General features: G+C 43.7%; 51 protein-coding genes, 5 tRNA genes and 1 riboswitch (2 of these 57 running past the window's edge). Of the genes, 16 read left to right on the top strand and 40 right to left on the bottom strand.

The genetic code is table 11. The features are described 5' to 3' along the window. The 3 genes from htpG to ABZP31_RS01060 form a co-directional block, all read right to left on the bottom strand. Positions 1 to 1,500: the 5' portion of a molecular chaperone HtpG gene (htpG, locus tag ABZP31_RS01070; RefSeq protein ID WP_248134747.1), read on the bottom strand. The gene continues 423 nt to the left of window position 1, outside the view; the window shows 1,500 of its 1,923 coding nt (coding positions 1-1,500); the start codon lies at positions 1,498 to 1,500; its stop codon lies beyond the left edge, outside the window. Positions 1,501 to 2,109: 609 nt separating this feature from the next. Beyond that, a complete protein-coding gene (locus ABZP31_RS01065; protein ID WP_005405769.1) occupies positions 2,110 to 2,709 on the bottom strand; it encodes an OmpW family outer membrane protein in 600 nt (199 codons plus the stop codon). A 382-nt stretch (positions 2,710 to 3,091) separates the two neighbouring features. After that, entirely contained in the window at positions 3,092 to 4,504 is a 1,413-nt protein-coding gene (locus tag ABZP31_RS01060) for a Na+/H+ antiporter family protein (protein ID WP_367156872.1), read from the bottom strand. A gap of 306 nt (positions 4,505 to 4,810) precedes the next feature. Here ABZP31_RS01060 and ABZP31_RS01055 point away from each other — a divergent pair, with 306 nt between their 5' ends. After that, on the top strand, positions 4,811 to 5,311 hold the full coding sequence (locus ABZP31_RS01055; protein ID WP_034684789.1) for a DUF4442 domain-containing protein: 501 nt from the start codon (positions 4,811 to 4,813) through the stop codon (positions 5,309 to 5,311). A 47-nt stretch (positions 5,312 to 5,358) separates the two neighbouring features. Here the strand turns inward: ABZP31_RS01055 and ABZP31_RS01050 are convergent, their stop codons facing one another. From ABZP31_RS01050 to ABZP31_RS00910, 29 genes are all read right to left on the bottom strand, one after another. Continuing rightward, positions 5,359 to 5,718, bottom strand: a complete 360-nt coding sequence (locus ABZP31_RS01050) for a hypothetical protein (protein ID WP_005017055.1) — start codon at positions 5,716 to 5,718, stop codon at positions 5,359 to 5,361. 200 nt (positions 5,719 to 5,918) lie between these two features. Next, entirely contained in the window at positions 5,919 to 10,109 is a 4,191-nt protein-coding gene (rpoC, locus tag ABZP31_RS01045) for a DNA-directed RNA polymerase subunit beta' (RefSeq protein WP_005405985.1), read from the bottom strand. A gap of 89 nt (positions 10,110 to 10,198) precedes the next feature. Next, complete coding sequence (gene rpoB / locus ABZP31_RS01040) at positions 10,199 to 14,287, bottom strand: DNA-directed RNA polymerase subunit beta (protein WP_262475747.1); 4,089 nt, start codon at positions 14,285 to 14,287, stop codon at positions 10,199 to 10,201. 304 nt (positions 14,288 to 14,591) lie between these two features. Continuing rightward, the gene (gene rplL, locus ABZP31_RS01035; RefSeq protein WP_005017060.1) at positions 14,592 to 14,963 is read right to left on the bottom strand and encodes a 50S ribosomal protein L7/L12; all 372 of its coding nucleotides are present in this window, start codon (positions 14,961 to 14,963) and stop codon (positions 14,592 to 14,594) included. A gap of 48 nt (positions 14,964 to 15,011) precedes the next feature. Continuing rightward, the gene (rplJ, locus tag ABZP31_RS01030; RefSeq protein ID WP_005017063.1) at positions 15,012 to 15,518 is read right to left on the bottom strand and encodes a 50S ribosomal protein L10; all 507 of its coding nucleotides are present in this window, start codon (positions 15,516 to 15,518) and stop codon (positions 15,012 to 15,014) included. A 271-nt stretch (positions 15,519 to 15,789) separates the two neighbouring features. Then, on the bottom strand, positions 15,790 to 16,485 hold the full coding sequence (gene rplA, locus ABZP31_RS01025) for a 50S ribosomal protein L1 (protein ID WP_005017065.1): 696 nt from the start codon (positions 16,483 to 16,485) through the stop codon (positions 15,790 to 15,792). A gap of 3 nt (positions 16,486 to 16,488) precedes the next feature. Next, positions 16,489 to 16,917, bottom strand: coding sequence for a 50S ribosomal protein L11 (rplK, locus tag ABZP31_RS01020; protein WP_005017067.1), 429 nt, complete (start codon positions 16,915 to 16,917; stop codon positions 16,489 to 16,491). A gap of 111 nt (positions 16,918 to 17,028) precedes the next feature. Continuing rightward, complete coding sequence (gene nusG, locus ABZP31_RS01015) at positions 17,029 to 17,562, bottom strand: transcription termination/antitermination protein NusG (protein WP_005023018.1); 534 nt, start codon at positions 17,560 to 17,562, stop codon at positions 17,029 to 17,031. A 6-nt stretch (positions 17,563 to 17,568) separates the two neighbouring features. Next, positions 17,569 to 18,009 carry a preprotein translocase subunit SecE gene (gene secE / locus ABZP31_RS01010; protein ID WP_005023016.1) on the bottom strand — a complete coding sequence of 147 codons (441 nt, stop codon included), beginning with the start codon at positions 18,007 to 18,009 and terminating at the stop codon, positions 17,569 to 17,571. A gap of 76 nt (positions 18,010 to 18,085) precedes the next feature. Further along, positions 18,086 to 18,161: transfer RNA gene (locus ABZP31_RS01005), tRNA-Trp, on the bottom strand. Between the two features lie 53 nt (positions 18,162 to 18,214). After that, entirely contained in the window at positions 18,215 to 19,405 is a 1,191-nt protein-coding gene (gene tuf / locus ABZP31_RS01000) for an elongation factor Tu (RefSeq protein ID WP_005017071.1), read from the bottom strand. A gap of 160 nt (positions 19,406 to 19,565) precedes the next feature. After that, positions 19,566 to 19,640, bottom strand: a tRNA-Thr gene (locus ABZP31_RS00995). A gap of 16 nt (positions 19,641 to 19,656) precedes the next feature. Next, positions 19,657 to 19,732: transfer RNA gene (locus ABZP31_RS00990), tRNA-Gly, on the bottom strand. A 37-nt stretch (positions 19,733 to 19,769) separates the two neighbouring features. Further along, positions 19,770 to 19,853: transfer RNA gene (locus ABZP31_RS00985), tRNA-Tyr, on the bottom strand. Positions 19,854 to 19,901: 48 nt separating this feature from the next. Further along, positions 19,902 to 19,977, bottom strand: a tRNA-Thr gene (locus tag ABZP31_RS00980). A 98-nt stretch (positions 19,978 to 20,075) separates the two neighbouring features. Next, on the bottom strand, positions 20,076 to 21,569 hold the full coding sequence (gene trpE / locus ABZP31_RS00975; RefSeq protein ID WP_034685844.1) for an anthranilate synthase component I: 1,494 nt from the start codon (positions 21,567 to 21,569) through the stop codon (positions 20,076 to 20,078). 117 nt (positions 21,570 to 21,686) lie between these two features. After that, positions 21,687 to 22,358, bottom strand: coding sequence for a phosphoglycolate phosphatase (locus tag ABZP31_RS00970; protein ID WP_034671389.1), 672 nt, complete (start codon positions 22,356 to 22,358; stop codon positions 21,687 to 21,689). Positions 22,359 to 22,413: 55 nt separating this feature from the next. After that, the gene (locus ABZP31_RS00965; protein ID WP_034685843.1) at positions 22,414 to 23,073 is read right to left on the bottom strand and encodes an FHA domain-containing protein; all 660 of its coding nucleotides are present in this window, start codon (positions 23,071 to 23,073) and stop codon (positions 22,414 to 22,416) included. A gap of 65 nt (positions 23,074 to 23,138) precedes the next feature. Then, the gene (gene gspD / locus ABZP31_RS00960) at positions 23,139 to 25,394 is read right to left on the bottom strand and encodes a type II secretion system secretin GspD (protein WP_034685841.1); all 2,256 of its coding nucleotides are present in this window, start codon (positions 25,392 to 25,394) and stop codon (positions 23,139 to 23,141) included. Positions 25,395 to 25,435: 41 nt separating this feature from the next. Continuing rightward, positions 25,436 to 26,278 carry a type II secretion system protein N gene (locus ABZP31_RS00955; protein WP_034685839.1) on the bottom strand — a complete coding sequence of 281 codons (843 nt, stop codon included), beginning with the start codon at positions 26,276 to 26,278 and terminating at the stop codon, positions 25,436 to 25,438. Continuing rightward, positions 26,278 to 27,021, bottom strand: coding sequence for a type II secretion system protein N (gene gspN / locus ABZP31_RS00950; protein ID WP_005017083.1), 744 nt, complete (start codon positions 27,019 to 27,021; stop codon positions 26,278 to 26,280). The genes ABZP31_RS00955 and gspN overlap by 1 nt, the downstream gene beginning before the upstream one ends. Positions 27,022 to 27,186: 165 nt before the next feature. Next, positions 27,187 to 27,513: an H-NS histone family protein gene (locus tag ABZP31_RS00945; RefSeq protein ID WP_005017085.1), complete on the bottom strand. Its 327-nt coding sequence runs from the start codon at positions 27,511 to 27,513 to the stop codon at positions 27,187 to 27,189. A 166-nt stretch (positions 27,514 to 27,679) separates the two neighbouring features. Then, positions 27,680 to 28,117 (bottom strand): thioesterase family protein, encoded by a 438-nt coding sequence (locus ABZP31_RS00940; RefSeq protein WP_034685838.1) that lies wholly within the window; start codon positions 28,115 to 28,117, stop codon positions 27,680 to 27,682. A gap of 9 nt (positions 28,118 to 28,126) precedes the next feature. Continuing rightward, positions 28,127 to 29,320: a heme biosynthesis protein HemY gene (locus ABZP31_RS00935; RefSeq protein WP_248123202.1), complete on the bottom strand. Its 1,194-nt coding sequence runs from the start codon at positions 29,318 to 29,320 to the stop codon at positions 28,127 to 28,129. Positions 29,321 to 29,329: 9 nt separating this feature from the next. Further along, positions 29,330 to 30,178 (bottom strand): hypothetical protein, encoded by an 849-nt coding sequence (locus ABZP31_RS00930; RefSeq protein ID WP_248088803.1) that lies wholly within the window; start codon positions 30,176 to 30,178, stop codon positions 29,330 to 29,332. Then, complete coding sequence (locus ABZP31_RS00925) at positions 30,175 to 30,957, bottom strand: uroporphyrinogen-III synthase (RefSeq protein WP_034683639.1); 783 nt, start codon at positions 30,955 to 30,957, stop codon at positions 30,175 to 30,177. The genes ABZP31_RS00930 and ABZP31_RS00925 overlap by 4 nt, the downstream gene beginning before the upstream one ends. Before the next feature lie 5 nt (positions 30,958 to 30,962). After that, positions 30,963 to 31,883 carry a hydroxymethylbilane synthase gene (gene hemC, locus ABZP31_RS00920; protein WP_248135024.1) on the bottom strand — a complete coding sequence of 307 codons (921 nt, stop codon included), beginning with the start codon at positions 31,881 to 31,883 and terminating at the stop codon, positions 30,963 to 30,965. 102 nt (positions 31,884 to 31,985) lie between these two features. Beyond that, positions 31,986 to 32,723, bottom strand: coding sequence for a LytTR family DNA-binding domain-containing protein (locus tag ABZP31_RS00915; protein ID WP_005017100.1), 738 nt, complete (start codon positions 32,721 to 32,723; stop codon positions 31,986 to 31,988). 68 nt (positions 32,724 to 32,791) lie between these two features. Beyond that, positions 32,792 to 33,931: a sensor histidine kinase gene (locus ABZP31_RS00910; protein WP_248135022.1), complete on the bottom strand. Its 1,140-nt coding sequence runs from the start codon at positions 33,929 to 33,931 to the stop codon at positions 32,792 to 32,794. Here ABZP31_RS00910 and argH point away from each other — a divergent pair. Together argH and ABZP31_RS00900 are read left to right on the top strand one after the other, a co-directional pair. Beyond that, the gene (argH, locus tag ABZP31_RS00905; protein WP_010700193.1) at positions 33,922 to 35,355 is read left to right on the top strand and encodes an argininosuccinate lyase; all 1,434 of its coding nucleotides are present in this window, start codon (positions 33,922 to 33,924) and stop codon (positions 35,353 to 35,355) included. The genes ABZP31_RS00910 and argH overlap by 10 nt on opposite strands. A 29-nt stretch (positions 35,356 to 35,384) precedes the next feature. Continuing rightward, positions 35,385 to 35,657 (top strand): oxidative damage protection protein, encoded by a 273-nt coding sequence (locus ABZP31_RS00900; protein ID WP_248135021.1) that lies wholly within the window; start codon positions 35,385 to 35,387, stop codon positions 35,655 to 35,657. 529 nt (positions 35,658 to 36,186) lie between these two features. Here ABZP31_RS00900 and phoU read toward each other — a convergent pair. Continuing rightward, on the bottom strand, positions 36,187 to 36,909 hold the full coding sequence (gene phoU, locus ABZP31_RS00895) for a phosphate signaling complex protein PhoU (RefSeq protein WP_005017107.1): 723 nt from the start codon (positions 36,907 to 36,909) through the stop codon (positions 36,187 to 36,189). Positions 36,910 to 37,008: 99 nt separating this feature from the next. Beyond that, positions 37,009 to 38,361 (bottom strand): TolC family outer membrane protein, encoded by a 1,353-nt coding sequence (locus ABZP31_RS00890; protein ID WP_248135020.1) that lies wholly within the window; start codon positions 38,359 to 38,361, stop codon positions 37,009 to 37,011. Between the two features lie 361 nt (positions 38,362 to 38,722). On the opposite strand from ABZP31_RS00890, the gene ABZP31_RS00885 reads away from it, so the two are divergent. The 7 genes from ABZP31_RS00885 (at position 38,723) to ABZP31_RS00855 (ending at position 45,444) form a co-directional block, all read left to right on the top strand. Continuing rightward, entirely contained in the window at positions 38,723 to 39,787 is a 1,065-nt protein-coding gene (locus ABZP31_RS00885) for a hypothetical protein (RefSeq protein WP_248135019.1), read from the top strand. Positions 39,788 to 39,853: 66 nt separating this feature from the next. Next, positions 39,854 to 39,980: riboswitch (TPP riboswitch) on the top strand. A gap of 89 nt (positions 39,981 to 40,069) precedes the next feature. Then, a complete protein-coding gene (gene thiC, locus ABZP31_RS00880; RefSeq protein ID WP_005017112.1) occupies positions 40,070 to 41,962 on the top strand; it encodes a phosphomethylpyrimidine synthase ThiC in 1,893 nt (630 codons plus the stop codon). Positions 41,963 to 42,038: 76 nt separating this feature from the next. After that, positions 42,039 to 42,659, top strand: coding sequence for an NUDIX domain-containing protein (locus ABZP31_RS00875; RefSeq protein WP_101160610.1), 621 nt, complete (start codon positions 42,039 to 42,041; stop codon positions 42,657 to 42,659). Between the two features lie 3 nt (positions 42,660 to 42,662). Beyond that, entirely contained in the window at positions 42,663 to 43,478 is an 816-nt protein-coding gene (gene cpdA, locus ABZP31_RS00870) for a 3',5'-cyclic-AMP phosphodiesterase (protein WP_248135027.1), read from the top strand. 211 nt (positions 43,479 to 43,689) lie between these two features. Beyond that, the gene (gene dksA / locus ABZP31_RS00865) at positions 43,690 to 44,223 is read left to right on the top strand and encodes an RNA polymerase-binding protein DksA (RefSeq protein WP_005022984.1); all 534 of its coding nucleotides are present in this window, start codon (positions 43,690 to 43,692) and stop codon (positions 44,221 to 44,223) included. A 22-nt stretch (positions 44,224 to 44,245) separates the two neighbouring features. Next, a complete protein-coding gene (gene gluQRS, locus ABZP31_RS00860; protein WP_248135026.1) occupies positions 44,246 to 45,145 on the top strand; it encodes a tRNA glutamyl-Q(34) synthetase GluQRS in 900 nt (299 codons plus the stop codon). Between the two features lie 68 nt (positions 45,146 to 45,213). Then, positions 45,214 to 45,444, top strand: a complete 231-nt coding sequence (locus ABZP31_RS00855) for a zinc-ribbon domain-containing protein (RefSeq protein WP_005022982.1) — start codon at positions 45,214 to 45,216, stop codon at positions 45,442 to 45,444. Between the two features lie 5 nt (positions 45,445 to 45,449). On the opposite strand, the gene ftsW is transcribed toward ABZP31_RS00855, so the two are convergent. The 5 genes from ftsW to ABZP31_RS00830 all read right to left on the bottom strand — a co-directional run bounded on the left by ftsW (position 45,450) and on the right by ABZP31_RS00830 (position 50,574). Then, on the bottom strand, positions 45,450 to 46,646 hold the full coding sequence (gene ftsW / locus ABZP31_RS00850; RefSeq protein WP_005017125.1) for a putative lipid II flippase FtsW: 1,197 nt from the start codon (positions 46,644 to 46,646) through the stop codon (positions 45,450 to 45,452). 24 nt (positions 46,647 to 46,670) lie between these two features. Next, entirely contained in the window at positions 46,671 to 48,017 is a 1,347-nt protein-coding gene (murD, locus tag ABZP31_RS00845; RefSeq protein ID WP_248135018.1) for a UDP-N-acetylmuramoyl-L-alanine--D-glutamate ligase, read from the bottom strand. 166 nt (positions 48,018 to 48,183) lie between these two features. Continuing rightward, entirely contained in the window at positions 48,184 to 48,441 is a 258-nt protein-coding gene (locus ABZP31_RS00840; protein WP_248135017.1) for a DUF6587 family protein, read from the bottom strand. A gap of 19 nt (positions 48,442 to 48,460) precedes the next feature. After that, positions 48,461 to 50,314 carry a ferrous iron transport protein B gene (feoB, locus tag ABZP31_RS00835; protein ID WP_005017131.1) on the bottom strand — a complete coding sequence of 618 codons (1,854 nt, stop codon included), beginning with the start codon at positions 50,312 to 50,314 and terminating at the stop codon, positions 48,461 to 48,463. Then, positions 50,311 to 50,574 (bottom strand): FeoA family protein, encoded by a 264-nt coding sequence (locus ABZP31_RS00830; protein WP_005017133.1) that lies wholly within the window; start codon positions 50,572 to 50,574, stop codon positions 50,311 to 50,313. The genes feoB and ABZP31_RS00830 overlap by 4 nt, the downstream gene beginning before the upstream one ends. 164 nt (positions 50,575 to 50,738) lie before the next feature. Between ABZP31_RS00830 and xerD the strand changes: the two genes are divergently transcribed. From xerD to thrC, 4 genes are all read left to right on the top strand, one after another. Next, a complete protein-coding gene (gene xerD / locus ABZP31_RS00825; RefSeq protein WP_005022976.1) occupies positions 50,739 to 51,659 on the top strand; it encodes a site-specific tyrosine recombinase XerD in 921 nt (306 codons plus the stop codon). Between the two features lie 102 nt (positions 51,660 to 51,761). Next, positions 51,762 to 52,577, top strand: a complete 816-nt coding sequence (locus ABZP31_RS00820) for a DsbC family protein (RefSeq protein WP_034671024.1) — start codon at positions 51,762 to 51,764, stop codon at positions 52,575 to 52,577. A 123-nt stretch (positions 52,578 to 52,700) separates the two neighbouring features. Next, entirely contained in the window at positions 52,701 to 54,005 is a 1,305-nt protein-coding gene (locus ABZP31_RS00815; RefSeq protein WP_005017143.1) for a homoserine dehydrogenase, read from the top strand. Positions 54,006 to 54,062: 57 nt separating this feature from the next. Next, on the top strand, positions 54,063 to 55,208 hold the full coding sequence (thrC, locus tag ABZP31_RS00810) for a threonine synthase (RefSeq protein ID WP_005017146.1): 1,146 nt from the start codon (positions 54,063 to 54,065) through the stop codon (positions 55,206 to 55,208). Between the two features lie 87 nt (positions 55,209 to 55,295). On the opposite strand, the gene pbpG is transcribed toward thrC, so the two are convergent. Beyond that, positions 55,296 to 56,327, bottom strand: coding sequence for a D-alanyl-D-alanine endopeptidase PBP7/8 (gene pbpG, locus ABZP31_RS00805; protein ID WP_005017149.1), 1,032 nt, complete (start codon positions 56,325 to 56,327; stop codon positions 55,296 to 55,298). Positions 56,328 to 56,545: 218 nt separating this feature from the next. Here pbpG and ABZP31_RS00800 point away from each other — a divergent pair, with 218 nt between their 5' ends. Continuing rightward, on the top strand, positions 56,546 to 57,181 hold the full coding sequence (locus ABZP31_RS00800) for a response regulator (protein WP_005017150.1): 636 nt from the start codon (positions 56,546 to 56,548) through the stop codon (positions 57,179 to 57,181). A gap of 14 nt (positions 57,182 to 57,195) precedes the next feature. Then, positions 57,196 to 57,671 carry the start of a PAS domain-containing sensor histidine kinase gene (locus ABZP31_RS00795; protein ID WP_005405790.1) on the top strand. 1,090 nt of this gene lie beyond the right edge of the window, so the window shows 476 of its 1,566 coding nt (coding positions 1-476); the start codon lies at positions 57,196 to 57,198; its stop codon lies beyond the right edge, outside the window.

Here is a 57,671-nt window from a genome sequence, read left to right as displayed (position 1 = left end):
ATTCTGCATCGGCATACCATCGAACTCATTTACAAAGTTCATAGCCCATTCATCAACACGCTCAGACATCAGCAGAACTTCAATTCCTTTCTTTTTGAATAATTCCAGCTGAGGTGAGTTTTTGGCAGCAGTTAGACTATCGGCAGTAACATAATAAATTGCCTTCTGACCGTCCTTCATGCGTGCTTTATAATCTGTCAGAGAAGTGGTGACTTCATCATTGTTTGAAGTTGCATAGCGTAACAGTTTAAGAATACGCTCACGATTGCTGAAATCCTCTCCTAAGCCCTCTTTCAGCACTGCACCAAATTCAGTATAGAACTGCTTAAATTTTTCCTGGTCTTTTTCATCTTCAGATTTAGCCAAGGTATCAAGCATGGTCAAAATACGGCGCGCATTGCCTTCGCGGATGGTTTTAACATCACGGCTTTCCTGTAGCAATTCACGACTCACGTTTAATGGAAGGTCAGCACTATCTACCACGCCCTGTACAAAACGCAGATAATTTGGAATCAGGTTATCTGCATCGTCCATAATAAAGACACGCTTTACATAGAGCTTGATACCAGCTTTGGCCTCACGAGTGAAAATATCATGTGGTGCTTTACTCGGTACATATAACAACTGGGTATATTCGGTACTGCCTTCAACCCGGTTATGTGCCCATGCTAAAGGAGCTTCAAAGTCATGCGTTAAATTTTTATAAAACTCGATATATTGCTCTTCGGTAATCTCGTTTTTATTACGGGTCCAAAGTGCGCTGGCTGAGTTGATAACTTCCCATTCATCAGTTTTGACCATCTTGCCACCCTTGGCTTCTTCACCTTCGGTCGCTTCTTCTTCCTGCCAGACTTCTTTTTGCATCTGTATTGGCAGGCTGATATGGTCAGAGTATTTATTGACAATCTGTTTAACTTTATAGCTTTCCAGATACTGCAACGCATCTTCACGCAAATGCAGAATAATATCTGTACCGCGAGATACTTTTTCAATTTGCTGAACTTCAAATTCACCAGTACCACCGCTAATCCAGCGTACGCCTTCATTTGCTTCGGCACCAGCACGGCGCGATTCTACTGTAATCTTGTCTGCTACAATGAAACCCGAATAAAAACCGACACCGAACTGTCCAATCAGCTGAGCATCAGATTTTTGATCGCCTGTCAGTTTAGACATAAAGTCTTTCGTACCTGATTTGGCAATCGTACCCAGATTATCAATCGCTTCCTGCTGACTCAGACCGATACCGTTATCAGAAATGGTTATGGTTTTATTGTCTTTATCCAGACTGATACGTACATGCAGATCTGGATCGTTTTCATAATATTCAGGATGGTTGATACCTTCAAAACGCAACTTATCACAGGCATCTGATGCGTTAGAGATCAGTTCGCGAAGAAAAATTTCAGGATTGGAATAGAGAGAATGAGTAACCAGATGTAATAACTGGGCTACTTCAGCCTGAAAGCTATAGTTTTGTGATGTGCTTTGTTCACTCATGATTCACTCCTTCAGATAAGCAGTCATTTTTATTGAATGCCTTATCAATGGAGTGTGGCTTATATTTTTCAATAGATCCGGGTAAATATTTTTATTTTAAAAAGGTCTTTGTGGGTATGACTATAATCTGTAGCCCTCCGGTTGCTGTAACTTGTATACGTCCTGAAAGCATGCGATAGAGGCAACATACTGGTCACGCAGATACAACTATTTCACCTATTGTTTCTAAATAATGGCAGGAATAGCCATCAGTACTCACTGCTTCACAACAGAATAAATTATCGCTATTTTATTATTCGCATCAGGTAGAGTCTGGTATTGGCAGATGATAGGCTCACTTGAAGTCTGAGTTTTTTCATAAAAAGAACTATGGCAGTAGTGTAAAACTGATATTTCTAAAAATAGTCAGCCTGCAATCACATATTTCAATTTAACCGCCTCTTATCTGAAATTAATTTAAAACCGGATTAAAAAGAAACTCTATAGATTAAGGGCAGTGATTTTTAATAAGAATAAAATGAATAAAAGCTCTGAATGATTTTTAATCTTTTTATTGTGTTATACCCTGACGTCCTGTCTGGGTATATGGGTTTTACATATTTCAAAAATTTAGAATTTATAGCTATAGCCGAGTGTATAAACCCACGGATTAATATCCAGCGTACCAATATCTGTACCATTTAAACTCAAGTCAGATTCAACCTGTGCATAACGTACATCGACAAATACTCCCCAGTTTTGTGCATCAGCAGGCTGGAAATTAAAGCCCACCTGTCCGGCTACACCATAGGTCACATCAGCTTCAAGTTTCGCATCAGAACCTTTGAGTTTTTCATCCCATGGCACGGCTACTGTGGCACCGATGCCAACATAAGGTGTAAAACGGCTGGCATTCTTGAAATTATATTTTGCAGTAAGCGTTGGTGGTAAATGTTTAAAACTGGCTTCTCCTACATTTTCCAAAATAACATCATGTTTAAATGGTGTAGCAAGCAGAAGTTCTACAGAAAAAGGGGAATCTGCAAAGAAATATTCTATCGATGGAGTAAAGCCAATTTCATTGCTCACGGTTGCTGTTGTGTTTGCAATCGTCCCATTATCATCATTTTGAGGAGCCAATACACTAGCGCCCATTTTCACTTGCCAGTCCCCAGCAAACACAGAAGTAGATAATCCCAGCAAAGCAAAAACAAGTATATTTTTTAACATATTTAAATCACCTCAACAATTAACATTTTTATAATAATCTTGTGTATTAATAATATGCAATAGCATAAATAATATAAATTTTATTTTATTTTTAATATATTGATTTACATTACTTTTATATTAAATTTACTAAAATACTAGGTTTTAAATTATAAGAAAAAATATTAATCCGAGTAATACAATATAGTTTATTTAAAATATATATTATAAATATAATTATTTATAGACTTAATTATTCATATTAATTTAATCGGATTTATTTTAATTTTAACTTTATATTAAAATAAAATAGGCTCCAGATTTTCTCTTTAAACAGCTCATTTTTAAGATGAGCTTAAGAGGATAAATCGGAGCCTTAAAAGAAGCTAATAACCAGATGGATTTAAAGTACCATCGCAGCAATCCAGCCGGAGATAAGCAGCGGAATATTAAAATGGATAAATGTAGGTATCACTGTATCCCAAATGTGATCATGCTGACCATCTATTCCCAAACCGGCAGTAGGCCCTAAAGTAGAATCTGAAGCAGGAGAACCGGCATCACCTAGAGCAGCCGCTGTACCAATCAGTGCAACTGTGGCTAAAGGACTAAAACCGAACTGTACACATAGCGGAACATAAATTACTGCCAGTACTGGCACACTCGAGAACGATGAACCAATACCAATGGTGACAAATAGGCCGATAAACAGCATAAGAAATGCAGCCAGTGCATGGTTATCTCCAATTAGATGTACAACCCCATTAACCAGACTATTAATGTCACCGGTATGGGTCATCACTGAAGCAAAACCAGCAGCCGAGATCATGATAAAGCCGACCAAGGCCATCATGCGCATACCCTGTACAAATACGTCATCAGCATCTTGCCACTTAAAGATACCTGAAGCAGAAAGTACTGCAAAACCGACTAGACCACCCAGAATCATTGAACCTGAATAGAGTTGAGCAGCCAGAGTTAATGCAATTGCCAGAAAAGCCATGATCATGGTTTTCTTTGAAATAACTGGAGCTTCACTCGCAACCTGCTGTAATTCTTTAGCATCTTCTTCAAGTTTTACTTCACCAATGCGAACAGGTTTATCTAAATCAATAGTGGTGACACGGGTAACCGCTTTATCTACGTAATGGCGTGGTTTACGGTAACTGATGAATACAGCCACTAAAGTACCAAGAAGCATACCTAATACAGGAATAGCCATACCCATAGGCATCATCCAGCGGTCCACATGCAGATTATAGGCGGCCCCAATCTTGTTAATATTTCCCATGAGAATCTGCTCAAGGAAAATCGCACCAAAACCGACTGGCAGGAAGATATAAGTCCCCACTAAACCTAGTGTTAAGACACAAGCAGCTGCTCGACGATCCAGATTAAGATGATTCATGACCTTAAGTAAAGGCGGAACCAAGACCGGAATAAAAGCGATATGAACTGGAATCAGGTTTTGAGAACAGATAGCTGAAATTAGTAATATTCCTAACAGCAAAAACTTTACTTTCTTAGCACGTGCCTGAGAGACTTCTGCTCCGAGCAAGCCGATCAGTTTATGTGCCAGTAAATCTGGTAAACCTGATTTAGATAAAGCCAAGGCAAAAGCACCTAATACCGCATAAGCGAGTGCTACTTCGGCACCATCACCCAAGCCTGCATTAAATGCACTTACTGTATCAGATAGGCTTAAACCAGCAACCAGGCCCCCAATCATTGCTGAAATGACTACTGTCAAAACAACAGAAACTCGCGCGATGGATAAAATAAACATCACGGCAATTGCGATTACGACTGCGTTCATGAATTTAATGAAGAAACAAAAAGTGCCTCATTTTAACAGAATTTTTTCAGTCGCAAGCTTACTATCAGTTGCTATAGAAAACTCATAGAGACTATACAGATAAGAACCAAGTTTAGTTAATATTTTTCAAATATTTATAATTCTTTTGAATTTATTTACTCTAGAGTTTTTATTGATAATTTAACTAATCTTTCTGCAAATTTATATAGATTGACCATTTATTCAGACGAGAACAGTATATGATCAATGCGAGTTTATCTTAGTTAACTTAATATTATTTTATAAAGACAAAAATTATAGGTCCGTATGAATCTTTTAAAGAAACTCCAGAATATTCCTGCAGTGTCCAAATTCATGATTAACCGCTATTCCCCTTATCGCGGTGCCGGAATTATGATCGATCAGATTGATCTGCCCAATTATCATATCCGGGTTAAAATGCCACTGACCCGTAAAAACCAGAATATCGTAGGAACTCATTTCGGTGGTAGCCTTTATTCCATGGTCGACCCATTTTATATGCTCATGCTTATGCACCACTTAGGCAATAAATATATTGTATGGGATAAAGCAGCCTCTATCAGTTTCCTTTCACCAGGACGCAGCACGGTATATGCCGATATACGTTTAAGCCAAGAAGAACTTGAAGAAATCAGAAGGCTGGCCCAGAATTATGAACCTGTCCTGCGTCACTACACCTTAAATATTCTGGATGATCAAGGCGTCAGAATTGCTGAAGTGCAAAAAACCTTGTATATCCGCCGTAAAAAATCTAAAACGCTGATTAAACCCTATACTCAGATTTAATGTATACAAAAAAATAAGCGCATCTAGCGCTTATTTTTTCTGTGCTGTTAGCGACGTCTTTCTTGGATAACTACACCGGCGCCGCCACCAAGCGCCCCACCAATTGCAGCGCCAGCATTACCACCAATGACTGCTTCACCAACGACTGCCCCCAGACCAGCACCAATTGCACTACCTGTAGTACTACCGCGCGTGCCACCTTGAGAATTAGTACCTACGCCTGCGCCAGCCGCTGCACCTAAACCAGCACCGACTTTACCGCCTACTGCATTCCCTGCTCCACCACCTACCGCACCACCTAAAGCAGCCGCACCAATGCGCTGCTCACGAGGTGACATGTTTTCACAACCTGCCAACATAAATACTGATGCAGTGGTCACTGCTAATACGCTAACTAATTTTTTCATGGTTATTATCCCCTGCTTCTATGCTTTATTAGCTTAGTTTAAATTTATGCAGCAATTCTGATGAATATGTTATGAACTAAGTAAGTATTCAGTAATTTATGTAAAAAACTCATGCACTTTATCAGGTATGATTTATCAAGAAATATCATTTCGCAGCTATAAAAAAAGCACCCTTAGGTGCTTTTTTTAAATTCTAGAACTTAAAGCTCTTCATTCAGTGCTTGAGAAAATGCCTGATCTACTTCAGAGAAGTCATTAGCCAAAGCGAATTCTGCAGCTTCTGCTTCCTGACGACGACGCTCCAAGTGATAAGCCAAGCCTGTTCCTGCCGGAATCAGACGGCCTACTACCACGTTTTCTTTCAGGCCGCGCAGATCATCTTCCTTACCTGTTACAGCTGCTTCAGTTAACACACGAGTGGTTTCCTGGAACGATGCAGCAGAAATGAAGGAGTCAGTCGACAATGATGCTTTGGTAATACCCATCAGTTGACGTTCAAACTTCGCAGGGAACTTGTTCTGAGACAGAACTGCCTGGTTCTCTTGAACCACGCGGATATAATCCACTTGTTCACCTTTAATGAAGCTTGAATCACCACCATCAGTGATTTCAACCTTACGCAGCATTTGACGTACGATGACTTCAATATGCTTGTCATTGATTTTTACACCCTGAAGACGGTAAACGTCCTGAACTTCATTCACGATGTAGTTGGTCAATGCCACTTCGCCTTTCAAACGCAAGATATCATGTGGATTTTGTGGACCATCAGAAATGACTTCACCACGATTCACATGCTCGCCTTCGAACACGTTGATCTGACGCCATTTAGGAATCAGCTCTTCATAAACTTCAGCGCCATCATCCGGAGTAATTACTAGACGGTTTTTACCTTTGGTTTCTTTACCGAAGCTTACTACGCCTGATACTTCTGCCAAGATCGCATGCTCTTTTGGCTTACGTGCTTCAAACAGGTCGGCAACACGTGGCAGACCACCGGTAATATCACGAGTACGTGAAGATTCCTGTGGTACACGGCCAATAACATCACCTACGCCAATTGTTTCACCGCTGCGTACAGTCACAATCGTGTTCTGTGGCAGGAAGTAGAACTGTTCACCGCCATCTGCTGTATCAAGTACGATCGCTGGACGCAAATCTTTACCTGATGCAGGACGAGCAGTCACTGGCAGAATCTCAACAGTAGTCATACCTGTTGCATCATCTGTTTTCGATGTTGCAGTCACACCATCAGTAATTTGCGAGAAACGCGCCTTACCAGCCACTTCTGTTACCAGCGGATGGGTATGTGGATCCCAAGTTGCCACAATACCACCAGCTTCTACAGCTTCGCCTTCTTTCAGCAGAATGCTTGCACCATACGGCAGTTTGTAACGTTCACGCTCACGACCCAGCTCATCAGCAATACCAACTTCACCCGAACGGGAAACTGAAACCAAGTGGCCTTTAGCATGCTGTACAGTTTTCACATTATGGAAACGTACAGTACCTTTGTTACGTACCTGAACACTGTTTGCAGCAGAAGTTCGGCTTGCAGCACCACCCACGTGGAAGGTACGCATGGTTAACTGTGTACCTGGTTCACCAATCGACTGCGCTGCCATAACACCAACAGATTCACCTGGATTCACAAGATGTCCACGTGCAAGGTCACGACCATAACATTTTGCACAAACACCAAATGCAGAGTCACAGCTGATCACTGAACGTACACGGATTTCATCGATACCTGCTTCTTCAAGCTGAGTAGCAATTTTTTCGTCAATTAACGTATTACGCGGGAAGAGAACCTCTTCACTGCCTGGACGGATAACATCTTCAGCAATCACACGACCCAGCACACGATCACGTAACGGCTCGATCACGTCACCACCCTGAATGAGTGGAGTCATCGTCAAGCCACCCACAGTGCCACAGTCCGGCTCAGTGATAACCAAATCTTGCGCTACGTCAACCAGACGACGCGTCAGGTAACCCGAGTTCGCAGTTTTCAATGCGGTATCGGCCAGACCTTTACGTGCACCGTGAGTCGAGATGAAGTACTGAAGTACAGTCAAACCTTCACGGAAGTTCGCTTTAATCGGTGTTTCAATGATCGAACCATCCGGTTTCGCCATCAGACCACGCATACCTGCGAGCTGACGAATCTGCGCTGCACTACCACGCGCACCAGAGTCAGACATCATATAAATCGAGTTAAATGATTTCTGCTTTTCTTCCTGGCCTTCACGGTTGGTTACACTTACAAATGACAGGTTATCCATCATCGCTTTTGCAACCTGGTCATTAGTACGTGCCCAGATATCCACTACTTTGTTATAACGCTCACCTGCGGTAACAAAGCCCTGTTCAAACTGCTGTTCAATTTCACGAACCTCAGTTTCCGCCTTGTCAATAATTGCCTGTTTCTGCGGCGGAATAACCATGTCTTCCATACCAACAGATACACCAGAGCGAGTCGCTTGACGGAAGCCCAAGTACATTAACTGGTCAGCAAAAATAACAGTATCTTTCAGGCCCAGCTTACGGTAGCAAGAGTTAATCAGTTTTGAGATATTTTTCTTGGTCATCTCTACATTGATCTGCTCGAAGCTTAAACCTTCCGGCACAACTTCCCATAACAGGCAGCGGCCTGGCGTGGTCTGTACAATAATTGTCTGCTGCTCACGCTCACCATTTTCATTGATAATGGTCTGGTGTACACGTGCTTTTACGCGGGCATGCATCGCTACCTGACCGGTAGCGAGTGCACGGTTTACCTCATGCGTATCAGCAAACACCATGCCTTCACCTTTGGCATTCACTGCATCACGGGTGATGTAGTAAAGACCTAAGACCACGTCCTGAGACGGAACAATGATAGGTTCACCGTTCGCAGGAGACAGGATGTTGTTAGTCGACATCATCAGTGCACGTGCTTCAAGCTGGGCTTCAAGCGTCAATGGTACGTGTACAGCCATTTGGTCACCGTCAAAGTCGGCGTTAAATGCGGTACATACCAGTGGATGCAGACGGATTGCCTTACCTTCAATCAGGATCGGTTCAAACGCTTGAAGACCCAGACGGTGAAGTGTTGGCGCACGGTTTAGCATAACCGGGTGCTGACGGATAACATGAGCAAGAACGTCCCAAACTTCTGGAGTTTCGCGCTCAACCATTTTCTTGGCAGCTTTAATGGTGGTTGCTTGGCCTGAAGCCTGCAATTTTGCAAAAATAAATGGCTTGAACAGTTCAAGTGCCATTTTCTTAGGCAGACCACACTGATGCAGACGTAGAGACGGCCCTACCGTAATTACTGAACGGCCAGAATAGTCAACACGTTTACCCAGCAAGTTCTGACGGAAACGACCTTGCTTACCTTTGATCATGTCTGCCAAAGATTTTAAAGGACGTTTGTTAGAACCAGTAATGGCACGACCACGACGCCCATTATCCAGCAATGCATCTACAGATTCTTGAAGCATACGTTTTTCATTACGTACGATAATATCTGGAGCAGCCAGGTCAAGAAGACGTTTTAAGCGGTTGTTACGGTTGATCACACGACGGTAAAGATCATTCAGATCAGAAGTCGCAAAACGGCCGCCCTCAAGTGGAACTAACGGACGAAGATCTGGTGGAAGTACTGGCAGTACATTCATCACCATCCATTCCGGCTTATTGTTCGACTCTTTAAAAGCTTCCATCAGTTTAAGACGTTTTGATGCTTTCTTGAGCTTGGTCTCAGACGTAGTTTGTGGAATTTCTTCACGCAAACGAGAGATTTCTGCTTCAAGATCGATATCTTTTAACAGATCTTGAACAGCTTCCGCACCCATTTTTGCGGTGAATTCATCACCGTGTTCTTCAAGTGCGTTGTAGTATTCTTCATCAGTAAGCAACTGGTATTTCTCAAACGGAGTCATACCCGGATCAGTCACTACATAAGATTCGAAATACAGTACACGTTCAATATCACGCAAGGTCATGTCAAGAAGCAGACCAATACGGCTCGGCAATGATTTCAGGAACCAAATGTGTGCCACTGGAGAGGCAAGCTCGATGTGACCCATACGTTCACGACGAACTTTCGCAGTTGTTACTTCAACGCCACATTTTTCACAGATGACGCCTTTGTACTTCATACGCTTGTATTTACCACACAAGCATTCGTAATCTTTTACTGGACCAAAAATTTTGGCACAGAATAAACCGTCGCGCTCCGGTTTAAAGGTACGATAATTAATTGTCTCAGGCTTTTTCACTTCGCCGTGAGACCATGACTTAATCATTTCTGGTGACGCAAGACCAATACGGATACGGTCAAATTCAACCGGTGCATGACCGTCTGAATCCGTTTTCTTACGCATGATATCGAGCAAGTCTTTCAATTTTTTTCTCCGTGTGCCGGTGGGCACATCGCCCGCCCGGCTGGGTCACAAATATTGTGTTTACCTGAAAAGGTGAAAGGTCCTAGACCTTAGTCACCATTTTTCAGTTCAATGTTGATACCTAAAGAACGGATCTCTTTGGTCAATACGTTGAACGATTCAGGCATGCCCGGATCCATATAATGGTTTCCATCTACAATATTCTTATAGATGCGGGTACGGCCTTCAACGTCATCCGACTTCACGGTCAGCATCTCTTGAAGAGTATATGCTGCACCGTAAGCTTCAAGTGCCCAGACTTCCATCTCACCGAAACGCTGACCACCGAATTGTGCTTTACCACCAAGCGGCTGTTGCGTTACTAGCGAGTAAGAACCAGTTGAACGCGCATGCATCTTGTCATCCACCAAGTGGTTGAGTTTAAGCATGTACATGTAACCTACAGTTACCGGACGGTCAAACTGTTCGCCTGTACGTCCATCAAACAGGATCTGCTGGCCAGAACGTGGAAGTTCTGCAAGTTCAAGTAACTCTTTGATCTGGCCTTCTTCGGCACCATCAAATACTGGAGTTGCCAGTGGCACACCCTTGCTGAGGTTTCCTGCAAGTTTCAAGATTTCATCATCAGTCAGTGTATCAAGCTGTTCTTGCTCACCACCGACTTTATTGTAAATCTTATCAAGGAAATCACGCAGTTCAGCAATAGCACGCTGCTGTTTAAGCATCTTGTCGATCTGCTCACCCAAACCTTTTGCAGCAAGACCCAAGTGTGTTTCCAGAATCTGTCCCACGTTCATACGTGATGGTACACCTAGCGGGTTTAATACCACATCAACCGGAACACCATTGGCATCATGTGGCATGTCTTCTACAGGCAGGATTTGTGATACCACACCCTTGTTCCCGTGACGACCCGCCATTTTATCACCCGGCTGGATACGGCGTTTAACTGCCAGATAAACCTTCACAACTTTCAATACACCATGAGTCAGCTCATCACCCGTAGAAAGCTTGCGTTTCTTCTCGGCAAACTTCTCGTCAATCTCGGTGCTTTTCTCTTTCAAGAACACCTGGATCTGGATTAAACGTTCAGCAATCGCTTCATCGCTTGGCTGGATTTCGAGCAGGTCAATCAGCTCAAGGCCAGAGAGCAATTCTTCAGACAGTTTCTCACCACGTTTGGTATTTCCACCGCCGTTAGACACCTGATCTTTTAGCAAACGTACAATACGTTCACGAGCCGCTTCTTCAAAGATTTTATATTCTTCTTTCAAATCTTTACGATAAGCGTCAAGTTGTGCTTTCTCAATCGCCAGTGCACGGTCATCTTTTTCCAGACCATCACGTGTAAACACCTGAACGTCAATTACCGTACCTTTAGTACCTGATGGAACACGTAAAGATGAATCTTTTACATCAGCTGCTTTCTCACCGAAGATAGCACGAAGCAGTTTTTCTTCAGGTGTTAGCTGAGTTTCACCTTTAGGTGTCACTTTACCAACCAGAATATCGCCAGCCGTTACTTCTGCACCGATATAAACAATACCGGATTCATCCAGTTTAGAAAGCGCAGCTTCACCTACGTTTGGAATATCCGCAGTAATTTCTTCTGCACCCAGTTTGGTATCACGTGCTACACATGACAATTCCTGAATGTGAATAGAAGTTAAACGGTCTTCCTGAAGTACACGTTCAGAAAGCAGGATTGAGTCTTCGTAGTTGTAACCATTCCAAGTCATGAATGCAACACGCATGTTCTGACCAAGTGCTAATTCACCACCATCCGTAGACGGGCCATCAGCCAGTACATCACCACGACCAACTTTATCACCCAGATTCACCAGAACTTTCTGGTTAATACAGGTATTCTGGTTTGAACGTGTGTATTTGATCAGGTTATAGATATCTACACCCGCTTCACCCGCAATCATCTCGTCTTCGTTAACACGAATAACTACACGTGACGCATCTACGAATTCAATGGTACCGCCACGTTTTGCAATTACACATACACCTGAGTCACGTGCAACATTCGCTTCCATACCTGTCCCTACTAGCGGTTTGTCCGCAATCAGTGTCGGTACAGCCTGACGCTGCATGTTTGAACCCATCAATGCACGGTTGGCATCATCGTGCTCAAGGAATGGAATCAGAGATGCCGCTACAGAAACTACCTGCTGTGCAGAAACATCCATATGCGTAATACGCTCTGGAGCCATACGCACAAATTCGCCCTGGTAACGTACAGAAACCAGCTCTTCGGTTAAATAACCATCTTTATCGAGTGCAGAGTCGGCCTGAGCAATCACAGTTCCTACTTCTTCAATTGCAGACAGATATTCAACTTCATCTGTTACACGGCCATCTACCACTTTACGGTAAGGCGTTTCCAAGAAACCAAATTCATTGGTTTTTGCGTATACAGACAGCGAGTTAATCAGACCGATGTTTGGTCCTTCAGGGGTTTCAATCGGACACACACGACCATAGTGGGTCTGGTGTACGTCACGCACCTCAAAGCCTGCGCGCTCACGGGTCAAACCGCCTGGTCCAAGTGCCGATACACGACGCTTATGTGTAATTTCAGATAGCGGGTTATTCTGATCCATAAACTGGGACAACTGGCTTGAACCAAAGAATTCTTTGATTGCAGCAGCTACCGGTTTAGCGTTGATCAGGTCCTGTGGAGACAGGTTGTCAGTTTCTGCCTGTGACAGACGCTCTTTAACTGCACGTTCAACACGGACCAGACCTACACGGAACTGGTTCTCAGTCATTTCACCTACAGAACGGACACGACGGTTACCCAGATGGTCAATATCATCGACCTCACCCTTACCGTTACGAATTTCAACTAAAGTACGTAACACATCGATGATATCTTCATTCGAGAGAATACCTTCAACTTCACGTGACTTCTGGTCAGTTCCTACTTCGTATGGACGACCTAAACGACGGTTGAACTTCATACGACCAACAGGTGACAGGTCATAACGCTCAGAAGAGAAGAACAGGTTATTGAACAGGTTCTCAGCAGCTTCTTTTGTTGGCGGCTCGCCTGGACGCATTACCTTATAGATCTCAACCAGGGCTTCTTCACGGCCACTTGTTGTATCTGCACGTAAGGTATCTGCCACGAATGAACCACGGTCAATATCATTGGTATACAAGATATTAAACTGCTTCACGCCACCCTCAGCAATCTTCACCATGATTTCATGGCTCAGCAAGGTATTCGCAGCAATTACATCGCCTGATTTCAGGCTAATATCTTCAGCAGTAATCCGTTCGTACAGGTACTCATCAGGAACTGGCAGTTTAGTCAGGCCAGAAGCTTCCATTTGACGTACATGACGCGCATTGATACGTTTACCCTGCTCAACAATCACTTTGCCATCATTGTCAGCAATATCGAACTGCGCCATTTCACCACGCAGGCGTTCAGGCACGAGATCAATCTGATAACTGCCCATATCCAGATATACAGGGACTTTCTCATAGAACAGATCCAGAATCTGTTCATTGTTATAGCCCAGTGCACGCATAACTACAGTAGCAAGTAATTTACGACGACGGTCGATACGTACATATACCAGGTCTTTGGCATCAAACTCAAAATCAAGCCATGAACCACGGTAAGGAATAATACGTGCTGAATACAACACTTTACCGCTTGAGTGGGTTTTACCTTTGTCATGGTCAAAGAATACACCCGGTGAACGATGTAACTGAGATACGATTACACGCTCAGTACCATTGATGACAAAGGTACCATTTTCAGTCATGAGTGGAATTTCACCCATATAGACTTCTTGTTCACGAACATCTTTGATTGATTTTGTTTCGCGATCTTTAATGATCAGACGAATCTTTACGCGCATTGGTGCCGCATAGGTTGAGCCACGAAGAATACATTCGCGGACATCAAACTCGGGTTTACCAAGGCTATACTCAACAAATTCTAAAGCAGCATTGCCAGAATAACTTTCTATAGGAAAAACTGAACGAAATGCGGCTTGGAGACCGATATCTTCGCGGTTTTTTGGAGTTTTGCCGTCTTGCAGGAAAGTACGGTACGAGTCGACTTGAATAGACAACAGGTACGGTGCTTCCATGACTTGGGGCAATTTACCAAAATTCTTACGGATCCGTTTCTTTTCGGTATATGAGTATGCCATCTGGAGTCCTCGGAAAGTAAACCAAGCCCGCCTGCAGAACGGGCTCAGAAGGAATTACGCAGGCCGATATGGCCACCACTTTTTACAAAAGCTGCAATCTTGAGTGGTATGAAAACGCTTATCAATATTTTCAAATCAAAAAATATTGGTAAGCGTTTGAATTTATTTGATTTATTATTAAATTAACTGATATATTCAGCAAACTAACAAAAATCGAGCCGATTATTGTAACGCAAAAAGGCTGATGACCCAAGAGCCATCAGCCATTTTATGGAGCCGATTAAAAAATCGACTCCTTAAAGAATTACTTAAGAGTAACTGTAGCACCAGCTTCTTCAAGTTTTTTCTTAAGCTCTTCGCCTTCTTCTTTAGAAACGCCTTCTTTAACAGCTGAAGGAGCGCTTTCAACAAGATCTTTCGCTTCTTTAAGACCAAGGCCAGTTGCTTCACGAACTGCTTTAATTACAGCAACTTTGTTCGCGCCGAAAGAAGTCAACTCAACATTGAATTCAGTTTGTTCTTCAGCAGCAGCAGCGCCAGCACCTGGAGCAGCAGCAACAGCTACAGCAGCAGCAGATACATTGAATTTCTCTTCGAAAGCAGAGATCAGTTCAACAAGCTCAAGAACAGTTTTTTCAGCAACTGCATTTAAGATTTCTTCGTTAGTTAAAGCCATGAGAGTAACTCCAAATGGATATTGAATGGTGTGAAAGTAGATTTAAGCTTAAGCAGCTTCTGACTCGTTTTTCTCTTTGAGCGCAGTAATAAGGCGACCCAGTTTCGAGATAGGAGCCTGAAGAACATTGGCAAGCATAGTAAGTGCTTTTTCTTGGTTTGGAAGATTCGCGATTACGCTAACTTCAGCACCTTCATAAACCTTGCCATCAAAGGCAGCAGCTTTAAGTTCAAATGCTTTGTTAGTTTTAGCAAATTCTTCAAACAAGCGTGCAGCTGCACCCATGTCATCTTCAGAAGTTGAGAAAGCCAAGATTGTTGGGCCAACAAGGTTGTCATTCAAGATATTGAATTGAGTATCTTGAAGAGCACGCTTAGCCAGAGTGTTACGCACGATACGTGTAGTAACACCAAGCTTACGAGCTTCAACACGAAGAGCAGTTAACTGCCCAACTGTCAGACCTTGGTAGTCAGCAACAACAGCTGAGAACGCTTTAGAAGCAACTTCACTTACTTCTGCAACGATCTGTTTTTTGTCTTCGATAAGAAGAGCCATTGTAAAACCTCCTAACGGTGATTTATGTACCCAAACAGGTACACTCCCAATTCGTAAATCCAATCACTGGACTTACACGCGGAGGAGGAATAAATCACACCACCGCATCTACGCAGGCTGGGCTATTAAGAGTTCAGGTACAGGACCTTCCCTCGCCTGAGGTCTTTGACGCTAACAGGCTTTAACCTATCAATTCAAAGTCCACTCCAGTTGCTAAAAATTTATATTTCCAAGCTACTGGAGATTTTAAGAATTCTGTCTAAGAATAAACTTAGTTAGAAACGTTGCTTACATCAACAACCAGACCAGGACCCATAGTAGAGCTTAGTGTGATTTTCTTGATGTATACACCTTTTGAGGTCGCTGGTTTAAGTTTTTTCAAATCAGCAATCAAAGTTTCAACGTTTTGACGAACAGCAGATGCTTCAAAGCCAATCTGGCCGATTGCAGCATGGATAATACCTGCTTTGTCTACACGGTAACGTGCTTGACCTGACTTTGCATTTTTAACTGCATTTGCCACGTCAGGAGTTACAGTACCCACTTTCGGGTTTGGCATTAAGCCACGTGGACCAAGGATCGTACCCAATTTACCTACAACGCGCATAGCGTCAGGCGCAGCGATCACAACATCAAAGTTCAGATCACCACCTTGGATGCTCTCAGCAAGGTCATCAAAACCAACAATATCAGCACCAGCTGCTTTAGCTGCTTCTGCTTGTGCACCTTGAGCAAAAACTGCAACACGTACAGTTTTACCAGTACCTGCAGGAAGCGTAGTCGCACCACGAACAACCTGGTCAGATTTACGCGGGTCTACACCCAGGTTTACTGCGATATCCAAAGATTCTTTGAATTTCGCTGCTGGAAGGCTGCTTAGAACCTGTACTGCTTCTTCTAAAGTGTAAACTTTATTTGCTTCAATAGCAGCAGCAATGGCTTTTTGACGTTTAGTTAACTTTGCCATGTCTTATAGCTCCACTTCCAAGCCCATAGAACGCGCAGAACCAGCGATGGTACGTACACGTGCGTCTAAATCAGCACCAGTTAGATCTGGTTCTTTAGTAGTCGCAATTTCTTCTAATTGAGCACGAGTCAACTTACCCACTTTAGTTTTGTTAGGTATAGCTGAACCTTTTTGGATACCAGCAGCTTTCTTAAGAAGAATTGCTGCAGGTGGAGTTTTCATGATAAAAGTGAACGACTTATCATTGTACACAGTGATCACGACAGGAATTGGCAGACCTGGTTCAACTTTTTGTGTAGCAGCATTGAATTCTTTACAGAATGCCATGATGTTTACACCACGTTGACCTAGCGCAGGACCAATCGGTGGAGATGGATTCGCTTTACCAGCTGGAACTTGCAGCTTGATATAGCCGTCAATCTTCTTAGCCATTATTAAATACCTCTGGGTACAAACGCCGTCAGGCTCCCCGATTTATTCATGTAACAGTAATCGTTACCATAACAATGCCCGACAAATCGGGCGTTTTAACACCGACCTAGCTTAAACTGATTTTTCGACTTGACGAAACTCGAGTTCAACCTGTGTAGGTCGGTTAAATACATTGATGGTCAGCGTTAAACGTGACTTATCGTATTGAACTTCTTCCACCACGCCTTTAAAGTCGGTGAATGGACCGTCAACTACGAGTAATTCTTCACCTGGCTCGAACATTGTCTTAGGACGAGGTGCTTCACCAGTATTGCGAACACGTGCAAGAATCGCATCTGCTTCACGCTGAGTGATGGGCGCAGGTTTTTCAGGCGTACCACCGATAAAACCAAGCACTTTTGGACATTCTTTTACAATATGCCAAGTATCATCATTCATTTCCATTTCGACTAACACATAGCCTGGAAAGAATTTACGTTCAGATTTACGTTTTTTGCCATCCTTCATCTCTACCACTTCTTCGGTAGGGACTAGGACTTCACCAAAGCTGTCGGCAACAGCGCTACGCTGGATTCGATCATTAAGCGAACGCATCACTTGTTTTTCATAGCCCGAATAGGCATGAATAATGTACCAACGTTTCATAGCTCTTTACCCGATAATTAGCTTAATCAACCAACCCAATCCGTAGTCAAAACACCACAATACCACTGATGCAATGATAACAACCACAAGAACCTGCCAAGATGTGGTCACGGTTTCTTGCTTGGTTGGCCAAGTGACTCGGCGCAGCTCAACTCGCGCGTCTTTCAACAAACGAATAAAGGCTTTGCCTTGATGGGTGGCGTATAATAAACCTAAAGCCACTACGATACAAGCCAAAATTACCCCAACACGCACCCAAATATCATTTGCAGGTGCCCAATACGCTGGCAGATGCTGGTTCACCAAAGTCGCACTGATTAATAAGGCTAGAGCAATAAGCCATAGCACAACATCTAGCACAGACCCGGAACGGACAACTTCAGCAGGATTATTTCTTTGAGGAATTGGCGCGTCGCTCAATGCGTCACGCGATTTATCATTCGACATTTTTGTACTCGTCGTAGGATTCGCGACTTATTATATGACAATTCAGCCAGCATCAAGCTTTTTTATTCAGAAAAAGTGGCAGGCCAGGAGGGACTCGAACCCCCAACATTCGGTTTTGGAGACCGACGCTCTACCAATTGAACTACTGGCCTGTAAGACAAGCCGCAAATCAGGGTTCACGGCTTGAAGATTCAACTATTATATATTATGCAGTTACTTTCGCAACAACACCAGCACCTACTGTACGGCCACCTTCACGAATCGCAAAACGCAGACCAGCGTCCATCGCGATCGGGTGGATCAGCTCAACTGACATCTCAACGTTATCACCTGGCATAACCATTTCAACGCCTTCTTTCAGCTGGATCGCACCAGTTACGTCAGTTGTACGGAAGTAGAACTGTGGACGGTAACCATTCAGGAATGGAGTGTGACGACCACCTTCTTCTTTAGAAAGTACATATACTTCTGCATCGAATTTAGTGTGCGGCTTGATTGTACCTGGTTTAGCCAGTACCTGACCACGCTGAACGTCTTCACGTTTAGTACCACGTAGCAGAACACCACAGTTCTCGCCTGCACGACCTTCGTCAAGCAGCTTACGGAACATTTCTACACCCGTTACAGTCGTTTTAACTGTATCTTTGATACCAACGATTTCAACTTCTTCGCCGACTTTAACAATACCAGACTCAACACGGCCAGTAACTACTGTACCACGACCTGAGATTGAGAATACGTCTTCGATTGGCATCAGGAATGCTTTGTCGATTGCACGTTCTGGTTCTGGAATGTAAGTGTCAAGCGCTTCAACCAGAGCAAGAACTGCAGACTCGCCATACTGACCGTCGTTGCCGTTCAGTGCTTGAAGAGCTGAACCACGGATGATTGGAGTGTCATCACCTGGGAAGTCATAAGTAGACAGGAGTTCACGAACTTCCATTTCTACCAGTTCAAGTAACTCTTCGTCATCAACAAGGTCACATTTGTTCAGGAACACGATGATGTAAGGTACACCAACCTGACGAGAAAGCAGGATGTGCTCACGAGTCTGTGGCATTGGGCCATCAGTTGCTGCACATACAAGGATCGCGCCGTCCATCTGAGCAGCACCAGTGATCATGTTTTTAACATAGTCAGCGTGGCCCGGGCAGTCTACGTGAGCGTAGTGACGAGTTGGAGAGTCATATTCTACGTGTGAAGTATTAATGGTAATACCACGCGCTTTTTCTTCTGGTGCAGAGTCAATTGCTGCGTAATCTTTCGCTTCACCGCCGTAAGTTTTTGCACAGATTGTTGCAATCGCAGCGGTTAAAGTTGTTTTACCATGGTCAACGTGACCGATTGTGCCCACGTTTACGTGTGGCTTATTACGTTCAAACTTGGCTTTAGCCATGATGATCTTCCTCGTTTACGTCGAAACCAGCTTAAGAAAACAGCCCTGAGATAACTCAGCTCATCGACCCATTGTCTAAAAACAGACACCCAATACTTGAAAAGCAGACTTAAAAGCCTGCTTTTTAAAAACTTTGTAGAAAAATCTACTAAACTGTATCTGGAGCTCTTATCCAGATTTGAACTGGAGACCTCTCCCTTACCAAGGGAGTGCTCTACCACTGAGCTATAAGAGCGAAATTTAGCTTTAAATGGAGCGGGAGACGAGGTTCGAACTCGCGACATGCAGCTTGGAAGGCTACCGCTCTACCAACTGAGCTACTCCCGCATTGTTGGTAATTGACCACTACATTTAAAGTAAAAGTTGGTGGTGGGAGAAGGATTCGAACCTTCGAAGCTTACGCGGCAGAGTTACAGTCTGCTCCCTTTGACCGCTCGGGAATCCCACCAATCGCACTTATTTCAGTGCTTTCCTCTACAAACTTACACACTTTAGATGGTGCCGGCACACGGATTCGAACTGTGGACCTACTGATTACAAGTCAGTTGCTCTACCAACTGAGCTATGCCGGCGCTTCTTAGTGTTTCGTACGTTTCGTATCGGAACGGTGTGCAGTTTAGCAAAACTTCGCAGGCATGCAACAGTTTTTTTAAAAAAAACTCTCAAAAACTCATAAAATCAATCCGTTTGATGATAATTCAACCGCTTTGATCACTGCGCGAGCTTTTATTTGAGTTTCATTCCATTCAGATTCAGGATTCGAGTCAGCGACCAGCCCCGCTCCAGCCTGTACATAAACCTTATTTTCACGAATCACACAAGTTCGAATGGCAATCGACATATCCATTTCACCATGCCATCCCAAATAACCTACAGCCCCACCGAAAATCCCACGTTTAACTGGCTCGACTTCATCAATAATTTGCATTGCACGAATTTTAGGGGCGCCAGAAAGTGTTCCAGCCGGAAAAGTAGCTTTAAATACATCTAGTGCATCAATATCTTCACTTACTTCACCTTGCACATTTGAAACAATATGCATGACGTGTGAATAGCGTTCAATAACCATGCGGTCCGTCACCTGTACCTTACCAATTTGTGAGACTCGACCGATATCGTTACGCCCCAGATCAATCAGCATTAAATGTTCGGCAATCTCTTTTTCATCAGATAAAAGGTCCTGTTCAAGCGCCAAGTCCTCTTCCTTGGTTTTACCACGCGGACGGGTTCCTGCAAGTGGCCGTACAGTTGCTATCCCATTTTCCAGACGAGAAAGAATTTCAGGCGATGAACCTACAACATGAAAGGGCTTGCCATCAGTTAAAGTTTGGCCTTGTACTAAAAATAAATAAGGTGACGGATTAAGGTGACGTAATGCACGATAAACCTGTAACGCCTCTCCATCAAACTCAGATACCATACGGTGACCTGGCACTACCTGCATTACATCACCAGCCCGGATATACTCCTTAACTGTCTCAATCGACTCAAGGAATCTATCTTTTCCGGTGAGAGACTCAAAATGTGGTGGGGTGTGTGGATAAGCCTGCAAGCTGATTGGTGTATTCAGTGTCTCTTCCAGATGATCGAGTTGTAACTGCGCGCGCTGATAGGCTTCAGGATCATTGATATCTGCATGCACAATCAGAAATAGCGTATCTTTAAGATTGTCAAAAATAATGACTGTTTTTGACAGCATCATCCATATATCTGGCAAGCCCACTGGATCTGCTTGCGGCATATTATTGAGCTTGGGTTCAATATAGCGCACTGCATCATAGCCAAAATAACCGACTAGCCCTCCTGTAAAACCGGGCAATCCGGGTAACAACTGCGCATCAGGTACTTTAAACTGAGCTTGGAAGTCTCGAATAAACTGGAATGGATCATCACACATTTGGGTGGTAAGCTGGCCATCAGCAGCTTTTACAGTGAGTTCTCCCTCATTACAAGAAAATACTACAGATTCACCCAAGCCAATCATTGAATATCTGGCCCAGTTTTCACCCCCCTCAACTGATTCAAACAGATAAGCTTGACTATGGTGTTTTAAACGCGCAAATACGGACAGCGGAGTTTCGGTATCTGCCAGGCGCTGACGGTAAACAGGGATCAGGTTATAGCCGGCATGTTTAAGTGATTCAAACTGGTTTAGGGTGGTCATACAGGGACTCTTGATTGTTTTTCGGTAAGTTAGGCATCAGGCTTTAAAGCTATGTTATGTCGCCATCGAAAAACCATACTGTCGTCCATTGTTGTATCCTTCACTTTCTAAACTTTTTCAATGATCAATTAATTCTCTTAAATCATCTACGACCTGCTGTGGAGCCGAGTCATGAATATCTTCACCATGATTATAACCATAGCTTACGACAATACAATCAACCCCTGCACGGCGCGCTGCCTCAATATCATTGCTTGAATCACCAATTAATAGTGTCTGTTTCGTATTACTCTTGAGAACATCCATACAGTGCAGTAGAGGTAGAGGATGCGGTTTTTTATGTTCCAAGCTATCACCACCGACCACCAGTTTAAAATACTGGTCCAGCCTTAATTCATAGAGCAAGGCCTCAGCCAGTTTTTGTGGTTTATTGGTCACACAAGCCAAAGTAATATTTTGCCGGACGGCATAGTCAAGAAAATCAATTACTCCAAGAAATGGCTTACTGTCCACACAAATACCAGCAGCGTATACTTCTAAAAATTCTGCGTAGAGCTGCTGATGCTGACTCGGTTCAACTTCACCCAGAAGATTAAGTAATACGTCTTCACATAGTTTAGATGCACCTTTACCTACCCATTGCCGAATCTGTTGTTCTGTAACCATCGGGAGTTGCAGGGTATTTAAGCTAATATTCATCGCTCTAAACAGATCAGTGGCTGAATCTACCAGCGTTCCATCCAGATCAAACAGGATTAAATTGCGTGTTGTAAGTTGAGCAACTGTCATATTTTTTATCCGGATAAAAAGGCATGCGAGCATGCCCATGAATGTGACTATATAATTATTTAAAGAATACCCATGCAATTACTGCCAGAATAATCAGCACGATCACTGTCATTAAGCCTACTGATGCATTTTTCTGTTGCTCTTTTTCTTCAGCAACACGTGATACAGGCTGTTCCAGTGGCACGGACTGAGGTTCCGGCTGCACTTTAGGCTGGACAGTTTCAGGAATTGGCGCTGGCTTAGGAATATCTACTCGCTGCGGCATCCCTTCACGGCTAACCGGAACTTCTGCACGTTCAGTCAGGCTCGGCATACCTTGCTCGTTCATCTGCTCTGCAGCAGTTTTTTCAACCATAACTGACTCGGTAGACTCAACCACTGGCTCCATTTCAACTTCTGGCTCATCATCCTGCACTGCATCTGCTACAGGTGCCAAAATTGAGAACTTAAGGCTGGCAAATTGCAGAATGTCACCATCTTTTAGCAAGGTTTCATGGTCAATCTTGACATTATTAACAAAAGTGCCATTGGATGAATTAAGGTCTTGTACCCAAAGTCCCTGATCTTTTAACAGCAGGGCAGCATGGCGGCGGGAGATTTCCGCAGACTGTAACAATACATCAGCGTCCTGATGCCGGCCCACCAGCATGTCATGGGTAATACTGATTTCCTGCCCCGTAATATCACCTGTAATTGCTTGTAATTTCCAAGTCATAAACTCATCTCTTGTGGTTTTTTTATATCATAACATGCCTTATTTCATGTTCCGTGCCTTGTCTGTTAAGAAGCAGGACGCAGAGTAGTTGTAGTTACTGTATTTTTAGTACGTTCTACCTCCGGTTGAGGCAAAGCTACACTACGTTGCCCAATAGCAGGTTCAATCGCTACAGGAGTCGTCGTTACCACAGGAGTAACACCCCCTGAAGAAAGCTGCTTGTACACATTAGGTTTATCAGAGGTAGCAGGAACTGGCAAACGTTGCTGATAGACATCCTCTACATTTTCAGGCAATTTGGCGAAATTCCCGTCTTTATCCATAGCCAGCTGTAAGCTATAAAGCTGATCATAACGGCGTTGCGTTAATCGGCGTACATCATTAGCATCGCCGACAATGGTCGGATGGATAAATACCAGCAGGTTTCGCTTTTCATTACTGTTGCTGTCAGACCGGAACAGGCGGCCTATGCCCGGGATAGCCCCCAAACCCGGTACAGCCTGTCGACTATAAATAGAATTATCTGAGATTAGTCCACCGAGTACAACTGTTTGACCATGTTCAGCCAAGACTGCTGTTTTAATTGCACGTTTACTGGTAACCAAGTCTGTAGCCTGTCCTTTATTAGGCTGTACATTTGATACTTCCTGCTCCACCTCCAGCCGGACAGTACCATTTTCACCAATATGTGGAATAACTTTTAGAGTCACACCAACATCTTTACGTTCCACAGTTGTATAAGGATTTACACCATTTGCATTTGTTGTCACTGAACCGGTAACAAACGGGACATTCTGGCCGACAACGATATAAGCCTCTTCATTATCCATGGTAACAATAGAAGGTGTGGACAACAGATTAGACTTGGTATTGTCCTTTAAGGCCTGAATTAGGGCGCCATACAAACGTCGTGAGCCATCAGCACCTTCACGATAGTCACCTAAAAGAAGTGATGAACCTCTTAAGTTACTGGCTGCATTAGCAAGTGCTGAACCACCAGCCAGATAGCCAGCAGCAAGGCTGGCCAGGCTGCTTCCTACATTTGTAAAATTAACCAAGCCAATTCCACTGCTGATATCACCGAGTGCCCACTGCACCCCAAGCTGATCTGCATCATCACCAGCAACTTCAATAATTGCGGCTTCAATCAGAACCTGCTGGCGACGTATATCCAGTTGCTGAATTGCTGATTCGATTTCACGCATCAGCTGGGGATCAGCCTTAACCACCAGAGCATTCTGGTTAGTATCCGCAATAATACTAACCCCGTTCGCATTAAAACTACTGATCGGATTTTGCCCGGAATTAGTGTTAGCGTTGAGGTTAATACCCGGCGTAGAAATTCCAGAGCCGGTGCTGCCCTGATTATTAGTGCCGGTATTATTAATCAGGTTATTAATAGAATTACTGGAACCAGAATTATTTGAATTACTGTTGCTATTTACTGCCTGCCCGGTCACTAGTCCTTGCAGGATCTCGGACAGGTTCTGGGCACTGGCATATTTCAAGCGGAATACTTTAAGTCCCCCCAGACGGTCTGCTGAGGGTACATCCAGCATCTCAATCATATGCCGGATACGTTTACGTGTCGCCGGATCGCCTTTAATCAAAATACGGTTAGTCCGGTTATCTGCCATAATTCTTACCCGTGCCCCACTAAAATCTTTAGCAGCGCCCGTTGAACTCATGGACTCCAACAGTCCAATCACTTCTTCTGCCTGGCTCGACTGCAAGGTAATTGCTTCAATGTCATTTTGCCCGGTACCATCGAGATTGCGGACAATTGTTTCTAATTGCGCAATATTACTGGCACGATCAGAGACAATGAGAGCATTTGTTCCTGCCACTGCAGCAAGATGTGCAAACTGTGGCATTAATGGACGTAAAGCCGGTATCAGGTCATTGGGATTGGTATTTTCCAGCCAGATTACCCGGGTGACCACCTGATCACCACGTGCATTACGTCGTGCATCATAAGGAACACCTGAGCTTTTTACATTACTATCTGGAACCAGTTTAATAGTATTCCCTGATGGAATTGCCACTACACCGTTGACATTTAATACACCCAGGAACAGGTCATAAACTTCATTTTTATTGAGTGGCTTATTAGAGATGACCGTCACATTTCCGCGGACCCGTGGATCAACTGCAAAATTTTTCCCTGTAATATCGGCGACTTCATTGATAAAAGCAGTCAGGTCTGCATCACGCAGATTAATTTTCCAGGTTTGTGCATAGGCTGCAGTGCTTATAGCAGCGATGACTGGTGCTGCAGCCACTAAAGCCCAAAGTGGACGATGATGTTGTAATAAAGCCATAGCCTGTTATTTTTCCTAACACTACTGTGAGGTATCCCCACTTAAAAACTTTGTTGGATGGTCATCACCTGATCACCACGTTTTATTTCTATTTTGACTTGCCCTTCACGTCTGGCTTGTTCAAGTAACTGAATATCACTTTGTCCCTGGCCGACAGGCTGACCGTTTAAAGACATAATCCGGTCACCTGGGCGCAAACCCAGCTTACTGCGCAGTGCAGCCGGTGTACGGCTGGTGACCTCATAACCGTTACCGGTCGAGCTTACACCCATTTCCTGCAAATATTGTTCACGGTCTTCCTGAATTTTTTGTATCGCCTGTCCTAAAGCAGATTGAGAAGAATTTGCAGGTGATGGCGAAGGAGCTGCCGAAGTGGCAGGGTCAGCAGGTGGCACAATTGGCTGGTTAAGGCCATTTTCAATTCCTTTAAACTGAACTTCACGAGATGTACCATTGGGTTGACGCAATATCACCCGGTCCCAGTAAACCTCTGCCAATTGAAATGAAGAATTAGCAATGGTTTCTCCAACCCGATAACGCTCTGCAATCTGGTCTACTTTAATTACAGCTGAGGAATAACGGCTTGGATAACCAATGACCACACCCTGCAACTCTATATTTAAACTTTCAGCAGATGTATTCGCCGCAGCACTTTGACCTGGCTCGTAAAACAACGAAAATGAAGAAATATTTGGAACTTGTGGCTGCTGTGAGCCCAGCATGACGCGCTCAAACTGTATGCCTTGTGACGGTGCTACCACCCACCAGAACAACGCTGCCAGCTTCCAGCAAAAGATCAGAATTAATAATGCCAGCACGAACGGTCCAGCCCGGTCCAGTTTAGACCAGGAAATATCCTGGAGTTTATTCAGATAGGTTTTCATCACCAGTTGCCCCGTAATAGAGGCTGACGGGAGCTAATCACATAGGTATCAAGTCCAGCTTTACCGTCATAAGAAGGGACATTCAAGAGTAGACGCTGGGTTAGTTGCACATCCAGCATCATGTCCGGGTCAAGAACCAGATTTGCCATTTTCTGTCCACGCTGATCTTGTATATTAAAGATGAGCTTTCCACCGTCGTCTTGAATCTCTCCTTTTAAAGAGGGTATATTCATTCGGTCCTGCCGTGAGCCCAAGCTATACAGGAGTTGTCCGCCTGCCCATTGCAGCTGGCCAGTTGCATCGCTAAAGCCATCATTTTTCTGATAACGTAAATTAATATTTTGAAGCTGAATACTATTGGCTGGCCATTGCCAGTCTACTAAGGTCTTTAAGGTTTCTGGCGCTATCTGGCCCTTCATCTCTTGAATAATTATTTTTTTACCTAAACCATAGGCCACTGTACCATTTAGCTTTGTATTGGCACTATGAATTTCCAGGTCTGCTCCCAAGCGTAATAGCAATAAGTCGAGAGGCCTGGTTTTCCAGCTGACTGATCCACGCAATTTATCTTTATGCCAGTCTGCCTGGCCCTGCCAGATATTACCGCTGACATTTTGCAAGGTTTGATTATCTTTTGAAAATTTTGAAATAATCCAGGCAGCAGGTATCTGTAACACTACAAATAATAAAAACGCCAGGACTGCAAATATCCACCACGTTAATTGCTTCGTTCTTTTATTCATTCAGCAATAACCAACATTTAATTTTTTTCCTATAACTATATTTCTCCCCTGCGTCCCATTATGCATAATTTTTCTACCTCGCCAATTCACTGCTATAAAAAAACCAAGCATTCATGCTTGGCTTTTTTAACATTCTAAGGCAGTCGAATGACAGTTCGATGAAACTTAGATCAGAAAATCTTCAAGTTTTGCACCTTTTTCAAGGGCTGCTACTAACCAGCGTGGCTGCTTACCACGTCCTGTCCAAGTTTCTTCAGGATTTTCAGTATTACGATAACGTGGCTCTACTGATTTACGTGTTGTTTTCTTGCGCTTTTGCGCTCCAAATTCTAGCAACTGTTCAATAGTCAGACCCACATTTTCAGCAATTTCTAAAACCTGTTCATAAGCTTCATCTACTGCTTGATCTTTTTTGCTGGCGATTAATGCTTCGGCTTCAAGCTGTAATCTTTTGAGATCTTCTACCGAAAGTTCACTAATATCTGGCTTCATTAATATTGGCTCCGCAACACAGGTTAATCATATTTATTTGAATTAATATTCAAACTCATATTATGTATTTTAAATACAATTATCAAGACTATTTAATTAAATTAATAACAATAACTCAACATAGCCAAATTAATATGAAATAGGAGGTTTTATTTAATAAAACTAATCATCGGTTATTTAAATCATACTTAACAGTTTTTTCAATCTTAATGATTTTTTCTCTTATTATTTCAGGAATGAGTGTCTTTTGCATATTCTCTTTATCTACGCAAACAATTACTGCTTCTCCTAAAGCGACATTTTGTTGTTGGACACTACTCCATATCAGGTAATTCATGCGAAAGGCACTATTCCTAATCTCTTCAACCCTGACGCCAATTTTCAACTGATCTGGATAAAATACCGGTTTAAGGTATTTACACTGGCTTGAAGCCACAACAGTATTAATATCAAGCTTGAGTATATTCAAGACATCAAGATAACAAATACGGGCACTTTCTATATAACGGTAATAAATTACATTATTGACATGCCCAAATGCATCCATATCTCCCCAAGCAACATTCTGTTCATAAATTACTGGGTAATCTGTTAATTTGGTCATATTAATTCCTTAAATCTTTAACTGCATAAAATTAGCATCATTTTCAAAAACCAGATTTAATTGCTGGATTAAATCCTCATTTCCTTTAAATACTGTTTTGATCCTTAAATAAATCATCAATATATTATCTGGATAGAGTTCAAGTAACTGCTCTGCCTCCAATGCACGGTCAGTTGCTTGATATATGTGCCATTTTGCAAAAGTTAATATAGGGATACTTGGGTACTTGTTTTCTAAAAATAAAATACGCTGCTCGACATATTCATAGTCAGGTTGCTGCTTAAGTAATTGTTGCTGAAACCATAAATAGAAAACATCTTGATCAAAATTATCAGCCAGCAGTAAATTGGCTAGTGATTCATGCTGCTGACTCATTTCAGGCATACGTGCCAGTAACTTAAGCCATAGAATCTGAATGTCACGTGTACGGTTCTGTATCTGATCTGCCATGTCCAGATAACGTTGCTGCAATGCTTGCAGATCATCAAGAGTTGCTTGGTCAAACTGGCCCAGCAGTTGCTGTAGCCACTGTTTTTTATAGTCGTGACTTAAGTGACCATATTTGCTGGAGCGCAAGTAGAGCCATGGATACTGAACTGCGAATTCCCCCCAGAGCTCATTAATCCTGTATTGATAGGCACTTTCCACTTGTTGTAACCAGGGAGACAAAGCATGTTGACTCAAAAATTCAAGATGAGTTAATGCCTGTTCAGGATCTTGCTGATGCAAAAAGATTTCAATCCGTTGTAGCTCTGCCAGTTCAAATGCATGGGGAGATGCCTGATTCAAGCTTTTCAATGCAAGGTCTGTCTCAGCATTACTTAAGAATAAGCGTGATTCAATCACTCCTCTTAATAGACCTGATTGAGAAAAGACCCGTTGAATAAATAACTGCTGGTCCCGTTCCGCTTGTAACAGCCAAATCACTCCCAACTGCTCGTAAGGATGTAAGGTTTTGAAGTCAAGTACAGTTTCTGTTTTACGCTGTTCCCGAGTCAGATAACGTTTTAGTTGTAGCCAGACCAGCTGGATAATCAAACCGAATATTGCCAGTAAAGCTAGCCATATCCATAAATTGGTCTGCATTTGCCAGTTGCGCCATTGCACATAAACATAACCAGCACCGTAGCCATAACTTAGTACACTTAATAAGGCCAGAACCAGTAAGCTAACCAGTGTATAAGCAAGAAAAATCTGTTTCATACTGCCCCCTTAACCCAGTAATGTCATAGCACCAAGTTTCGGATTTGGTATGACTGGCAGATACTTCATATTCATTAAACGTTTTTTTAACTGCTGGCTGTCATAGTCGGGTAACTGATTCAGCTGTTTAATTACATCATCCAAGCCCTGCTGGTATTCTGCATATTGCCCCTGCATAAGTGACTGTCTTACCAGTAACAGCCTTAGCTGTACCTCTTTGAGAACCAGTTGCCGATTCATCAATATAGCTCCTGGACGCTGAACCGGTTCAATCTGCAACCAGCGCTGCCAGAAATGTTGCGGCTGAATCTTGGCAGGACTTAAATTATTTTGCTGTATGGCCTGCTTCAGTAACTGGTCAGTTTCTAACAACAGTGCATCTAAAGATTCTTGTTGCCGAGTTTTAGCCTGCACGAACTGTTGAATCGCTAACTGATCTGTATGAATCGCCTGATGTAGACTTTGTTTGAGTTCAGGTGCCAGTACATAGCCATGTAAATCACGATCCAGTTCTGATAATTTTTCCAGCGCATACACATACTGCTGCTGCCGGACAGCAAACTGAACCAGCTCTAAACGTTCACCAATTAATGCGACCGGGCTAAATTCTGCCAAAACGGCCGGAATTGACTGCTGCTGGGGAGACTGAGAGGGATTAGTGGAGGTAGTCACTGCTATCTGGCTAATCTGGCGCTGCAGAGCTACTACCTGGTCGTTGAGGCTTGCATTGAGCTGCTCAGTTCGATGCAAACTGGCTTCTACTTCCGGTAATTGGCGGGAAACCTGAAACAGGTCATAACTAATTTTTGCCAACCAAGCCAACGCCAGAATGATTATACAGAACAAAAACTTTCTCATAATTTCCCTTGCAACTCTGCAATATACTGGAGTATGACCTCAGGTTTTAAATATTCTATTTTTGAAACCTGAAATTTGGCTTGATGCTGGATTTTATAACCGTGTATCAACTGATATAAACGCTCTCCCAGCACCAGATAATGACATAGCTGCAAAACAGACTGCTGATTCTGGCATAAATCCAGCCAGTTAGACCAGCTGGCTTCACTAGTAATAGGGACCAGCACCTGATTTCCGTATTGTATAATCTGTGCTGCAACTTTAGAAAAATCATGAATGCTTTGTGTCGGGCAGGACCGTTCGTATAAAATAAAGTTCAAAACCTTTATTCCCTGCTGATGCAGATTTTGCATCATAAACTGGCGCCCCCCTTCTCCACGCCAGAATGCTACACTGTGCAGGTCATCAAATTGTCTGAATACATCAAGCTCAAGCATCCCCTCTGAAGTCTCAAGTTTAGGGACCTGACTGGAAATACCGTAATGTTTCAGGTGTTCAGCTGTGGTTTGGCCTACCGCTATCCATTGTAATTGTCTTAAATCGTTCAGGCTGATGCCACTTTGCTGAAGATACTGCATTCCAATATCTGCTGCTGCAGGACTCACTACTACAATTACCTGACAGAATGGCAGACTCTGATAGAGCTGTTGTAGCTGGAGTGAGTAAGCAGTTGGTGTCAGTTCAAGTAAAGGCAGCTCAAGTACTTGATGACCTGCTTGCAGTAAGGCAAGACTTAATGCCTGACTGCGTTCTTGCGGGCGGGTATTAATAAATAGCATAAAACTTACTTATAAAGGGCTTTTAACAGCTCGCCAGCACCTTGTGACAATAAATTTTCTGCCAATTCAATCCCCAACTGTTCAGCATGTTCCGGTTGTCCTGAAACTTGAGATGAAAGTAATATTAAGCCATCCACACTTCCTACACGGCCTTCAAGCTGGAGCTGGCCATTTTCCAGAGTCGCGTAAGCAGCAATCGGAACCTGACACCCTCCTTCCAAATGACTATTAAATGCTCGCTCTGCCCGTACACATATACTTGTCTGCTCATGCTGAAGTGGAGAAATCAGATCAAGTATGGCCTGATCATCTGTACGGCATTCTAGTCCCAGCGCACCTTGGCCAACAGCGGGCAGACTTAATTCCGGAGATAGGGTATGTTTAATGCGTTCACTCAATCCCAGACGTTTCAAACCAGCACTAGCCAGAATGATCGCATCATACTCACCTGCATCAAGTTTAGACAGACGCGTACCCACGTTACCACGTAAATCAAGAATATTCAGATCTGGACGGGCTTTCAAAATCTGGGTTTTACGGCGTAAACTTGACGTCCCGACTGTTGCCCCCTTTGGTAACTGCTTAAAGCCTTCAAAATGGTTTGAAACAAAAGCATCACATGGATCTTCACGTTCACAGATCACAGGTAACGATAACCCTGTTGGCAAATGCATAGGTACATCTTTCATCGAGTGCACTGCCAAATCAGCACGTCCATCCAGCAAGGCAGCTTCAAGTTCTTTTACAAACAGGCCCTTACCCCCAATTTTTGCCAGAGGAGTATCAAGAATCTTATCGCCCTGGGTTACAAACGTGACCAGTTCTACCGTCAAGCCAGGGTGAAGTTCCTGCAAACGGGCACGAATATGTTCAGCTTGCCAGAGCGCTAGAGGGCTTTTACGGGTTGCAATTTTTAAGGTCATCATCATAATTCAGGCGTTAAAAAGTCCCTTTAAACTTAACGTGATCCCCTAAAAATGCAAGTAAATTATCGTCCAAAGCCGATAAAACCGTCCTATTTTAGTTCTTTAAAGCTTTTGTATCCGCTCACGCAGACCAGGTAAATGGCGACGGCTTACGGCCAGCCGCTCGTCAAGTTCACGGCAGCGTACCTGATACTGTCCGGAAGTCACAACCTCAAGCCCATCCAGATAGTCAACAGATACCAGTGCATTACGATGGATCCGGATAAACTTCTCCGAAAATTCCTGTTCAAGTTCTTTTAAGGTCTCATCAATCAAAATGCTGCCATGTTTATGACGTACTGTGACATATTTCTGGTCAGCTAAGAAATAGTAAATGTTCTCCACAGGCACCAGCTCAACACCCCGATAACTTTTTGCAGTAATTTGCTGGCGCTGTAATTTTGCCGTATCTATATCTTTCTGCTTCAGGCCCGACATTTGTGCCTGGTTCAAACGGGTCAGCCTGTCCAGAACCTGCTGCAGCTCACTGACCTCTATGGGCTTGAGCAGATAACCTTCCGCACTTGATTTAAAAGCTTCCAATGCATGATCTTCATAAGCCGTACAAAAGACAATCGCCGGCATAAGGTCCAGCTGGTTTAGCTGTTCAGCACATTGCAAACCATCCATTTCCGGCATTTGAATATCAAGCAATACCACATCAGGCTGATACTGCTGGACCAGTTCAATCGTATGCTGACCACTTGATGTTGTAGCGACTACATGGTGCCCGAGCTGGGTAACCAGACGAGATAAGCGTTCGACGGCCAATGGCTCATCATCACAAATCAGGATATCCATTTCTTCTCCTTGTCTAGACCAACTTCATTTAATTTATATATGTTGATCTGGACTCTGGTTTTATTCTTTTATTTATAATGGTACTGCACGATAGTGGTATAAATCCCCTCACCGGCAAAAGTTTGAAACTGTACAGACTGTCCAAAATAGGCCTGTAACCGCTCCCGTACACTTTCTATAGCAATACCATGACCTTTACGTAATGTTATTTTATCTAAAGAGTAAGGATTGGTAATGACTATAGTAACTTGATTTTGAAGTATTTCAACCAGTATACCGATGGTACCTTGAGTATAGACACTTTCAACTCCATGGAAAATACTATTTTCAATCAGAGGCTGTAAGGTCAGAAGTGGAATATAAACCTGATTTAAAGAGTGAGTATTTTCTATTTTCCACTCTACCTGGAGCCGTTCACCCAGCCGCATCTGCTCAATTGAAAGGTAATGCCGGCACAAGTCAATTTCCTGCTGTAAGCTGACCAGCTTGAGGTCTTGCAGGCTGGCACGAAAAAGTTTGGACAAGCTGATCAGCATTGTTTCAGCCCTGTCAGGGTCTGTACTGATGAGACTTACTACACTATTTATACTATTAAATAAAAAATGCGGATGAATACGTGCCTGCATGGCCTGTATACGGGCATTTAATCCACTACTTTGCTGTCTGAACCATTGTTCCCGCATATACAGATAACGTAGAAAGATAACTCCCATCAATATCCCAAAACTGAGATTTAAACCTATATCTTTAAATAAAATATCGGAATCTATTCCCGTCCAGCTCAAATGACTGCCCCAATAGTTCAGCACATTCAGACTGAAGGTAGATAAAAGAACAATGCACTGAAGTAGCAGAAAACCGAACAGTAAGGCATAAAAATGGCTGAGCTGTCTGAACTGGTTTTGCCAGGTATCTACCAAAGCAGTAAAACACAATACTACCCATTGAATAAAAAAAATGTACTGTGCCAATTGGCCAAGCTGAAGGTTTTGCCATGTTCCCGCTTTTGCCAGAATAAGGATCAGTGACAACAGCGTACTGACCAGAATTAATTCGATTAGATATTGCCAGCGTCCACGCTTTGTAAAAGAATATAAATTATTCCGGTTATTTATTGATGGTATTGCGGAATTATCACGCTGTGCTTCGGCAAGCGCTGTTGAATTTGCTATACTCTTTTTTATTTTGCTGAGCCGACATGACCACATCTTCTCATTCCTCCAATACGCCTGCCCAGAATCAGACTTCCGGTATGTGGGGCGGCCGTTTTTCCGAAGCTACCGATGCTTTTGTGGCTGAATTTACCGCATCTGTACAATTTGACCAACGTTTTTATAAACAGGATATTGCCGGTTCAATTGCTCATGCGACCATGCTTGCCAAAGTAGGAGTACTGACCGAACAGGAACGTGATGACATTATTGAAGGTCTAACTGCCATTAAAGCAGATATTGAGGCAGGAAATTTTGAGTGGCGCATTGACCTTGAAGATGTACATATGAACATCGAGTCACGCCTGACCCAGCGTATCGGCATTACAGGTAAAAAACTGCATACCGGCCGTAGCCGTAATGACCAGGTCGCAACTGATATCCGTCTTTATGTCCGTGATGAAATTGATGCCATTTTAGATCTGCTGGAAAAATTACAAAAAGGCATTTTGGGTTTGGCGGCTAAAAACACCCAAACCATCATGCCCGGTTTTACCCATCTACAAACCGCACAGCCTGTGACTTTTGGTCATCATTTATTGGCCTGGTTTGAGATGCTGGTTCGTGACTCTGAACGTCTTATTGATTGCCGCAAGCGCGTTAATCGCATGCCATTAGGTTCTGCGGCACTTGCTGGTACAACTTATCCAATTGACCGTGCATATACGGCTGAACTTTTGGGTTTTGAAACAGTTGCTGAAAACTCGTTAGATGCCGTATCGGATCGTGACTTTGCGATTGAATTTAATGCTGCTGCATCTTTAATCATGATGCATTTATCACGCATGTCCGAAGAACTGATTCTATGGACTTCAGCGCAGTTCAAATTCGTTAATATCCCGGATCGTTTCTGTACGGGTTCTTCAATCATGCCACAAAAGAAAAATCCCGATGTTCCTGAACTGGTACGTGGTAAAACCGGTCGTGTCTATGGTGACCTGATGAGCCTGTTGACCCTAATGAAAGGCCAACCATTAGCATACAACAAGGATAATCAGGAAGATAAAGAGCCATTATTTGATGCAATTGATACCGTACGTGGTTCATTGATGGCATTTGCTGACATGATTCCAGCTCTGGTACCCAATATCGATATCATGCGTGAAGCAGCCCTTCGCGGTTTTTCTACTGCAACAGACCTTGCGGACTACTTAGTAAAAAATGGAGTCGCTTTTCGCGATGCACATGAAATCGTAGGTAAAGCAGTGGCTCTGGGCGTTCAGGAAGGTAAGGATCTCTCTGAACTTAGCCTTGAACAGCTTCAACAGTTCTCTGACCTGATTCAGGCAGATGTATTTGAAAAAGCACTAACTCTGGAAGCTTCAGTAAATGCGCGTAACCATATTGGCGGTACGGCCCCGGCTCAAGTAGAAGCAGCTATTGATCGTGCGCATGCGCGTTTAGAAAAGCTTTATGCTTAAACGCTATATCTTAACTTTGGAGTATTGATATGTCTCGACAGGTGTTTTGCCGTAAATATCAAAAAGAAATGGAAGGGTTAGAATTTGCGCCCTTCCCCGGCGCTAGAGGTCAGGAACTATTTGACACGGTTTCTAAACAGGCTTGGCAGGAATGGTTACAGCACCAGACCACCCTCATTAATGAAAAGCGTTTGAATGTATTTGAACCCGACGCAAAAAAATTTCTTGAAGAGCAACGTGAAAAATTTTTCACTAATGATGCAAGTGTAGAAAAAGCTGAGGGCTGGAAACCAGAAAATTAATCTTTTTTTTGACCCACTTTAGAGTGGGTCAAGATATTGCTGTTCAATTTATACTTTTAATAAATAAAGACAAAGCTTATTTTTAAAGCAATTAATTACACTATATTAACTTAATTTACATGCCCTTCACATCAAAACACATGAACTATAATGAGTAATAAACCTGAACTTCTTATACTGATTTTAAGAAAACTTATATAAAGCTCTGATGAATTCTGCATAAGTGAAATTTTGAATGAGCTCCTCTTTCGTTCCCAGATTTCCCCCAAAGTCTGGGACTTTTTTTATTCTATATTTAATTTTTTGCTTACTCTTGTATAAGCTTTAGCTTACAGTGATATAAGATTTTTACTTCTACGATATTTACTTAATTCCATTAGACTAAAGTTGTAGCCAAGCAGGAAGCTAGGTGAGCATAGAAAAATAATTAAAAATTGCAATGGGTACAGGATGTGATGATTTTTCCTTACTCTTGACTCAAAGGTCCGGGAAACTTTCCCCGGGCCTTTTCACTTTTTAAAACGTCTGTTTAGCGACGTTGTACGTGTTCTTCAATTTCATCCAGGCTGGTATGACGTACATCAAGTCCTTTTGCAATATAAATTACTTGTTCCGAAATATTACGGGCATGATCACCAATACGTTCAAGTGAGCGCAATACCCACATTACGTTCAGTACCCGGGAAATATGGCGTGGATCTTCAATCATATAAGTCATTAGAGTACGGGTGGCTGACTGGTATTCACGATCGATATCGGCATCGGCTAAAAGTACTTTAAGCGCCTGCTCAGCATCGACCCGAGCAAAAGCATCCAGTGCATCATGAATCATAACCCGCACCTGATTGCCAATATGCCGGGTTTCCATATAACCCCGTGGCGATCCGCCTTCTTCACATAAGTTTTGGGCAATACGGGCGATTTTTGCGGCTTCGTCTCCAATCCGTTCCAGGTCAGTATTTGCTTTACTCATCGCGATCACCATACGCAGGTCAATCGCAGCCGGATGACGGCGTGCCAGAATCAGGGTTAACCCTTCATCAATTTCCCGTTCATAACGGTTTACTACGTTATCCTGAAACTGTACGTCGATAGCCATATTGGTATCTGTATCCAGCAAAGCCCGTATTGCATTGGCCACCTGCTGCTCGACCAGACCGCCCATAGTCATAAATTTAGTCGTAACACCTTGCAGTTCTTCATTAAACTGTGAAGAAATATGGTGACTTAATACAGGGTTATTCAAGCTCAAGATAAAGACTCCAGCCAGCTAAAAAGAAAATTCTGATGCATCTTGTATTAAAGCATAGCTATGATGAAACTTTGATGACAGTTCATTTATGAATAGCTGTCAAAACTTTTCAACCAGCCAGCTGTTCATTTCCTGCAAATCCTGTTCATTGAGCTGACCTGCGGCGGCTTTCAAACGCAATATATTAATCAGATGATCATACTGTGCATTTACATAATCCTGCCGGGCAGAAAAAGCATTACGCTGAGCCAGCAATACATCTACTATAGTTTTTAAACCTTCATTATATTGGGCACGTGAAGCACGTGATACCAGCTCGGATGATTGCATCGCGGCCTTACGGGCCTCTAATTTATTCTGGTCAGTTTGAACCTGCAGGTAGGCCTGTTTGGCATCAGTTGTACTTTTACGGACAGCAGCTTCCAACTCTGCTTCAGTACGCCGGATATCGACTGTAGCCTTTCGTATATTTTGTTGTGTGCGTCCCCCATTAAAAAGATTCCAGTTCATTTCCACGCCAATCTGGTCAAACTGACCATCACCAGAGATGAGTGTTTCCTGTGACTGTTTGGTATAGCCATAGGTAGCTACTGCTTCAAGCTGCGGATATAAGGCTGCCCGTTCAATCCGGCGCTGGTCATCATTATATTTTTGTTGCAAACGTGCCTGCTGTACTGAGAGATTCTGATTTTGTGCCAAGGTAGTCCATTCTTGCAAATTAGCCGGATAAGGTTGCTGATAGCTAAAATTTTCTTGAAGCACCGCCAGACTTTCCTGATATGGCCCAATTAGTTGTGCCAGCTGTTCCTGATCCAGAAGTAACTGTACATTACTTGAAATCCGGTTGGCCCGGGCATTTTGATACTGGGCATTGGCTTCACTGACATCACTACGGGCAACCAGTCCTTCACGTAACTTGGCGTTCATCATTTCCAGCTGCTCTAATAATGCTTTCTCTTCCTGTAAATGGGAACTGGTCAGTGTCTGCTGACGTAAGACATTAAAATAACTCTCAGCCACATTGAGTATATGGTCCTGCTGGCGCTGGCGTAATTGTACTTCACTCAGCAGTACGGAGGTTTGTACCTGTTTATAACCCTCCCAGGCATCTTTACGGAATAAGGGCTGACGTGCCGTAATCGAAATTTGCTTCGTGGTAGAGGTCGATGACATCAAGGCATCACCAAAATTTTCAAAACCTGGAATGGTCATATTATTGCTATGGTCACTTCCCTGATGTTTACGGGTAATATTACCGCTGACACTGACTGTCGGCAAAAAATTAGTACGCGCAATACCCAGATTAAGCTGATCTGCCTGATACTGGTAAAGATTGGCCTGCCAGCTTGGGTCTGACTGTTTGGCACGCTGATAAGCCTCTACCAGATCAAGCGCATAAAGCTGTGGACTTGTAGCTAGAAAAAACAGGCTCAGGAAAATTTTTTTCTTCATTTTTTTAAATGCCCATCTACACCGCAAAAAACCGAACTATCTTTTTCAGGACAGTTTTCAGGTATGCCATATTACTCATGAATAGCCAAGTTTAAGTATGATTTTTATTAAATTTTCCCAGTTCTTGACTTCAGGCAGTTTCAATAGGGTAAGAATATAGTAAAATCCAGCTATCTTGCCTAAATTCATACTACATATTGCTTACAAATAATTTAAACAATACTACAGCTTTTACTGGGTTTTTAAAGATAATCATCATCAACCATATTCTGCTAGTTTGCTCGCTCTTAGTACGCTGTTGTCTTGCTCACGCATCATACAACCTGAGTCAAGTAGTCCCCCGCCTTGGAGGAAAAAACGTATGAAGCCTCTTGCTTATCTTTCTCTATCCCTGCTGGTGTTAGCTATGGCTGGCTGCCAGAAGCCCGAAATGGAGAAAACAGCCAAGCAAGAAACGCCGCCTCCTACCCGTATTGCTCCACAACAGGATGATACCCGCTGCCTGAACCTGGCAGAACAGATGCAGAAAATTAATTCGGAAAGTACAGTAGAGGCCTTAGATCAAGTCAATGCACAAATTAAAACCTGTTTGCCACAGCTAAAATTTGAACAGCAAAAACAGATTCTCAAAGCTTCGAATGCCATGTATCAGCGCTTTTTGACAGTTAAGCGTACTCCTGAACAGCAGACGGCATTTGAAGACTATGCTTTTAACCAGTCACCTCATCCAACGTTACAGCAGAGTTATACCGAAAAATTTTCACCGCGTGATCAGTACCTGCTCAAGCATCAGGGCAAAGTATATTATGAGCTGTATGATGGTGGAGAAGGCATGTTCAGTTATCGCCGCCAGCCGCAATATCTGGCACAGATTTTTGCCCCCTATTTACCGACTGCCGAGCGAATCTTTATTGAAACACTGGCTAGCCAGAACCAGCAGAGTCCTCTGCGTGATGGCGCACTGACAATTTCTTGGGATGAAATCGCACAGCGTGCACAGTTCTGGGAAAGCTATGTCAAGCAATATCCGAATAGCAGCTTTATAGATGATGCCAGACTGCTGCTTTCACTTTATACCTCATTCCTGTTTAAAGGTATGAATAACACCCCAATCTCTGATACATATACTGGTGAGCTTTCTATACGGCCAGATGCACTGACTGTGATTCAGCAAGTTGCTAAACAGCGCGACTCGGAACTGGCCGCCCAGGCCAAACGCTTTTTAGAATTTGTAGAGATGTCACCCGCCCAGCGTAATCAGAAAATAAAAGTTCAGCTGACTGCACCGGAACGTCTTTCAGGACAGGAAAATATTTTGACCTTACGGCAGCTGGAAAAATATGTTCAGTTACGTGACCCTTATGCCAACTCCCCACGTTACCAATATCGTGACTGTTTTAGTGATGCTGTCTGTATAAGTTATTAAGACCAAAGAACTACATTGTTACTTCAAGCATGGCTGTTCATTCTGAAAATCCATGCTAAGATCTTTACATGCTTGACGGAGCGCGAGTAATTACTCGCTGAGATCATGTAATTCCTTTTTTCAGGAATTGATCATGAGTACCGTTGAACCTGATCAGGTTAAGACCTGCGTAGGAATCAAGCCATCTAAAAACTGAAGCTCTTCTTTTATTCTTACAGAATAAATCTGCCACCGTTTTTGGTCGTGCTTGATTCGTTGATATCATTCATAAGGATCATGTACATGAACCAGTTAACGAATCATTCTTCTTTACCTTTATCTAGTCAGCATGAGCAAGAAGCCAAAGAACTGACCCGTATTTTGCCTGCTTCAAGAAAAGTCTATATACAAGGTTCACGTCCCGACATTCAGGTTCCCATGCGTGAAATCAGTCTGACCGACACCCCAACCGGTCTAGGCGGTGAACACAACCCACCAGTTATGGTCTACGATACATCGGGTGTTTATACCGATCCGAGAATCAAGATTGACCTGAAGCAGGGCCTGCCAGATGTACGTAAACGATGGATTGAAGAGCGTGCAGACACCGAAGTCCTGAACCAGCTTTCTTCAGAGTTCGGACAGGCGCGCTTAAAAGATATTACTACTGCCGAAATCCGCTTTGCCCATATCTCACAGCCCCGTCGTGCCAAAGCAGGTAAAAATGTTACCCAGATGCACTATGCAAAACAGGGTATTATTACGCCAGAAATGGAATATATTGCTATTCGTGAAAATCAGCGTCAGTGTCACGGCGTTGACACCCGACAGCATAGTGGCCAGAACTTCGGTGCACAGAATTTACGTGAAATCACGCCAGAGTTCGTGCGTCAGGAGGTAGCAGCAGGTCGGGCCATTATTCCTGCCAATATTAATCATCCAGAAATTGAACCGATGATCATCGGTCGTAACTTTCTGGTCAAAATCAATGCCAATATCGGGAATTCGGCTCTGGGCTCATCAATTGATGAAGAAGTTTCTAAAATGACATGGGCAACCCGCTGGGGCGCCGATACCATTATGGATCTGTCGACTGGTAAAAACATACATGAAACCCGGGAATGGATTATCCGTAACTCACCGGTACCGATTGGAACTGTTCCAATTTACCAGGCGCTGGAGAAAGTAAATGGAGTAGCCGAAGACCTGACTTGGGAAATTTTTAAAGACACCTTGATTGAACAGGCTGAACAGGGTGTTGATTACTTTACTATTCATGCTGGCGTATTACTGCGATATGTTCCACTGACTGCTCAGCGTCTGACCGGTATTGTATCGCGTGGCGGCTCGATTATGGCACAGTGGTGCCTGGCCCATCATCAGGAAAATTTTCTGTATACCCATTTCGATGAAATTTGTGAAATCATGAAAGCCTATGATGTTTCTTTCAGTCTGGGAGATGGCTTGCGTCCGGGGTGTATTCAGGATGCCAATGACGAAGCGCAGTTTAATGAACTACGAACTCTAGGCGAGCTGACTCAACGTGCCTGGGAACATGATGTGCAGGTCATGATTGAAGGCCCCGGTCATGTACCTATGCATATGATCAAGGAAAACATGGATTTGCAGCTTGAAGTATGTAAGGAGGCGCCATTTTATACATTAGGGCCGCTGACTACCGATATTGCTCCGGGATATGACCATATTACCTCGGCTATTGGAGCCGCCATGATTGGCTGGTACGGTACTGCCATGTTGTGTTATGTCACGCCAAAAGAACACTTGGGGCTTCCAAATAAAAAAGATGTAAAAGACGGGATTATCACTTACAAGATTGCAGCGCATGCAGCAGATCTGGCTAAGGGCCATCCCGGAGCCCAAGTGCGTGATAACGCTCTGTCCAAAGCCCGCTTTGAATTTCGCTGGGATGACCAGTTTAATCTGAGTCTGGACCCTGATACAGCCCGCAGTATGCATGACGAAACCCTACCCAAAGAGGCACATAAATCAGCTCATTTTTGCTCAATGTGTGGTCCAAAATTCTGCTCAATGAAAATTACCCAGAATGTCCGGGATTATGCCCAGAATCAGGCAAAGAACCAGGAACTCGAAATAGCACAGCAGGTAGAAGAAGGCTTTGAAACGATGAAGGCGGCTTACCATGAGGCAGGCCAGAAGCTTTATCATAAAGTCTAAATTTCTAAAAAAACATTTGAGTACGTCTTAATCTCAGTTAGGATGAAGTAAACATTTCTTCATCCTGATTGAACGTATGACCATCATTGAACAGGCCAGCTATTCTGCAACCGATGTTAAGATTGAAGCACGTGAAAGTGTGTACCAAGGTTTTATACAGGTCGAGAAAGTCGCCTTGCGTCATCGCCTGTTTGGCGAGAATACCTACACTCCTGTATTACAGCGCGAGCTGATTCATCGTCCAGAGGCGGCAGGTGTCCTGATTTATAATGATGAACAGCAGAAATTTGCTTTGATTGAGCAGTTCCGTATTGGTGCTGTCGATGACCATGAATCACCATGGCAGCTTGAAGTAATTGCGGGTGTTCTTGATGCAGGTGAATCTGCTGAACAGTGTCTGTACCGTGAGAGTCTTGAGGAATCGGGTTGCGAAATTCACACCCTGCAACATCTTTTTAGCTTTTACCCTTCTGCAGGGGCCTGCTCCGAGTTATTTCATCTATATACAGCCCAAGCAAAGCTCGATCTAAATGGAGGAATCTTTGGTATGCCCGATGAAGGCGAAAATATTCGTCTTCATATTTTGGACTATCAGGACATTGACCAGCTATTTCAGCAGAATCGGTTATGTAATGCCCCAGTCATCATGGCCTTGCAATGGCTTAGGCAGCATGTAATCACAATAATAAAGAACTGAAGGATAACGATGATAGTCTCTCATTCAATGGAGCATCGAGATACTTGGGTGATCATACAAATCACCGATACGCATCTGATGGGGCAAGCTGAAAAAGAATTTGTACAGATGAACCCCGAACAGAGCTTTCATGCAGTCATACAGCAGATTCTTCTCCAGCATCCCCACATTGATGCGATTATTCATACAGGAGACTTGGCCCAGGAACCCGAACAGATCACATACCAGCGTTATCTCAGCTATATGCAGGGTTTAGGAATACCCTTTTTTCAGGTTCCAGGCAATCATGATGATCTTGATTATTTTCCGTTTCAGCAGAGTTATCATGAACCGGGTATTGTCGAGCTTGGAAACTGGTGCTTGTTTTTATTAAATAGTGCAGTGGATGGCCGAGTAGATGGCCACATTAGCCAGACACAGCTGAAGGCACTTGAACAGCAACTTCAGCAACATGCGCATCAGCATGTCTTAATTGCCTGCCATCATCACCCTTTCGAGATGCGATCCCGATGGATCGACCAGCATAAACTCAAGAATACCCCGGAATTGACAGAAATATTGGCTCAGCATAGTAATATACAGGCTGTAATTTGTGGTCATGTACATCAGGACTCCATCCATATCTGGAATAATATCCAGTTTTTATCGACCCCATCTACCTCTGTTCAGTTTAAGCCATTCAGTGACCAGTTTGCGCTAGATGAGCAGGCTCCAGGCTACCGGATACTCAAGCTGCACAGCAATGGCCAGTTAGATACGAAAGTATATCGCTTAAAAGATTTTCATCACAGAATTGAGACAGAAATTTCAGGCTATTAACTTTTCATTTCTTAAATTTTGGGCTAATTTAAGACCCTTAAATTTAGTATTAAGCCGATAGTCTGAGAGAGAGTGACTATCATCTTAATTAAAATATCTATATGATGACCGCCCCTGATGGGAAAATTCACCCTAGGGGGATGGATATAATACTTGCATATCACCATATTTTTTGCGTATAGATATACGTATATGATGAGGAATGCCCTATATGGCGAATGACAACCAGAATCAAGTCTTAGACGAACATACAGAAGCTGCAGATAGTGAAAAAACTGCTGCAAAACGTACCCGTAAGCCGAAAGCTAAAACTTCAGAGGCAGGTACAACAGCAAGCTTGTTTGGTATAGCGCCTTATCAGCCTAAAAAAAATGAAGAATACATGTCTGAAGGGCAGCTTGAGCATTTCCGCCAGATTCTAGAAGCGTGGAAAGCTGAATTGATGTCGGAAGTAGACCGTACTCTAAACACCATGCAAGATGAGAATACTGCCCTGCCTGATGTCAATGACCGCGCTACCCAAGAAGAAGAATTTGCAATCGAGTTACGGACCCGTGACCGTGAACGTAAACTGATCCGCAAGATTGAACAGTCTTTACAGACCATTAAAGATGAAGACTATGGTTTCTGTGAAACCTGCGGGATTGAGATCGGTTTACGCCGCTTAGAAGCGCGTCCGACTGCTACGTTATGTATTGATTGCAAAACACTGGCGGAAATCAAAGAGAAGCAGAATAACGGCTAATTCTGTGAGCAGTAATTCCTTTCTGATCTCTCCTTTACAAAGGGAAATATCAGTTCAAGAGCATTACGTGGGTCGGTTTGCGCCATCGCCAACCGGCCCTTTACATTTCGGTTCACTTATTACAGCAGTGGTCAGTTACTGTGATGCCAAAGCCCGACAGGGTAAATGGCTGGTCCGGATTGAAGATACAGACATCCCGAGAATCTCTCCTGGTAGTGAACAGCATATCCTTTGTGCCATTGAGGCGTTTGGTTTCGAGGTAGATTCACATATTATTTTCCAGAAAGACCGTCTTGATATTTATGAGTCGGTTTTGACACAGTTGCGAAAGCAGGGTCTGGTTTATGCCTGCCAGTGTACCCGTAAAATATTAGGCTCCAATCATATCTATGCAGGTACCTGCCGCCATCTTAATCTTCCATTTGAGCAGCAGGCCATCCGTATTAAGGTAAGTGACGAAGAACTGTGCTTTACAGATCGACTGCAAGGGAAGCATTGTTCTAACTTGGCTTATGATTTGGGTGATTTTGTGCTCAAACGTCGTGATGGCATTATTAACTATCAACTGGCTGTAGTAGTGGATGACTACTTACAGGGCGTCACTCACGTGGTACGCGGTGCCGATTTGCTCGACAATACGGTCCGGCAAATGTGGCTGGGTTCAGTGCTGGGTTATCCTGTACTGCATTATATGCACCTTCCACTTGCAATGAATAGTCAAGGACAAAAGCTCTCCAAACAGAATCTGGCATTAGCACTTGATTTAAACCAGCCCTCTGTCTTACTACAAAAAGCTTTAAATGCTCTAAATCAGCCTGCTGTTGATTTGGATGCGCCTTCTTTAATGCTCAAACAGGCAATTAGCCAGTGGAGTGTTGAGGCCATACCTCACAGCTTGATGCTAAATGGTCACTATCTGTAACATGAAAAGATTGCTTGAATCTGAAAAGTAAGCTGCAATGGAGCAGAACAGATCAGTGGAGCAGCAAGATGTTTTTTATTTTCGGTATCGGGCCCAAAACAAAAACAGTTGAAAATGGACAGTTTGTGTGTCCAGTTTGCCGGACACGCAGCGCTTATGAACTGAAGCAGCAACGTCAGTATTTTTCCTTATTTTTTATACCTCTCCTGCCCCTGTCAAAGGCTAAAGGAGAACTTGTAAAATGCCTGCATTGTGGCCATGAAATGCCGGGCATGGTACTGGAGCATGCCCGGATTTAGAAAATTTAAAAGCTGGATTCTTCACGGTTTGGATTGAGGACCTGAGTAGAGGCATCAATTTTTAAAATCAGGCTGATCATTACAGCACACATCATGAGTGAGGTTCCTCCATAACTAATGAAAGGCAGCGTTAGTCCTTTGGTTGGCATAAGGCCCATGTTCATGCCGGCATTAACTAGAATCTGCAGCAGAAAAATAATACTGATACCATAAGCCAGATAGCCTGCACGCAGGTATTGATGTTGCAGTGCGCGATGGCCAATTTTGATACAGCAGGCAAGCATGGTAAAAGAAAGGCCAATGACTACAAAAATACCAAAAAAGCCCAGTTCTTCACCCAAGACGGCCAGCATGAAGTCAGTATGCGCTTCTGGTAGATAAGACAGTTTTTGTACACTATGCCCAAGTCCGGTTCCAAACCACTCCCCCCGGCCAAATGCCATCAATGCATTAGACAACTGATAACCGGCACCAAGCGGATCTGCCCAAGGGTCGGCGAAAGAAATCAGTCGCTGGAATCGATAAGGCTCAAACAGGATCAGGAATACGATTGCTGCAACTACGGCGCCTAAAAAGATCAGGAAGGTTCGTGGCGGTGCACCGGCCAAGAAGAAAATACCCAGCATCATCATGACAATAACCACCGTGGCGCCGAGGTCTGGCTCTGCCACAATCAGGCCTACAGTAATAGCCATGATTGCACCTAAACGCACCAGACCTTTCCAGTGATTTCGCACTTCTTCAGCACGGCGCACCACATAGTCTGCAGTAAAAATTGCCATCATTACCTTTGCAATTTCGGTGGGTTGCAAAGTAAAACCGCCCAGCCTGATCCAGCGGGTAGAACCATTTACCTCAGTCCCGATGACCAGCACGGCGGCTAGTAATACAATGGTAATAAGCCATAATGGGAATGTATTTTTAAACCAGACATTCAGGGCAATTTTATAAGTCAGAAATGCTGCAATCGCTGCAACTACAATTGAAAGAGCGTGACGTATAATATAATGAAACGGATTTTCATGCAGATACTCAGCATAGGGCATCGAGGCGGATGCAACCATCACCGACCCGAGACATAGCAATGCCACAACACAGAAAATCAGAACATTACGCGCTGTAATTTCAGCCGGTATTCGTGGTGCACAACGCTCATACCACTGCTGGACCTTGTTAATGGTTGTCTGAGCAAACCCAGCCATAGACCTTTCCTTATCTTTCTTCTTTTAGACCAATGCTTTTACACAAGCAACAAACTGATGACCTCGATCATCATAACCTTTAAACATATCAAAGCTGGCACATGCAGGAGACAGCAGAACCACATCCTCTGCATCTGCCTTGGCATGGCATAGCTGTACCGCCTCTTGTAAAGTTGCAGCTTTCAGAATTTCAGTACTGCCTTCAATTGACTGTTCAATCTTCAGTGCATCTTCACCAATCAGTACCACTGTTTTGACATATTGCTGAACTGCTGCGCGAAGAGCCTTAAAGTCCTGCCCTTTGCCCTGTCCGCCTAAGATGACCACAACCTTACCTTTACGGGGTGCTATGGCTGCGCCTAAGCCCTCAATTGCCGCTAGAGTTGCACCGATATTGGTTCCCTTAGAATCATTGTAATAGCGTACGTTATTCACCGTATCGACATATTCACAGCGATGAGCCAAGCCTTTAAAGCTTTTTAATGTTTTTAGCATAGAATTTAAAGGTAAACCGATAGCTTCACCTAAAGCCAGACAGGCTAGTGCATTTGCAATATTATGCGTACCCTGAATATACATTTCTGTGCTTTTCAGCAGGCGCTCGCGGCCACGAGCTAGCCAGAGTGTACCGTCTGTATCACACAGTACACCATACTGGTTCATATCTGGTGCATTCAGCCCAAAACTTTGTACTGGCACAGCATCAGGAACTAAAGGGCGGCTCAAGGCATCATCACGGTTAAAGACGACTTTTCTAACGCCCTGAAAAATCCGGTGTTTGGCTGCATGATAACCCAGCATATCACCATGACGGTCCAGATGATCTTCACTCATGTTAAGCACGACTGCCACCTCGGCATTTAACAGTGAAGTGGTTTCTAACTGAAAACTTGATAGTTCCAGAATAATCAGTTCTGGCTGATCTTTAAGTAAATCAAGCGCTGGACGACCCAAATTCCCGCCCACTGCAACTTTTTTCCCAGCCTCTTTTGCCATTAAACCAATCAATGTGGTCACGGTACTTTTAGCGTTCGATCCGGTAATCGCTACAATTGGCACTTCAGTGGCGCGGCGCAACAACTGAATGTCACCTACTACTGGAATTTCTTTTGCTATAGCTTGCTGAATTTCAGGAAGCTGTGGTGCGAGACCGGGACTTAAAATGATTTCTTCAGCCTGTAGCAGTAACTCGGTATCTAGTTGTCCAAAACTGGTCTGGATACCTACAGGAATCTGGTCATGCCCTGGTGGATGGGCCCGTGAGTCTGTCACAGCCACCTGATAACCACGCTCATGGAGAAAATTCACGGCAGATACGCCCGAGATGCCCAAACCGGCCACGACTTTTAATCCGCCACGCTGTATTAACATTTTTGCCCCGCATCTATGTGTATTTAGAAACTGACGAAATGGTAGCACTTTGAGATTTTGAAAGCTTTTTCTGTTTTGCTTTTAACCTCATTTTTTTTGTGTCAGCGCGTAAAAAAGCCGTCATCTTGGACGGCTTTTTATAGTTTCAGTTATTGTTATTCAAGGATTAGTGCCATTTTACAGGCTTTACCTCATCATTTTTTATCTGTTTCATATCTGGTTTGGCCTCACAACCACAGCTCCCACCACAGCCACTACTGGTTGACTTTGGTTTTAACCATTTTGCCAGTGTATACCAGTGTTTCTGCTCACAGAAACGAGAAAGGCTGAGGAAGATCGAATTGGCAGTTTTTGGGAAGACCTTTTTGAAGACAACCACTACGCTCCAGATCACTACCAGCGCGACTATAATCATTTCAACCATCTCAACCTCCTCTCTTCACTTAAGCAAAATAATGTGAAGCAATTTGATAGGTCAGGAATGACATAAAATATGCCAGACCAAACAGATATGTGGTCATAAAGGCCACTGTTTTCCATGAACCGGTTTCACGGCGTACTGTTGCCAGTGTTGCCAGGCAGTGCGGGGCATAAATAAACCATACCAGAAGAGACAGACCGGTGGCCAGTGACCAGCCACTACCATCTGCACTGATCAGCTGTGAAAGTCCCTGTGATACCGCATCTTCATCGGTTGCAGACAGGGCATAAACGGTTCCAAGAGCTGCAACCACTACTTCACGCGCAGCCATGGCCGGAATCAGGGCAATACAAATCTGCCAGTTAAAGCCAAGTGGGGCAAAAATTGGCTGCATCAAGTGGCCAAGCATCCCGGCAAAACTATAGTCAATATCTGGCATAGTCGCGCCTGCTGGTGGCTGCGGAAATGTACAGAGAAACCAGAGCAGAACCGACAGTGCAAAGATAATGCCACCCACGCGCTTCAAGAAAATCTTGCCACGGTCCAGCAGACCAATCCAGATATTTTTAATATCCGGAAAGCGGTAACTTGGTAACTCCATTAGCAAGGTATGCTGAGATTTATCTTTATAGAAGAACTTCATGATGGTCGCCACCAAGAGCGCACTAACAATACCAGCCATATATAAAGCAAACAGGACCAGGCCCTGCAAATTCATAAAGCCCCAGACTGTCTGCTCCGGAATAAAGGCAGCAATTAACAATGCATAAACTGGCAGTCGCGCCGAGCAGGTCATCAGTGGCGCCACCAGAATAGTGGTTAAACGGTCACGTGGATCACTAATACTGCGGGTTGCCATAATACCAGGAACTGCACAGGCAAAGCTGGACAGTAAAGGAATAAATGCCCGGCCACTCAGTCCTGCCTTGAACATCAGTTTATCTAGCAAAAATGCTGCTCTAGGTAAATATCCAGACTCTTCCAGTACTAAAATAAAGAAAAATAGAATCAGAATCTGTGGCAAGAACACCACAACCCCGCCTGCGCCGGCAATAATACCGTCAACCACCAAACTGTTGAGAAGTGGCTGAGAAATATAAGGACTGATAGTTTCACCCAGCCAGCCAAAGAAAGTTTCGATCCCGTCCATAAAGGGCGCAGCCCAGGCAAAAACCGCCTGAAAAATCACAAACATCATCAAGGCAAGACTCAGCAGCCCCAAGACTGGATGCAAGAAGATCTTGTCAAAAAAGTCGGTACGTTTATCTTCCTCATCAATATAGTTCACCACATCTTTTAAAATATGGGTGATCTTTTGATGAGTACTGCCTGATAAGCCGCTGAGTTCGGTATGTGGCACATCAAACTTGCGCTGATCCAGTGAATTGATCAGGCTTTCAACCCCGGCATTACGTACAGCCACAGTTTCAACCACATTTACACCCAGGCGTTCAGAGAGCTTTTGTGTGTTGATCTGCATGCCGCGACGACGTGCTTCATCCATCATGTTCAGAACCAGCAGAATCGGACGGCCAAGCTCGATCATTTCCATGACCAGCCCTAAATGCAGTTTCAGATTGGTTGCATCCACCACACACAGAAATACATCCTGCTGGCCTTCTTCGGTAATTTTGCCTTGCACTACATCGCGGGTAATGGCCTCATCCGGACTGGTAGCATTTAAACTGTAGGTTCCAGGTAAATCCAGTACACGCACCTGCTGACCCGAAGGCAGCTCGAAAAACCCGGTTTTCCGTTCAACCGTTACCCCGGCATAATTGGCTACTTTCTGGCGGGTACCGGTCAAATGATTAAATAAAGAAGTTTTTCCGCAGTTAGGATTTCCCACAAGGGCAACACGTAAGGGCTCACTCATGCAGGTGTTCCTTCTTTACTGATTTCAATTTTCTCTGCTTCGGCTCTACGCAGGGCAAAACGGGTAAAACCAATCTGGATCAGGATTGGATCACCACCGAATAGCCCTTTAGTAATGACCTGAACCTGAGTTCCTGGAACAAAGCCCAAGGTTTCCAATCGGCTTGCTACAAGGTCAGACTGCTCTGAAGTGCCATCCAAAGTCCGGTTGACCTTGGTAATGATGGCAGTTTGCTTAACTTTTAGCTCTGATAAACGCACCGCATCTAATCCTAATATTTTTTGCCCGGCCAGTATAACAAACAAATGAGAATAATTAACAAATAGGGATCGATTTCAATTCTATTTTTCTGCACAAATCGACAATCATTCTGTTTTAAACTACAGTTTGACCAGTAATGAAGAGATGGATTGGAACAGATTAAATGCTCAATAAAAAACCACGTATCCCCTCTCCGGTGCAGATTCCGGAACATTTAAGTTTTTTACAGGGTTTTCGTGATTTTTTAATTGCACAGACTGTTAGTCCGCATACCCGGAATGCTTATTTATCCGATCTTATCCAGTGTAGTGAATATTGTCCCTCTACTCCGCTACCGCTCTGGAACAGTGAAGATATTGCTGATGTTCTGTTTGAACTCACTAAACAGGGCAAAAGTCCCCGTTCAATTGCACGGACACTGTCAGCCTTACGTTCATTTTTCAAATTTATGCGTGAACAGCAATTACGAAGCGATAATCCGGTTGCCACACACAAAACGCCTAAGCTTGGCCATGCGCTTCCTAAAGATCTGTCTGAACTCGATGTTGAACACCTGCTGCATGCTCCTGACATCAATACTCCACTAGGACTGCGGGACCGGGCTATGCTGGAAGTTCTATATGCCTGCGGACTGCGGGTCACTGAACTGTTAAATTTAAGGCTGGAGCTGATTAATCTGAAACAGGGCTATTTACGTATTACCGGTAAAGGCAACAAAGAACGTTTAGTCCCTTTGGGACAGGTTGCCATTGAATGGGTCGAGAAATATCTCAATGAAGCACGGCCACAACTCTATAAAAGTGCAACAGACTATCTGTTTTTAACTCAGCATGGCGGGATTATGAGCCGGCAAAATTTCTGGTATGCCATCAAGCGTTATGCTCTTCAAGCAGGTATACAGGCAGAGCTTTCCCCACATACATTAAGACATGCTTTTGCCACACATTTACTTAATCATGGTGCTGATCTTCGTGTAGTGCAGATGTTGCTGGGCCATAGTGATTTATCCACTACCCAGATTTATACTCATGTAGCTCAGATCCGTATGCAGCAATTGCATGCAGCTCATCATCCTAGGGCTTGAGAATAAGCTGGTAAAACAGCACATGAAGATTGAACTCACGCCCCATATTTTTGTTATGCTAAACATCTTCAAATAACACAATGTTTAAAATAAGGGTTGTCTATGTTATTTACCCGTTCGAAAATTTTTATGGCGTGTGCCATGAGTACTACTCTCCTGCTAGGCGCCTGTTCTAATGACAAGAATAACCAAGGCAATACCAATACCTTAACTGCAACTGCTCCTGCAACAGGTGAAGCATCCAACCTATCCGAGCGTAATGCCCAGCAACGTCTGATCAAGACACTGCAACAGCATTTCAAGAAGGCCAACATTAATGCCAAAGTGGTTGATGTCAAGGCAACAGAAGTGCCAAACCTGTACTGGGTTTCACTCGAGGGAATGCCGTCAGTTTATGCCACCAGTGATGGTAAATATCTGATTCAAGGTGATGTGATCCGTCTAGGGGACAAGGAGTTGCATAGTGTGAGTGAAAACCTGCAATCAGTTGAGAATAAACGCTATCTACAGGAACTGAAAACTGAAGATCTGATCGTTTATCCCGCTAAAAATAAAACCCAGCACATAATTTACGTATTTACCGATGTTAGCTGTCCATACTGCCAGAAACTGCATGCGCATATGGATGAAATCACCGCCAAGGGCATCGAAGTACGTTATATTGCCTGGCCACGTGGTGATCAGCTTTTCCCTGCGATGGAAAGTATCTGGTGCAGTAAAGACCGCGCTGCTGCATTTGAGCAGGCTATTCAGGGAGTACAGCTTCCTGCTTCAACCTGTAAAACTCCAGTTCGTGCACAGTATGAGTTGGGTCACCGTATGGGAGTTAATGGAACACCAGCGATTTATAACAGTGAGGGTGAATACCTAGGAGGCTACCTTGCACCGGATGAACTGTTAAAACGCTTAAATAATTAATTTTTATATAAAACCTAAATATTTTTTATAGGTGAAGATAATCAATCTTCACCCTAGAGTCTGGCGGTTTTTTTAGCTATGATCTAGGCCTATTCAAGTTTTTAATGATGTATGGAGTGTGACGTGAAACCAGTTCGTCTGGCGATACTCGGTCTTGGGACCGTGGGTGGTGGAGCCCTTAAACTATTAGAACAAAACGCTGCTGAAATTAAACGTCGCACCGGTCGAGAAATTCAAATCACCCACGTCGGTACCCGCCGTCCACGTCCTGACCTGGATTTACCGGCTGCAGTCAAGCAAAGCGCTGATCTGCTTGAAATTGTACGTCAGCCTGATGTTGATGTAGTGGTAGAGCTTATGGGCGGCATTCATCCGGCCTATGAAGTCATCATGGAAGCCATTAAACATGGCAAACAGGTGGTTACTGCCAATAAGGCGCTGCTGGCCGAACATGGTAATGAACTGTTCAAGGCAGCCGATGATCATGCAGTACAGATCGCTTATGAAGCTGCGGTTGCGGGCGGTATTCCGATTATTAAGGTAATTCGTGAAGGTTTAGCTGCTAACCGTATTGACTGGCTGGCTGGCATCATCAACGGTACAGGTAACTTTATCCTGACCGAAATGCGTGAAAAAGGCCGTGCTTTTGCTGATGTACTGAAAGAAGCACAGGATCTGGGCTATGCAGAAGCTGACCCGACCTTTGATGTCGAAGGGATCGATGCTGCACACAAGCTGACTTTACTGGCCTCAATTGCATTTGGTATCCCACTGCAGTTTGATAAGGTATATACCGAAGGTATCAGCAAGATTACTGCTCAAGATGTCAAATATGCTGAAGAACTAGGTTTCCGTATCAAACATCTGGGTATTGCCCGCCGTACCAGTGCTGGTATCGAGTTACGGGTACATCCAACCCTGATACCTCAGGAACAGCTTATTGCAAATGTAAATGGTGTGAAAAACGCTGTACTGGTTCAGGCCAATGCTGTTGGCCCTACCCTGTACTATGGTGCCGGTGCCGGCGCCGGACCAACAGCCTCTGCAGTAGTGGCTGATGTAGTTGATATCGTGCGGGACATTTCCTATACCGAAGATGGTGCAGGTACTATTCCGCAGCTGGCTTTTGAGGCATTGACTGACCTGCCAATCCTGAGCCGCGAAGAAATGACTACAGGCTATTATATCCGTGTTGATGCTGAAGACCAGACTGGTGTTCTGGCCGATATTACCACCATATTAAGTCGTGACGGTATTAGTATCGATGCCATCATGCAGCAACCGCGCCTTAAAGATATTATTCCAATCGTCATCATGACTGATCCGATTGTAGAATCAAAAATGGATGAAGCTCTTGCAAAAATTCAGGCTTTATCTGCCGTTCGTGGCGAAATCGTGCGAATTCGTTTAGAATCGCTTGATAGTTAATCAGGTGGAGAGGGTTTAGCCCTCTCACCAGCTCTACCTCATATTTGGAACATCATCATGTCTAATGCCAACCGTTATACCGGTCTTGTAGACCGTTATCGTGACCGTTTGCCCGTTTCAGCAACGACTCGTGCTATTTCTCTGGGCGAAGGTAATACGCCGCTGATCAAGCTTGAGAATATTCCACGTATTATTGGTAAAGATGTTGAAATTTATGTGAAGTATGAAGGTCTTAACCCGACTGGTTCATTTAAAGACCGTGGCATGACCATGGCAGTAACCAAAGCGGTTGAGGAAGGCTCTAAAGCTATTATCTGTGCATCTACAGGCAATACTTCGGCAGCTGCGGCTGCTTATGCAGCACGTGCCGGCATCAAAGCTTTTGTTTTGATTCCTGAAGGCAAAATTGCGATGGGTAAAATGGCTCAGGCCATGATGTATGGTGCAATCACTATGCAAATCCGTGGTAATTTTGATGATGGTATGCGTCTGGTGAAAGAAGTTGCCGATCAGGCACCAGTAACTATTGTTAACTCAATTAATCCATTCCGCTTACAGGGCCAGAAAACCATTGCTTATGAAATTGTAGAAGCTCTTGGCCGTGCACCGGATTATCACTGCCTGCCTGTAGGTAATGCCGGAAATATTACTGCACACTGGATGGGCTATACTGAAGCTGTTGCCAATCAGCCTGCTGACCAGTTCGAGCAAGTGATTTATGATGCCGTAACAGATACCTTTACTGGACCTAAGCCTGAAGGCCTACCTGTTATGGTGGGTTATCAGGCTTCAGGGGCTGCTCCTTTCCTGCGTGGTGCTCCCGTAGCTGCGCCAGAGACTGTGGCTACAGCCATCCGCATTGGTAATCCACAAAGCTGGAACCATGCTAAAGCAGTTGTACGTGATTCTGAGGGCTGGTTTGATGAACTGCAAGATAGCGAAATTCTAGACGCACAGCGTATGTTATCAATGTATGAAGGTGTATTTGTAGAACCTGCTTCAGCTGCTTCAATTGGCGGTGCGATCCGTGATATTAAGGCGGGTAAAATTGCTGAAGGTTCAGTTATTGTCTGCACAGTAACAGGAAACGGTTTGAAAGATCCAGATACAGCAATCAAGCAATGTGCTGATGCGGTCATGCTGACGATTGATGCCACAATGAATGATGTTAAGACCTCTATTCTCTCCAATATGGAAAAATAATCTGGCCTGAATATAAAAAGCCCTGTTTCTACAGGGCTTTTTATATACTTAAGAGCTAAATTCTATCATCAGCTCTTGAGGTTTGGGTTAAATATTCTTAGGAAGCTGATTAAGCCAGCTAAATAAACGGGTTGCATCATTATTACGAGACTGGGTATCTGACGCACCTAATAGCACCACAATAGCCGGACGCTGATTTACAGTTGCATGCATAACTACACAACGGCCTGCTTCATTAATAAATCCGGTTTTAGACAGGTTAATATTCCAGCCCCCGTTACGTACCAGTGCATTGGTATTATTCGATTTAAGCACACGGTAGCCTAGATTAAAATCATAGGTGGGTGTTGTTGAAAACTGGCGGATCAGGCCGTACTGAGAAGCAGCACTTACCAGAATACCCAAGTCACGGGCAGATGCGACATTACGTGCATCCAGACCCGTAGATTCATAAAACTTGGCACTATGCATGCCAAGCTCGCGTGCCTTGGCATTCATTGCTGCTACAAATGCCGGTTTTCCGCCTGGATAAGTCCGTGCCAGAGCCGCCGCTGCCGGGTTTTCAGACTTCATTAAAGCAAAAAGCAGAACTTCTGCACGGTTCATTTTGTCACCGGCACGCAGAGTAGAACTGGCTTTTTTAGGACCAATAAAGTCAATAGGTTGCAAAGTAATTTCTTCTGACATATTTAGACGTGCATCAGAAGTCACTACGGCGGTCATCAATTTGGTAATTGATGCAATCGGTAATGCCGTGTTGGTGTTTTTACTGAACAGTACCTCACCTGTTTGTGCATCCATGACCAGTGCTGCACGGGCATTCACTGAAGGTTGGTTCACATACGAGGTTGAGTTAATAATCTGAACCGTTTTAGGTTTCAGAGTAGCTGCTGGACTATTTTGCTGACGAATAGTGGTAGTAACGCTGGTAGAACCTTGTGGGGATGGTTCATCAGCATTCATAAACTGGCTGACATCTTCTGATGACCAGTTAAGTGATGCAGAGTTACTGCCCCCCGGAGAGGAGTTCACAATGAGTTCTGCAAAGCTCGTTGAACTCAGGCCAAGCAGGACAGACATGCTTAGCACATGCATTAAAGACTTTTTAGAATTTTTCACGGCGGTATACTCGTCTTGGAGAGGCAAAACGCGATTTGCTAATTACCTCAAATATGCCTTACATTTGTACAAAACCCGTAGCTTTTTATCGCTTAGGTAATTGTGCATATCTATTCGTTCAATTTTAGAGATAGGATTGCTAATTTTGTCGTTTCATTGCAAGCTAATTTTGCTTTATGTAACAAAAATCATGATTTTTTAGTTTAAGGAGAGCCAAGTTGATCACTATTTTAGTCGTCGATGACCATGAATTGGTACGTACTGGCATTTGTCGTATGTTAGAAGATCATGCAGATGTACAGGTGATCGGGCAAGCAGAGTCTGGAGAAGAAGCCATTGCCTTGGTCCGGCAGCTTCATCCTAATGTAGTTTTACTTGATGTGAACATGCCAGGTATTGGCGGAGTAGAAACGACCCGTCGTCTTTTACAGACTGCCCCTGAAACCAAGGTTCTGGCGGTCAGTGGTTTAGCTGAGGAACCTTACCCGTCTTTGTTACTTAAAGCTGGCGCCAAAGGTTATATCACTAAAGGCGCACCTATTACAGAAATGGTACGTGCTATTAATAAGGTCATGCAAGGAGGCAAGTATTTTAGTGCTGATATTGCCGAACAGTTGGCCAGTTCTTATCTTTCTGATACACAGCAGTCTCCTTTTGATGCCTTGTCTGAACGGGAAATGCAGGTTGCCATGATGGTAGTGAACTGTATCAGTGCTCAGGAAATTGCAGACAAGCTCTTTGTCAGTGTTAAAACAGTCAATACTTACCGTTACCGTATATTTGAAAAACTTGATATTGATAGTGACGTGAAACTCACCCATCTGGCGATCCGTTATGGCTTGATTAAACCTTAAGTATAGGCGTAAAGATGGCCCCCCTACGTCCCGCCTCACTGCTTCAGACCATCTACCGTCTGGGAGAGTGGTACAGTGCTTATCGTCTTGTTTTAGCACTTAGTCTTAATATTATTTTTGCACTAACCCTTGAGACTGTTGCTCAAGACTACCAGCATCCTGACCTGTACTTTTATAGTATTGTCGGTTATGCCCTGATCAGCTGTATCCAGCTGATTTTTTATAAAATTCTACCTTTTGAAATTTCGAAGCAGCTTATTTTACTGTTTATAGTAGATGTATGCTGTTTTAGCCTGCTAAATTTTGCACTGGGTGGACCCAATCTGCACTTAAGTCTACTTTTTGTAGTGACGGTCTTTGCCGCAACAATTTTACTCAGGCCCCAGCTTGCTTTAATTATCACACTGGTTGCTGTAATTAGTGTGATTTACCAGCAGGTAGTAGGAAGTTTTTTTAACAGTTCCCATCTCAACAGTATCAGTAATAGTGC

This window comes from Acinetobacter sp. FL (assembly GCF_040744925.1).
GTDB lineage: Bacteria > Pseudomonadota > Gammaproteobacteria > Pseudomonadales > Moraxellaceae > Acinetobacter > Acinetobacter radioresistens.
This window is presented reverse-complemented; position numbering and strand designations above follow the sequence as displayed.

What these genes read in the sequence shown, in the direction of transcription:
- ABZP31_RS01065 (WP_005405769.1), bottom strand. Translation starts at nt 2,709, where the DNA reads ATGTTAAAAAATATACTTGTTTTTGCTTTGCTGGGATTATCTACTTCT.
- ABZP31_RS01060 (WP_367156872.1), bottom strand. Translation starts at nt 4,504, where the DNA reads ATGAACGCAGTCGTAATCGCAATTGCCGTGATGTTTATTTTATCCATC.
- ABZP31_RS01055 (WP_034684789.1), top strand. Translation starts at nt 4,811, where the DNA reads ATGAATCTTTTAAAGAAACTCCAGAATATTCCTGCAGTGTCCAAATTC.
- ABZP31_RS01050 (WP_005017055.1), bottom strand. Translation starts at nt 5,718, where the DNA reads ATGAAAAAATTAGTTAGCGTATTAGCAGTGACCACTGCATCAGTATTT.
- rpoB (WP_262475747.1), bottom strand. Translation starts at nt 14,287, where the DNA reads ATGGCATACTCATATACCGAAAAGAAACGGATCCGTAAGAATTTTGGT.
- rplL (WP_005017060.1), bottom strand. Translation starts at nt 14,963, where the DNA reads ATGGCTTTAACTAACGAAGAAATCTTAAATGCAGTTGCTGAAAAAACT.
- rplJ (WP_005017063.1), bottom strand. Translation starts at nt 15,518, where the DNA reads ATGGCTCTTCTTATCGAAGACAAAAAACAGATCGTTGCAGAAGTAAGT.
- rplA (WP_005017065.1), bottom strand. Translation starts at nt 16,485, where the DNA reads ATGGCAAAGTTAACTAAACGTCAAAAAGCCATTGCTGCTGCTATTGAA.
- rplK (WP_005017067.1), bottom strand. Translation starts at nt 16,917, where the DNA reads ATGGCTAAGAAGATTGACGGCTATATCAAGCTGCAAGTTCCAGCTGGT.
- nusG (WP_005023018.1), bottom strand. Translation starts at nt 17,562, where the DNA reads ATGAAACGTTGGTACATTATTCATGCCTATTCGGGCTATGAAAAACAA.
- secE (WP_005023016.1), bottom strand. Translation starts at nt 18,009, where the DNA reads ATGTCGAATGATAAATCGCGTGACGCATTGAGCGACGCGCCAATTCCT.
- tuf (WP_005017071.1), bottom strand. Translation starts at nt 19,405, where the DNA reads ATGGCTAAAGCCAAGTTTGAACGTAATAAGCCACACGTAAACGTGGGC.
- trpE (WP_034685844.1), bottom strand. Translation starts at nt 21,569, where the DNA reads ATGACCACCCTAAACCAGTTTGAATCACTTAAACATGCCGGCTATAAC.
- ABZP31_RS00970 (WP_034671389.1), bottom strand. Translation starts at nt 22,358, where the DNA reads ATGACAGTTGCTCAACTTACAACACGCAATTTAATCCTGTTTGATCTG.
- ABZP31_RS00965 (WP_034685843.1), bottom strand. Translation starts at nt 23,073, where the DNA reads ATGACTTGGAAATTACAAGCAATTACAGGTGATATTACGGGGCAGGAA.
- gspD (WP_034685841.1), bottom strand. Translation starts at nt 25,394, where the DNA reads ATGGCTTTATTACAACATCATCGTCCACTTTGGGCTTTAGTGGCTGCA.
- ABZP31_RS00955 (WP_034685839.1), bottom strand. Translation starts at nt 26,278, where the DNA reads ATGAAAACCTATCTGAATAAACTCCAGGATATTTCCTGGTCTAAACTG.
- gspN (WP_005017083.1), bottom strand. Translation starts at nt 27,021, where the DNA reads ATGAATAAAAGAACGAAGCAATTAACGTGGTGGATATTTGCAGTCCTG.
- ABZP31_RS00945 (WP_005017085.1), bottom strand. Translation starts at nt 27,513, where the DNA reads ATGAAGCCAGATATTAGTGAACTTTCGGTAGAAGATCTCAAAAGATTA.
- ABZP31_RS00940 (WP_034685838.1), bottom strand. Translation starts at nt 28,117, where the DNA reads ATGACCAAATTAACAGATTACCCAGTAATTTATGAACAGAATGTTGCT.
- ABZP31_RS00935 (WP_248123202.1), bottom strand. Translation starts at nt 29,320, where the DNA reads ATGAAACAGATTTTTCTTGCTTATACACTGGTTAGCTTACTGGTTCTG.
- ABZP31_RS00930 (WP_248088803.1), bottom strand. Translation starts at nt 30,178, where the DNA reads ATGAGAAAGTTTTTGTTCTGTATAATCATTCTGGCGTTGGCTTGGTTG.
- ABZP31_RS00925 (WP_034683639.1), bottom strand. Translation starts at nt 30,957, where the DNA reads ATGCTATTTATTAATACCCGCCCGCAAGAACGCAGTCAGGCATTAAGT.
- hemC (WP_248135024.1), bottom strand. Translation starts at nt 31,883, where the DNA reads ATGATGACCTTAAAAATTGCAACCCGTAAAAGCCCTCTAGCGCTCTGG.
- ABZP31_RS00915 (WP_005017100.1), bottom strand. Translation starts at nt 32,723, where the DNA reads ATGGATATCCTGATTTGTGATGATGAGCCATTGGCCGTCGAACGCTTA.
- argH (WP_010700193.1), top strand. Translation starts at nt 33,922, where the DNA reads ATGACCACATCTTCTCATTCCTCCAATACGCCTGCCCAGAATCAGACT.
- ABZP31_RS00910 (WP_248135022.1), bottom strand. Translation starts at nt 33,931, where the DNA reads ATGTGGTCATGTCGGCTCAGCAAAATAAAAAAGAGTATAGCAAATTCA.
- ABZP31_RS00900 (WP_248135021.1), top strand. Translation starts at nt 35,385, where the DNA reads ATGTCTCGACAGGTGTTTTGCCGTAAATATCAAAAAGAAATGGAAGGG.
- ABZP31_RS00890 (WP_248135020.1), bottom strand. Translation starts at nt 38,361, where the DNA reads ATGAAGAAAAAAATTTTCCTGAGCCTGTTTTTTCTAGCTACAAGTCCA.
- ABZP31_RS00885 (WP_248135019.1), top strand. Translation starts at nt 38,723, where the DNA reads ATGAAGCCTCTTGCTTATCTTTCTCTATCCCTGCTGGTGTTAGCTATG.
- thiC (WP_005017112.1), top strand. Translation starts at nt 40,070, where the DNA reads ATGAACCAGTTAACGAATCATTCTTCTTTACCTTTATCTAGTCAGCAT.
- ABZP31_RS00875 (WP_101160610.1), top strand. Translation starts at nt 42,039, where the DNA reads ATGACCATCATTGAACAGGCCAGCTATTCTGCAACCGATGTTAAGATT.
- dksA (WP_005022984.1), top strand. Translation starts at nt 43,690, where the DNA reads ATGGCGAATGACAACCAGAATCAAGTCTTAGACGAACATACAGAAGCT.
- ABZP31_RS00855 (WP_005022982.1), top strand. Translation starts at nt 45,214, where the DNA reads ATGTTTTTTATTTTCGGTATCGGGCCCAAAACAAAAACAGTTGAAAAT.
- ftsW (WP_005017125.1), bottom strand. Translation starts at nt 46,646, where the DNA reads ATGGCTGGGTTTGCTCAGACAACCATTAACAAGGTCCAGCAGTGGTAT.
- murD (WP_248135018.1), bottom strand. Translation starts at nt 48,017, where the DNA reads ATGTTAATACAGCGTGGCGGATTAAAAGTCGTGGCCGGTTTGGGCATC.
- ABZP31_RS00840 (WP_248135017.1), bottom strand. Translation starts at nt 48,441, where the DNA reads ATGGTTGAAATGATTATAGTCGCGCTGGTAGTGATCTGGAGCGTAGTG.
- feoB (WP_005017131.1), bottom strand. Translation starts at nt 50,314, where the DNA reads ATGAGTGAGCCCTTACGTGTTGCCCTTGTGGGAAATCCTAACTGCGGA.
- xerD (WP_005022976.1), top strand. Translation starts at nt 50,739, where the DNA reads ATGCTCAATAAAAAACCACGTATCCCCTCTCCGGTGCAGATTCCGGAA.
- ABZP31_RS00820 (WP_034671024.1), top strand. Translation starts at nt 51,762, where the DNA reads ATGTTATTTACCCGTTCGAAAATTTTTATGGCGTGTGCCATGAGTACT.
- thrC (WP_005017146.1), top strand. Translation starts at nt 54,063, where the DNA reads ATGTCTAATGCCAACCGTTATACCGGTCTTGTAGACCGTTATCGTGAC.